Raw genomic sequence first — 56,979 nt, 5'->3', positions numbered from 1 at the left:
TCCCGTGACGAACGGGTCTGCCGGCCACACCGGGGGCACCGGCAGGGTCGAGGCATGGAAAACACCCGGATGTACGCGGACAGCCTCACCGCCGTACCGTCGACCGCGCCCCTGCCCACCGACGAGCCGACCCCCTCGGCCCCGACACCGACCAGCGCGGCACCGACCGCCGCGGCACCGGCCAGCGGCAGGCGGCGGCTGCTGGGGCACCTGGGCGAGATGGCAGTGGCGATGGTCGCCGGGATGCTGCTGCTCGGGCCGTTGTGGGAGCTGGCCGGCGCCGCTCTGGGCGCCGGCGACGCGCTGGCCCGGCCGGAGGTCGCCGCACTGGTGATGGCCACGAACATGACCGTCGGGATGACGGTGGGGATGCGCTACCGGGCGCACCGCTGGCACGCGGTCGGCGAGATGGCCGCCGCGATGTACGTTCCGTTCCTGCTGCTGGTCGTGCCGTTTCGGACCGGCCTGATCGACGCCGACGCGCTGATGCTCGGCGGTCACCTGCTGATGATCCCCGCGATGGTGCTGGTGGCGGTCCGACACCGACACGAGGCGTTGGCGCCGGTACGCCGACACCGGGTCGTGGTGGCGCTCGCCCACCGCTGGCCGACCGGGTTGGCGCTGCTGATGACCGTGGACATGTGGGTCGACCCGAGCGTGCTCAGCCCGTGGACCATGCTGGTGCTGCCCGGCGGCTACCTGGTGATCGGCGTGGCCCGCCGCACGCTGGGCGGGCGGGGCGTGCTCGCCACCCAACTCGCCGGTCTGTTCTGCTGGGTCGCCCTGACGCTGATCGCGGTGAAGGCCGGCGGGCGGACCGCCGACTGGCTGGTGGCGTTCGGGTGGTTGGCGCACGCCGGCTGGGACCTGACGTACCACCGCAGCGGCCGGGTGGTGCCGCGCGGCTACGCCGAGTTCTGCGCGGTGCTCGATGTGGCCCTCGCCGCGGTGATGGTGCTGGCCATCCTGACCACCGACGCCTGATCTTGGCCGCCGTCGGGACCGCGGAACGGCCGCAGCACGGGCTCGGGGACAGCTCTTGTGGCGGTCGCCGCAACGCCCCGGACGGCGTGATGAAAGGCTTGGCGCATGAGTTCCGCACCTGCACAGCACGACGCACCGATCGACGCCACCCCCGACGGCACCGACGAGGTGAGCGCCTTCACCGAGCTCGGGCTCCGCGCCGAGCTGCTGGGCGCGCTCGCCGCCCTCGGGTACGAGGAGCCGACCCCCATCCAGCGGGAGGCTATCCCACCGCTGCTGGAGGGTCGGGACCTGCTGGGTCAGGCGGCCACCGGCACCGGCAAGACGGCCGCGTTCGCGCTGCCGCTGCTGAACCTCATGACGGCACACCGCCAGGGCGGCGACCCGGTGGCGCTGGTGCTGGTGCCGACCCGGGAGCTGGCGGTACAGGTCTCCGAGGCGTTCCACCGCTACGGCAAGGACCTGGGCGCGCGGGTGCTGCCGATCTACGGTGGGCAGCCGATCGGGCGGCAGTTGCGGGCACTCGACAGCGGTGTCGACGTGGTGGTGGCCACCCCGGGTCGGGCCCTCGACCACATCGCCCGGGGCACCCTGCGCCTCGGTGGATTGGCCACGGTGGTGCTGGACGAGGCCGACGAGATGCTCGACATGGGCTTCGCCGAGGACATCGAGGCGATCCTGGAGCACGCTCCGGCGCAGCGTCAGACGGTGCTCTTCTCGGCCACCATGCCGTCGCGCATCGACGGGATGGCCCGCCAGCACCTGCGCGAACCGGTGCGGATCGAGATCGGCCGGGAGCAGCAGGTAGCGGGTGAGGCGCCCCGGGTACGGCAGAGCGCGTACATCGTGACCCGGGCGCACAAGCCGGCCGCGCTGGGTCGGGTGTTGGACGTGGAGTCCCCGACCGCGGCGATCGTGTTCTGCCGCAGCCGGGAAGAGGTCGACCGGTTGACCGAGACGATGAACGGTCGCGGCTACCGCTCCGAGGCGCTGCACGGTGGCATGAGCCAGGAGCAACGCGACCGGGTCATGGGCCGGCTGCGGGCGGGCACCGCCGACCTGCTGGTGGCCACCGACGTGGCGGCGCGTGGGCTGGACGTCGAGCAGCTGACCCACGTGGTCAACTACGACGTGCCGTCCGCCCCGGAGTCGTACGTGCACCGGATCGGCCGGGTGGGTCGGGCTGGCCGCGAGGGCGTGGCGATCACCCTCGCCGAGCCGCGTGAGCACCGGATGCTCAAGACCATCGAGCGCGTGACCGGCCAGCGGATCACCATCGACAAGATCCCCACCGTGGCCGACATGCGTACCCGCCGGCTGGAGCTGACCCAGGCGGCCCTGCGGGAGAGCCTGCTGGAGGACGACCTCGACCCGTTCCGGGTGATCGTGGAGACGCTGACCGACGAGTTCGACCTGATGGAGGTCGCCCTCGCCGCCGTGAAGCTGGCCCACGAGGTGACGTCGCCGGGCTCCGACGACGAGGAGGAGATCCCGCAGGTTCCGGTCCGTGGGCCGCGCGAGGGTCGACCGGAGGCCGGCGGCCGGGGCGGCGACCGGCGGGGCGGGGGCCGGCCACGCTCCGGCGGCGGCAATACCGTCCAGGTCTTCGTCGGCCTGGGTCGACGCGCCGGGGTGCGCCCGCAGGATCTGGTCGGCGCGATCACCGGGGAGACCGGCATCCGCGGCCGGGACATCGGCTCGATCGAGATCGCCGACCGGTTCTCACTGGTGGAGGTGCCGCAGGGGGTGGCCGACGAGGTCATCTCCGGGTTGCGCTCCAGCACGATCAAGGGCCGCAAGGCCACCGTGCGCCGCGACCGCGGCGGCGACGAGCGCTGAACACGCCGTGGGCGGCCGCCGGGGCACGTCGGTCGCCGACGACACGCCCGGCGGGGCGGCGGGAGAAACGCCGAGCACCCGCCGCCCCGCCGGCGCTAGCCGATGTTTCCGTTGACCACGTTGTTGGCCCCGGCCAGCGACGCGCCACCGGACCGGTGGTCGTACGCCCGCATCACGTTGTTGGTGACGATCCAGTTGTTGCTGGTGCCGACCGTCACGATTGGTCGGTCCTGGCGGCGGGGCGTCGCGTCGTCGTAGAACTGGTTGCCGATCACCTGGCACAGGTCGGCGTCACGGCCGAGGATCCCGTTCGCGCCGTTGTCGTGGATGTCGAGCCCCATGATCCGGGTACGTCCGGATGAGGAGACCTCGATACCGTTGGTGGCGTTGCGCCACAGCCGGCCGCCGATGAACTGGGTCCCCCAGACCTGCCGCAGGTCGGCGCCGCTGCCGGTGCCACTCGTGCCGTTCGACTCCAGGTAGACGTTCTGGAAGATGTTTCGATGGGCGGGTTCGCGCAGCTCCACGCCGTTGCCCCGGCAACCCCAGACGTGCAGGTTGTCGAAGAAGCAGGCGCTGTCCAGCAGCCGTATCCCGGTCTGGCACTCACCGACCCAGACGTTGAGGAACTCGTTGTCGTACGCGACCTTGTTCACGAGGATGCCGACGCCGAGGCAGTCCTCGATGTTGATATCGGTGATCTTGTTGGCGTGGGCGCTGGTGTCCGCGTCCTTGCCGAGGAACTCGATGGCGTGGCTGCCCGAGTTGCCGAAGTGCAGGTGGTGGAAGGTCGACCGGGGGCCGCGGACGGTCAACAGCACGTCGGAGGTCCGCATGCCGTAGAAGTGCACGTTGGAGATCTGGTTGTACTTACCGCTCGATACCAGACGACCGGTGTAGCCCGGGGCCGGCTGGATGATCGCCGCGCCGATGTTCTCGCCGGTCCAGGTCACGCTCGTCGGGAAGCGGACCTCCGATCCGAGACCGAGTGCGCCCACCGGTTGGAAGATCTCCCCGCCACCGGCCGGCAGCAGGTTCAGCGCGGTGGTGACCTTGTCCGACTCGTCACTGCCGTCGAGCCGGCAGCCGACCCGGGGGTCCCGGAGGCTGAGCGGGGCCTCCCGCACTGTCGTGACGGGCGGTGATCCCGCCTGTTCGGCACCGGCGAGGGTGGCCACCGTCGTCGCCACCGCGGCGCCCGCGCCGCCGGCGAAGAGCACCCGCCGTCCCAACCGTCGGCCCGGTGGATCTGGCCGTTGTGGCACTGCCGGCGGTACCGCACCAGGTGCGCTCACGATCGGTTCCATGCCTCTCCCCCGTTGAGTGCCACCTCGAGCGGCGGGCAGACTCTACTGTGCATTGTCGCCTGCTGGCCGACGCGGATCAGAGAGCGTACGGGCCGAAACGGCCAACGGCCACCACGGCGGCGAGGACGAGCAGCACCGCGCAGGCGACAGCGCCCTGGATCTCGGTGCGACGCCCGTCCTGGGTGGTCTGCTGCTTGCGGGCGCGCAGGTGCACCAGGATGCCGCCGATCATGACGATGACCAGCCCGACGGCGGCGAGTGGGGTGAGCACTGTGGCGATGCCGGTGGCGGCCGGCAGCACGAGCCCGGCGGCGGCCAGCAACTCGACCGCGCCGAGCGACCTGACCTGTGACGGCGGCACCGGGTCCACCCACCGCATCACGTCGCGCAACTTCTCCTTGGGCTGGCTCAGCTTGGCCAGTCCGACGCCGGCGAAGACGGCGGCGAGAAGGATCTGAATGATCCAGAGCACCACGTTCACTGGGGTTCCTCCAGGGGGCCGCCTCGCGGCGGAGAGGTGGTTGACGGTGCAGACGAGACAGTAGACCTTCCCCCGCGTACCGAAAGGGCCCCCGCCGTCGGAAGACGGCGGGGGCCCGAACGGTCGGAGCGTCAGACCGAGAAGAGCGCCGGACCGTCCAGCGTCTTCACGTCGGCCGGGCGCAGCGCCAGGGCGAGCACGTCGGCGACGTCGGCCAGGGTGTGCACTGTCAGCGCCTCGCGCACCTCGGTCGGCAGGTCGTCCAGGTCGGGCTCGTTGCGCGCCGGGATGATCACCTCGGTGAGGCCGGCCCGGTGCGCGGCGAGCAGCTTCTGCTTCACCCCACCGATCGGCAGCACCCGGCCGGAGAGCGTCACCTCACCGGTCATCCCGAACTCGGGGCGGACCGGGCGACCGGTGACCAGCGACGCCAGGGCCGTGACCATGGTGATGCCGGCGCTCGGACCGTCCTTGGGCACCGCGCCCGCCGGGAAGTGGACGTGGATCCGGCGTCCCGCGAGAGCGTTCGGGTCGATGCCGAACCGCCGCCCGTTGGAGCGCAGGTAGGAGAGCGCGATCTGCGCCGACTCCTTCATCACGTCACCGAGCTGGCCGGTCAGGGTCAGCCCCGGCTCGCCCTCCATGCTGGTCGCCTCGATGAAGAGCACGTCCCCACCGGCACCCGTGACGGCCAGACCGGTGGCCACGCCGGGCACGGCGGTGCGCTCGGCCGATTCCGGGGTGAACTTCGGCCGACCCAGGTAACCGGTGAGGTTGTCGGTGCCCACGCGTGCCGGCGTCGGGTCCGTCGCCAGCGTCACCGCCACCTTGCGCAGGATCTTGGCCAGGGCCCGCTCGAGCTGCCGGACGCCGGCCTCCCGGGTGTACTCCCCCGCGATCAGCGCGAGAGCCTCGTCGGCGACGGCGACCTCGTCGACGGTCAGCCCGGCCCGCTCCCGCTGCCGGGGCAGCAGGTGGTCGCGGGCGATGGCGACCTTCTCGTCCTCGGTGTAGCCGTCCAGGGTGACCAGCTCCATCCGGTCCAGCAGGGGGCCGGGAATGGACTCCACCACGTTGGCGGTGGCCAGGAACAGCACGTCGGACAGGTCGAGGTCAACCTCCAGGTAGTGATCCCGGAAGGTGTGGTTCTGGGCCGGGTCGAGCACCTCCAGCAGGGCGGCGGCCGGGTCGCCGGCGTAGCCGGCGGCCAGCTTGTCCACCTCGTCGAGAAGCACGACCGGGTTCATCGAACCGGCCTCGCGCAACGCGCGGACGATCCGACCGGGCAGCGCCCCCACGTAGGTGCGCCGGTGCCCGCGGATCTCCGCCTCGTCGCGGACGCCGCCGAGCGAGACCCGGACGAAGTTACGGCCGAGCGCCCGCGCCACGGACTCGCCGAGGCTGGTCTTACCCACGCCGGGAGGACCGGCGAGGGCGAGCACCGCGCCGGAGCCGCGACCACCGACCACACCCAGGTTGCGCTCGGCACGCCGGTTACGCACCGCCAGGTACTCCAGGATGCGGTCCTTGACGTCGGCCAGGCCGGCGTGGTCGGCGTCGAGCACGGCTCGGGCCGCGGCCAGGTCGGTGTTGTCCTCGGTACGCGTGCCCCACGGCATCTCGAGCACGGTGTCCAGCCAGGTACGGATCCAGCCCGCCTCCGGGGAGGCGTCGCTGGCCCGTTCCAGCTTGCCGACCTCCCGCATGGCCGCCTCGCGTACCTTCTCCGGCAGCTCGGCGGACTCGACGCGGGACCGGTAGTCGGCGGAGCCGTCCGGCTCGTCCTCGCCCAGCTCCTTGCGGATCGCGGCGAGTTGCTGGCGCAGCAGGAACTCGCGTTGGGACTTCTCCAGCCCCTCGCGGACGTCACTGTTGATCTGCTCGGTGACCTCCTGCTCGGCCAGGTAGTCCTTCACCCAGCCGACCAGCAGCTCCAGCCGGGCGGTGACGTCCGGCGCGGCGAGCAGCTCGGTCTTCTGCTCCAGCGTGAGCCAGGGCGCGTAACCGGCCGAGTCGGCCAGCTCGGAGAGGTCGGTCATCCGCTCCACCGCGTCGATGACCTGCCAGGCGCCCCGCTGCTGGAGCACGGAGGTCACCAGGGCGCGGTACTCGCGGGCGAGTTCCCGGGCCCGACCGGCGTAGGCGGGTTCGTCGAGTTCGGTCGCCTCGACCCAGAGGGCGGCGCCGGGGCCGGGGACGCCGGAGCCGATCCGGGCCCGGGACAGGCCACGGATGACGGCGGCGGGCTCACCCTCGGGCAGCCGGCCGACCTTCTCGATGGTGGCGACCACGCCCACCGGACCGTACTCGCCGTCGATGCGCGGCACGGCCAGCAGCTTGCGGTCGCCGGTCGCCCGCGCCGCGTCGATCGCGGCCTGGGTGGTGGGGTCGAGGGTCACCGGGATGACCATGCCGGGCAGCAGCACGGCGTCGGTCAGGGGAAGTACCGGAAGAGTTGCCATCGAACACCTGCTATCGCGTTGAGTTGAGCGTGTCTCACTCAAGTAACAAAGCGTTCCCCTTGTTCCGACCTGTGACCCAGACCACTCTTCTCCCGGTCCGTCGGGTCGCCCGGGACCGGCGGGCGACCCGACGAGGCACCTCAGGTGAGCTTGCTCTTCACCGTGTTCACCACCGAGCCGGCCACCCCCGGGTTGGTGCCGTACAACCGAGGGTCACCCGGAGGCAGCACCGGTTCCGGCGCGTTCGCCCGCGGGTTGTCGTCGTACCGGAACTCGCCCTTGCCGTCCGGCGAGGGCCCGGACGCCCAGCGCCCCTGGGCGGCGTCGGTGCCCGAGGAGAAACCCAGGTACGTGTAGCCGTACTCCTCGGTGAACTCACCCGAGTCCGGGAAGGCCTCCGGCACCGGCATCTCCTCCAGCCCGTCCTCCTTGAGCTGCTCGATCGCCGCCAGCCACATGTTCTGGTGCATCGTGTCGCGGGCCAGCAGGAAGCGCAGCATCTGCTTGACGCCCGGGTCGTCGGTCATGTGGAACAACCGGGCGACCTGGAGCCGACCCTGCGCCTCGGCGGTGACGTTGAGCTGGAAATCGGCCAACAGGTTGCCGCTGGCGGTGATGAACGCGCCGTTCCAGGGCACCCCGTTGGAGTCGGTGGGCAGGGCCCCACCCCCGCCGTGGATGAAGTGCGCCGGATTCTCACCGGCGTAGGTCGCGGCACCTCCGGGATCCTCCGCGATCCCCTCGGTCAGCGACAGCGGCGCGTTGTCCAACAGCCGGGTGATCATCGTGACGATCATCTCGACGTGGCCCATCTCCTCGGTGCCGACGTCGAGCAGCAGGTCCTTGTACTTGCCGGGCAGCCGGCAGTTCCAACCCTGGAAGAGATACTGGTTGGCGACCGTCATCTCACCCCACTTGCCGCCCAGCACCTCCTGCAACCGCCGGGCGAACGCCGCGTCCGGGCCGTCCGGCTTGGCTTCGAACTGCAGATCCTTGACGTGGCTGAACATCCAACCTCCTCGGTACCGGAAAACAGGTAGCGAGGCCGTTCCCGCCCCGATGACCCGAGCGGGCCAACCGGTGTCCCGCCCGGGTCAGCGCACCGGCCGAGCCATCGGCAGCAGCACCTCCAGCGCCACTCCACGGGGCCGTAGCCGGTACGCCCGCAACGCTCCACCGTCGGTCGCGACGAGCTGCCGCGCGATCCACAGGCCCAGACCGGACATCCCGACGGCCGGCGCCGGACGCCGCAGCGCGACCAGCAGCGCTTCGTCGACCCGACCCTCGTCGGTGACCAGGATGCTCAGGCTGGGGCCGCGCACCGTGGCGTAGAGCCCGACCTGTCCGTCCGGCGGCCCGTGCCGCAACGCGTTCTGCACCAGGTTGACCAGCACCTGTCGAGTTCGTCCCGCCGGCACCGGGAAGGAGGCCGCTCCCCGGGTGGCCCGCGCCCGCCGACGGCCGACCGGCACCAGAGCGGCGGCCTCCCGCAGGATGCCCGCCAGCGCGACGGCCGGCTCCGGCTGCGGAGCCGGCGTCAGCACGCCGGTGCCGGCGGTCGCGTCGCGCAGCAGGCTCTGCAGGTGGGCGGCCTGGTCACGGGCCAGCTCACTGAGCGCCCGCCGGTCGTCCCCGGTCAGCTCCCGACGCTCGTCTGCCAGCGCGCGGGTCAGCGAGGTCAGGGTGCTGATCGGCGTCCGGAACTCGTGGCACAACACCCGCAGCAGCAATTCCGAATCGGCCGCCGTCGGTCGCCTCTCGCCGGGTGTCGGCTCAATGGGGCGCAACCCTCGCAGCAGGTCCCGCAAACCGTGCCGTACGCGCATCCACCCGACTCCCCTCGTTCGGTGCGAACCCGCATGATCGGTACCCGCTGGGGAACGGCGCAGACATGCCGGGAGCCTCCACCTTGCGACTCGTCGTCGTGGACGATCACCCCCTTTTCGTCCGCGGCCTGGAGTTGCTGCTCCCGATCACCACTAACGGCCGCGCCGAGGTGGTCGCCTCGACCGGCGACGCCGCCGCGGCGGCGGCCCTGGTCAGCAGCTGCTGCCCCGACCTGGCCCTGGTCGACCTGCACATGCCGCCGCCCGGCGGTATCCGGGCGGTGGCCGCGATCCGGCGGACCACCCCACGGGTACGGGTGGTCGCGATGTCTGGTTCCGCCGAGCCCGGGCCAGCGGTGGAGGCGCTGCGGGCCGGCGCCGAGGGGTTCCTGCCGAAGACCAGCGAACCGGAGGAGCTGCTGCCCCCGCTGCTGGCGATCCTCGACGGCTGGGCGGTGCTGCCGGCCGAACTGCTGCGCGCCATGCTGCGGCCCACGCGCTCCGCGCCCGTCGACCTGGACGGCGAGGAACGGCGACTGCTGCGAGCGATCGCCGCCGGCCGCAGCACCGTCGACATCGCCGAAGAACTGCACGTCTCCGAACGGACGGTGAAACGGATGACCGCCGCGTTGCTGCGCAAGTTGCGGGTCTCGAACCGGGCCGAGGCGGCTGCCGTCGCCGGTCACAGCGGCATCCTCGGGGAATGAAGCCTCCGCACCGAACCGATTCACGGTTTTGCTCGGTAACGGAATCGCGACGCGCCGAATGAATGGAAGGCATATTGTTGCGGATTACCGGGGTGGTAGGTCAGACTTTGGACACATCCCGCCGCACACAGGGAGTAATCGGCAATGGCGAGAAAAGTAATCACGGTCCTGACCGACGACCTCGACGGTGGGAAGGCCGACCGGACGGTTGAGTTCAGTCTCGACGGCGTGGCCTACACGATCGATGTCTCCGACGAGAATGCCGGCGTCCTGCGCAAGGCGCTCGATCCGTACATCAATGCGGGTCGGCGGATCGGGCGCGGTCCGGTGGAGAGCACCCGTTCTGTCCGGCGACCGGGGCGACCCACCGGCGCGGGAATGGATCGGGAGCAGAACCGGGCCATCCGGGAATGGGCCGTCAAGAACGGCTACAAGATTTCCGAGCGCGGCCGGATCCCGGTTGAGGTCGTCGAGGCGTACAAGAGCCGCTGACGCGACTCGACGGGGCCCCGCCGTAAAGGGGGGGGCCCCGTGTTTTGTCCTGGCACCCGACGCGCGGGGGCGGCCGCCCCCCCGGGTTTGTCGCCCGGGGTGGCCGGCCGCCGTTGGCACCTGAACTCAGTTGACGTCGATGCGCACCGAGTCGAAGGCGGGAGTCTGGTTGGCCCGCTCCATCATCGGCAGGCGGTGCGAGCCGTCACCGGCCCAGACGGAGCACTGGGCGGTACCGGACTCCGGCAGGCCCGGAATCTGGATCGTCACCTCGTCGGGTTGGGCGCCACCGCGGCCGTCCTCGGTCGCGACGAAGAACGCGGGCACCTCCTGCGGCTCCGGCGGAGCGGTCAGGCTGTCCAGCATCCGGCAGGCGGTGTGGAAGTGACCGCGGACCAGGCCCTGGTCGTTGAGGAGCGAGCTCTCCACGTAGTAGCCACCCTGACCGGCGGCCAGGAAGCGGTCCCGGACCAGATTGCGGGTACTGACCCGCAGGGTGAAGGGCTGGTTCTGGCCGACCTGCTCGGGGAACTGGGTGATCAGCAGCGACGGGTTGTTGGCCGCCGCACCGACCTCACCGAACTCGGTGCTCACGCAGCGGTTGCCGTTCTGGAAACCGTCGTGCGGCTGGAGCCGGCTCTCGTCGCAGTCGTTGGCGAGCACGCCGAGCCCGGCGCCGGGCTCGGTGCCACCGCCGTTGTTCCCGCCGCCGTTGTTCCCGCCACCGTTGTTGCCACCGCCGTTGTTGCCACCACCGGGGGTGGTGGTGGGCGTGGTGCCGCCGCCGTTGTTGCCGCCCGTACCGCCGGTGGGCTGCACCTGGCACTCGGCGAGCTGCGCGAGGCCCTGCGGCCGGGGTCCGACCCGGTCGATGGCGGTCGTGATCCGGTCCAGCACGGCGCGGCGCTTGCCGGCCAACGGCTGGAGGATCGCGTTGCGGATGAACGCCTCACCCTTGTTGCCCTCGGCGGCGAGCCGGCGGTCCGCCTCGGCGATCTGGGTCTGCAACTGGGCGAGGTTGCGGTCCACCTCGGCCCGAGCCCGGTTCGGCACCTGCGGCAGTTTGGCCGCCACATCCGGACAGGCGATGGCGGTGCCGGTGCCCACGGTGCCGTCCTTGCCGTCCTCACACTCGGGAACCGACTGCTGTCCGTCACCCCAGTGATTACGCACCCACCGACCGTTCTGCCAGGTACGGCTGGTAGAACCGCCACCGGTCGGCGCGGTCGCGCCCGGGCTCGGCTCCACGCACTGCCCGGAAGCCGGACGGGGCTTATTTGTCCGCCGGTCCTGGGCCGACGAAATCTGAGTCACGGCGACAACTCCGCCGAAGACCGCGAGCGTGCCGACAACTGCCAGCAGACGCTTGCTCCGCGCGTTGCCGGAAGGCCGGCGCGCCCGAGTGGACCTGCGCATCGAATTGCTCTCCTTCTCGATCCGGTAGTGGATTTCTGCCCTCGGCGGACCGACGGATGTGAGTGGCACGCCGCGGTGGCGACCCACCGTGACCTACCCGGTAATGCGTCGATGGCCGACGATGCCCTTTCCGCACCGTCTCCCGCGCCCGGTGGACGCGGATGGGGAGATCCTGTTCATTCGCGCAGGAGTACGGGGCGGCGGCCGGGAAGGTTCAACAGACGCACAGGAAATTGCCGCGACCCGACGCGGAGCCGGCGCGGAGCAGGAGCAGCAGGTGAAAAGGGGCGCTGGTCAGTCGGCGCAGAGGTGGTCGAAGGCGAACCCGCCGACCAGTTCGTGGCGGCGCTGGCTCAGCGCGGCGATCTGCGCGGTCCACTCGGCGCGTGACAGCAGGTCGGCGACGGCGTTCTCCCGCAGTCGTTCCCCCACGGCGACGGCGGCGAGATCCTCGGCCAGCCGGGCCGCGTCGATGCCGCAGGAGAAGCGGTGTTCGGTCACCGAGACCTGCTCGATGAGGCACGCGTCGGGGCGTACCTGCACCCAACTCCACCCCTGTGCCGGCCCGTCCACCCAGCGGACGTGCAGTCCTCGCACGATCGGGTCGGCCACCCGCCCGGCCACGTACGCCTCGACCGCCGCAGCGCGGGTCAGCGCACCGAGGTCGTTGACCGGCCCGGTACGTCCGTCCGGCAGCCGGCCCAGGATGTCCCGGAAGCCCACCGGCGCCGGTTCGGTCCCGCCGGCGGTCGGCCCGCCCGCGGCGTAGGCGCGCGCGTCGATCACGTACTCGACCAGGCGGCGGCCGTGCTCGGCGGCGTTCAACGTGGGCGAACCGATCCGCAGAACGGGCAGGCCGGCGGCCGCGCTCACCGCGTCCGTGAGTCGCTCGACGCGCTGCTCCGCCGAGCCGGGAGACGGCACCGGGCCGATCTGCACGGCGGCGACCGGACGGCCGGTGTCGGCGGCGTGGACCACGAAGTCGAAGCTGGCGCGGCTCGCCGAGGTCCACTGGCTGCCGGTGACGCCGGGTGGGCGGCCCTGGACCAGATCAGTGAGCCGGCGTGCCGGCAGGACCCGATGGCCGGCGCGGCTGAGCAGCGCGTCGCGCCCCGCCTCGGCGGGCATCGCCCGCAGCCAACCGCGGTCGTCGCTCCCGATGCTCGTCATCTGCCTGATCCATCCGCCGGTCGGTCGAGCCGGGCCGAGTCTAGGTGGTCGATCATGGGCCACCGACTTCTTGTGTGACCGGGATCACAGTAGCGCCGACGTTCCAGAGACTGCCGCCAGGTGTATCCACCGACCGCCGGTACCGGACCGGCCCGGAGGTGACCATGTCGCGACAGCAGTTCGGCTTCCTCGCCGGGTTCCTCGCCGTGGCGGTCTGGGCGCTCGCCGGCGTCGGCGTGGCCGCCCTCGCCGTGCTCGTCGGCCTGCTCGGCTGGCTGGTCGTCCGGGTGCTCGACGGCGACCTCGCGGTGACCGGTCTCGGTGACCGCCGCGCCGACGCTCGGCGGCGCCGATGACCACCCGCCCGTCCGCAGGGACGAACCCCGGCACCGGACCGGCCGCCGGGACGAGCGGTCCGGAACGCCGCCCGGGCGACATCGCGGACGTCGCGCGGATCGCGGTGCAGGCGGCCAGCCTCGTGCCGGGCGTGTCCGTCGTCCGCCCGGCGGCGGTCCGCCTGGATGACCGGTCCGTCGGACTCGACCTGCACCTCATCACCTGGTACGGGCACAGCGTGCCGACGATCGCCGAGACGGTCCGGGCGGTGGTCACCGACCGGGTGGCCGCCCAGACCGGGCTCAGCGTGGCGGTGGTGACCGGCACCGTGGACGACCTGCTCGTCCCCGGCGTCGACTCCTCCGGCGTCGGCACCGCCAACCGGGTCGCCTCGTTGCTGCTGGCAACCGCCCTGCTTCTCGGTGGCGCGGCGGCGGCCGTCCAGGCGTTGCTGCTCACAGTGCACCGACCGGCACCGCTCGACACCAGCGGCTGGCTCGACGCGCTCAGCGGCACCCGGTGGCGAGACCCCACCGTCCGGGCCGTGGCCGGCGGCGCCCTCCTGCTGGGCCTGGCCATCCTCGTCGCCCAACTGCGCCGCTGGACGCCGGTCCGCCTACGCGCCGACGAGCGCGACGGCTGGCACCTGCACCGACGCTGTGTGGAACGGCGGCTCGCTGACGCGGCCAGCGCGGTGCCGGGCGTCCGCCACGCCCGGGTCCGGGTCCGACGGCGCGGCGGCCAGTGGCGCCCCCGGGTCCGCGCGACCGGCGATCCGGCGGCCCGGGCGGAGATCGAGTTCGCCGTGCGCCAGGAGCTGCGCCACCTCAGCGCACCCCGCCCCGCCCGGATCGACGTCCGGCTGCTGCCTCGGCGACGGCCGGCGTGACAAACGCCGGGCACCGACTGCTGTGGACCATCATCGCGTTGCTGCTGGTCGGGGGCGGCGGGGCCGCGCTGACGGCCAGCCTCGGCACGTTGCCCGGCGCTGACCCGGCGGCGGTGCTGCTCAGCGCCGAGCTGGTCGACAGGTGGCGGATCGCCGCGCCGTGGAGCACCCTGGCCGCGGCCGTCGCCGGAGCGCTGTTCGCGCTGGCCGGGCAGCGCCTGCTGACCCGGGAGCTGCGGGGCCCGGACGGCGCGCTGCGCGGCACCCTGAGCCACCCCGGACGCCGGCCGGGCCGGACCCGGCTCGCCACCGACGTTCTCGCCGACGCACTGGTACGCGACCTGACCGGCAACCCCGGGGTACGCCGGGCCCGCGTGGTGCTCACCGGCGCGCCACCGCGCCCCGACGTGTGGATCCGGGTGGACCTCACCGCCGACGCGTCGGCCACCGGCGTACGCGAGCACGTTCGCGCCGCGGTACGCCGATTCGCGGCGACGACCGACTGCCAGCCCGCGCACCTCGACGTGACCGCCCGCATCGAGCCCGGCCGCCCCTGTCAGCGGCCCGGCGGCTCAGTCAGCGGTTCGGCGGGCGGCCAGGGTGCTGGCGCCGATGGAGACCGCCAGGGTCAGCAGAACCACGGCCAGGGTCAACCAGACCGGCAGCTTGCCCACCGGCGTCTCGGCGAGAATCAGTTTCAGCCCGGCGAAGGCCAGTAGCAGCGCGAGCCCGTACCGCAGGTAGCCGAAGTGGCGCAGCAGGCCGGCGAGGCAGAAGTAGAGGCTGCGCAGTCCCAGGACGGCGAACGCGGTGGCCGTCCAGACCAGGAAGGTGTTGGTGGTGATGGCAAGGATCGCCGCCACCGAGTCGATGGCGAAGACCACGTCGGTGGCCTCGATGGCGACGAGCGCGACCAGCAGCAACGTCGCCATCCGTCGGCCGCCCACCCGGGCGGTGAACCGGTCTCCGTGGTAGCGGGCGTCGGTGGGCACCAGCCGCCGGAACAGCCGGACGGCGATGTTGCGTTCCGGGTCGACCTCCGGCTTTCCGCGTACGGCCAGCCGCCAACCGGTCCAGATCAGGAACGCGCCCAGCACGAACCCGGCCCAGGCGAGCCGGTCCAGCAACTCGGCGCCGGCGAAGATGAACAGCAGCCGGAAGACGAGTGCCCCCACGACACCCCAGAACAGCACCTTGTGCTGGTAGCCCGACGGCACCTGGAAATAGCCGAAGAGCAGCGCGAAGACGAACACGTTGTCCACCGAGAGCGCCTTCTCCAGCAGGTAGCCGGAGAAGTACGCGATGGCCGGGTCACCGCCGAGGCCCCACCAGACGACCAACCCGAACAGCAGACCCGCGCCGATCCAGACGGCGCTCCACAGCAGTGCCTCACGGAGTTCGATGACGTGGTTGTCCCGGTGCAGGAGCACATCCACGGCGAGCATCACCGCGATCACCGCGCCGACCGCCGCCCAGGCCCACAGCGGGACCGCGACCGTCGCCTCAGCCACCGACGCCCTCCGCATCGACCACCGCGCACCGCCCGTCAACCAGGCCGGCCGGCCCTTTCCGAGCCTAGGTGAACGCCCGACCCGGCATCGGACGGTCGCACGAAGTCGGGTCGGGCACCGGTGAGGCCCGCCATGGCGTCGCCCCACCGCCCGGGCCCGCAGCGCCACCGGGACCGTCGGCGCACGACCGGCGTACGGGGGCCGCGGAGCAGGTTGCGGGTCCGCCACACATCGGTGACGGGTGATCCGGCAGGATCGACGGTGACCGGACACATCACCCAACACGGCAGGAGATCCCCGCATGACCCAGGCAGCAGGCGCCCAGTCGGGCAAGCCCGAGGTTGGTCCGATCGAGGGTGCACCGCCGGCCGACCTCGTGATCGAGGACATCACCGTGGGCGACGGCCCGCAGGCCGAGCCGGGCCAACTGGTCAGCGTTCACTACGTCGGCGTGTCGCACTCCACCGGCGGCGAGTTCGACTCGTCCTGGAACCGGGGCGAGGCGTTCGACTTTCCGCTCGGCGGCGGTCAGGTCATCGCCGGCTGGGACCAGGGCGTCGCCGGCATGCGCGTCGGCGGTCGCCGCCGCCTGACCATTCCGCCACACCTGGGGTACGGCGACCGGGGCGCCGGCGGCGTCATCAAGCCGGGCGAGACGCTGATCTTCGTCGTCGACCTGCTCGGAGTGAACTGACCGATCGTCGGGGTCGCCGGCCCACGCCGGCGGCCCCGCGCCCGGGTGCGACGGTGGCGGCCCACCTCGTCGCCCGGGGTCAGGCGGCCAGTTGCAGGTCCGTGGTCGCGACCACCGGGCGACGCGCGGCCTCGATCGGCGAGGTCAGCTCCAGAATCGGCATCACGCGGTGCAGCCCGGTGACGCGCAACACCCGCGCCACCACCGGGCTCGGGTCGACCAGGACCAGCTCGCCACCGCGGGCCCGCACGCGCAGATGCGCGGCGAGCAGCGTGCGAACGCCGGCGGCGGAGAGCAGCCGCAGCCCGGACAACTCCAGTTGAAGCACCGGGCGGGCCGGCGCGGACCACAGCGCGGACCGGAACGCGGCCACCGTCGCGATGTCGATCTCGCCGGCCACTCGCACGAGGACCATCTGGTCACCCACGCTGACCTGCACGTCCAGCCGGTCGCTGTGCTCTTCCATGCCCAGAAATCTAGCCGCCACCACCGACACTTTCGCCCCTCCGCGGAGTGATTCCGGGTACGCCCAGGGGCATACCCCGAGGTACCCCACCTCCCTCTCGGGGTGGAGTCAGGGGCTCGGGCGGCGCGCCGCGCGGGCCCGGAACCCGGGGGTCGGCCGGCATTCGGGTGGAGAATAGGTCGATGTTGATCCCCCGGCCCCGGCCGCCCCGGCTGATCCGCCCCGTCCGCGAGCCGGCGACCAGCCCTCCGGCGCTGGCCGGGCCATGGGCCCCCACCGACCGCCGGCTCGACGAGGCCGAGTTGCTACCCCTCCCTTCGGGCGCCGTCGGCCCCGAGGACGTGCTGGTCGACGGCGCCGGGCGGGTGATCAGTGGCGACGAGGACGGTCGGCTGTGGTGGTGGCCGGTCGACGCACGGGCCGGCACCCCACCCCAACTGCTGGCCGAGACCGGGGGCCGTCCGCTCGGCATCGAGCTGGACCCGTCCGGCGAGGCCCTGGTGGTCTGCGACGCGTACCGCGGGTTGCTGCGGGTCACCCCGGACGGCGCGGTACGCGAACTGACCGGAACGGCACCGCCGGTGCACCTGGCCAACAACGCGACGGTGGGCCGTGACGGCACCATCTACTTCACCGACAGCTCCGACCGGTTTCCGGTCTCGCACTGGAAGCGGGACCTGCTGGAGCACCGTCCCAACGGTCGGGTGCTGGCCCACCATCCGGGCAGCGGCCGCACCGAGGTGGTGACCGACGGGCTGTACTTCCCCAACGGGATCGCGCTGACCCCCGACGAGTCGGCGCTGATGCTGGTGGAGACCAGCACCCACCGCCTGCTGCGAGTCGAGCTCAGCGGCGGTGTGCGGGTCCTCGCCGACCTGCCCGCGTACCCGGACAATCTCGCCTCGGTGGGTGACGGGACGTACTGGATCGCGCTGCCCAGCCCGCGTGTGCCGATCGCCGAACGGCTGCTGCCCCATCCGCGGCTGCGCCAGATCGCCGCCCTGCTGCCCGACGCGATGCAGCCGCAGCCACGCCGCTACGGGCTGGTCGCGCTGGTCGACGACGGGGGAACGGTCCGCCGGACGCTGCACGGTCCGAACGGGCACTACTCGATGATCACCGGGGTACGCCAGCACGGCGACCACCTCTGGCTGGGCAGCCTGACCGGGTCCGGGGTGGCTCGCGTACCCCTGGGGTGATGGCCTGGGGCGGCGACTGGGCCGGTCCCGCCGGGTACCCCTGGTGTGACGGGCGCGGGCGGCGACAGGGCCGGTCCGCCGTCGTGGCGGCCCAGCCCTGTCAAGCCGTCAGTGCTGCCTCAGCGGCCGCTGACCGAGGGCGCCGGTGCGGGCGATCCGCCGGCCACCGCGCCCGGGTGCGCCGGGGCGACCGGCGCGGGCTTGAGCCCGGGCGGCACCGGCAGGGCGCTGCCCCGGGCGAACTCGTCCCAGCTCACGTTCCACGCGGTCCAGCCGTTGCCCGGCTGTAGCTCCACCTCGGTGCCCTTGACGGTGACCAGGTCACCAACCTGCGTCACCCCCATCAACCAGTCGGCCGCGGTGGCGGAGACGTTCGCACAACCGTGCGAGACGTTGGTGTTGCCCTGGTCCCCCTCCGACCAGGGGGCGGAGTGGATGAACTCGCCGCCCCAGGTGTAGCGCTGGGCGTCGTCGACGTCGACCACGTAGCCACCGTCCGGCTCACCCCGGGTGTCGAAGGTGACCCGCTCGTGCTTCTCCATGATCACCATCTTGCCGCTGGAACTCGGTGTGCTCGGCTTACCCAGGCTCACCGGGATCCGGCGGACCTGCTTGCCGTCGCGCAGCACTGTCATCTGCTTGGTGGCGTTGTCGATCTCCAGCGAGACCTGCCGTCCGATCTTGGAGGTCGCGGTCCGCTCGGCGTCGCCGACCAGTTTCTTTCCGATCGGCAGACCCTCCAGACCGGCCCGGACACTGATGGTGGTCCCCGGCTTCCAGAAATCGGGAGCCCGGTAATAGACCTGACTTCCATCCTCAAGCCACGACCAGGCACCCGGTTGCGGCGGATTCGTCTTTACGAACAACCGCCGCTGGACATCCGCCCTGGCCTCTTTCGGAATTCCTGGGTCGAACGCCACCGTTACCGGCATCGCCGTGCCGTACGTCCGATTGCCGTTGAAATAGAGGGTGCTGGTGATCTGCGGCCTGGTCGATTTGGCCATCGTCGTGAACGTGGTGGTGCGGGTGGTGGTGGCACCGGAGTCACCGGTCGCGGTCACCTCGGCGGTGTAGGTCCGTCGTGGTTGCAGCGGGGCGCTCGGCACCCAGCCGGAGCCGTCCTCGCGCGGCTCGGCGTTGACCTGCTTGCCCTTGTCGTCGGTGAGGCGTACGCCGGTGACCCGCCCGCCCTTGACCACGGTGCCCACCTCGGCGCTGACCGGGACGTCCCGGGCCTTGTCCCCCGGCGTCACAGCGAGCTCCGGTGGGGCGGCGTGCTTCTTGGCCGAGCCGGTCGCCGAACCCCGGTCGGCGGTGCACGCACCCAGGACGAGTGGTGCCGCCGCGATGGTTACCGCCAACAGCGTCAATCGCCGCCTAGACATCATGTTTCAGTCCCCCCGTTTTCGACTTCCCTCCGCCACATTCTTGCCCGCTTGAGGGGACCATTCGCGGCATTCGGAAATACTCGGCGGCGCATTTATCGACGCATTTTCCGACAATGCTCCGCTTGGCCGGAACAGGGGTTCAACCGACCCGTGTCATGCGCTTTGCTCCGCTTGAGCGACGCAACGTCGACTGTCCGAATGGCGGGGGCGGTGGCACGGCCGGCCGGCTTCATGATCGACTCGACTTCAAGGAAGTCGCCGCATCCCGGTCGCCCTGCCGCGACTTCCATGAACCCCGGGTGGATCAGGCGCCGGGGCGGGCCGGGCCGGGCGGGGCTGATGGCGCGCGCGGCGGCGCGGCGGCGCGGGAAGTAGAAGGTCAGGCCGGGTGGCGCACCTCGTGGGCGGACTTTTGTCAATTGAAGCGAAACTTCCGGCGAACGCGACAAAGCTTTGCCTTCGTCCGGAGGCAAGGGTAAGGTCTCGATCTAGATAGAGGGTTGCCCATTCGTCGATCAACTTGCCGCCACCTCTGCCGGGTCGCCGCGTTCCGCCCCCCGATGGGTCCGGGCCGCACCCGCGCCGTCCCTCACCGTTCCAGCCGGAGCCCGCCTCCGGCCGGTTCGGCGCGCCCGGCGGTCGGCAGTCAGGTCGACCGCCGCCGACGGCGTACCAGCCGTCAGGAAGGGACCACCACCATGGATCAACAACTCAACCGACCGGGGCCGACCCCGGCGTCCGAGCCGGTCAGCCGGCGTGGAGTGCTGCGCGCCGCGACCGTCTCCGCGGCCGCTGTCGGCGCCGCCGGCCTGCTCGGCGGCCCGGCCGTCGCCGCGCCCGCCGCATCCACCGGGCAGGCCCAGGGCCGCCGCCGGGTGCCGGTGGACCGGATCAGCATTCAGCTCTACACGCTGCGTGATCAGCTCGCCGCCGATCTGCCCGGCACCCTGGACGCGCTGCGTCGGATCGGCTACCGGCGAGTGGAGCACGCAGGTTTCGTCGGACGCACCGCCGCACAGTTCCGGGCCGCGCTCGACGAGGCCGGCCTGCGTTCCACCTCCGGGCATGTCGGCATCCCGCAGCCGTTCGACGCCGCGACCTGGGAGCAGGCTCTCGCCGACGCCAACGTGGTGGGCTGCAAGAAGATCGTCCACCCGTACTTCGGTCGGGACGCGAGCGGTCAGCCGATCCGGGACCCCGCCGTCTACCGGGCCTTGGCTCGCGACCTGAACCGCGCCGGTCGGCTCGCCGAACGCGCGGGGCTGGACTTCGGCTACCACAACCACCAGCTCGAGTTCGTGCCGCTGACTGGCGGCGCGACCGGGTTCGACATCCTCAGCTCGCAGACCGATTCCCGGTTGGTCCACTTCGAACTCGACCTCTACTGGACCTGGCGGGGCGCCCACGACCCGGTCGACGTGATCCGGGCCAACCGCGGTCGGATCCGCCAGGTGCACGTCAAGGACCTCGACGTCGAGGGTGGTTTCGCCGACCTCGGCGACGGCGTCATCGATTTCGGCCGCATCTTCGCCCACGAGCGGGAGGCCGGCATCGAGGAGTACATCGTGGAGCGTGACGACGCGGGCACCGCACCGCGCTCCCCCGCCGACGCCCTGGACACCGCTCGCGTCGGCTTCGACTATCTCGCCTCACTTCGGTACTGAAACCACCCCGGGGGATTCACCTGATGAACAGGACCGCATTCGCGTCCGCCCTGCTGTTGGTGACGGCCGGTCTGGCCGTGCCACAGTCGGCAGCGTCCGCGGCGCCGGCCGCGCCGCCGGACAGCAGCTTCCAGAAAGTGACACTGAACGACTTCCCGGGCGAGCCGATGAGCCTCGCCGTCCTGCCCGACCTGCGGGTGCTGCACACCTCCCGCACCGGTGAGGTCCGCATCCACGACCCGCGCACCGGGCTGAACACCCTCGCCGCCGACATTCCGGTGTACGAGCACGACGAGGAGGGGTTGCAGGGCGTCGCCATCGACCCGAACTTCGCCCAGAACAAGTGGGTGTACCTCTACTACTCCCCGCCGATGGACACTCCGGTGGACGACCCGGCGACCCCCGGCGTCAACGAGGGGGACGCGCCGGAGACCGGCACCGAGGCGGACTGGCAGCGATTCAAGGGCGCGTTGCGGCTGTCCCGGTTCAAGCTGGACGGGATGAAGCTGAACCTCGCCAGCGAGCAGCAGATCATCGACGTGCCCACCGACCGGGGCATCTGCTGCCACGTCGGCGGCCAGATCGACTTCGACAGCAAGGGCAACCTGTACCTGTCGACCGGTGACGACACCAACCCGTTCGCCTCCGACGGCTACATCCCGATCGACGAGCGGGCCGACCGCCACCCGGCGTACGACGCCCAGCGCACCTCGGCCAACACCAACGACCTGCGCGGCAAGCTGCTGCGCATCAAGGTGAAGGCCGGTGGTGGTTACACGGTGCCGGCCGGCAACCTGTTCAAGCCCGGCACGGCGCAGACCCGCCCGGAGATCTACGCGATGGGGCTGCGCAACGCATTCCGGTTCGCCGTCGACAGGCGTACCGACGACGTGTACGTGGGCGACTACTCCCCGGACGCCTCCAGCCCGAACCCGGAGCGTGGGCCGGCCGGGCACGGCCGGTGGATGCTCGTCGACAAGCCGGCCAACTACGGCTGGCCGTACTGCGTGACGCCGACGATCGCCTACCGCGACTACGACTTCGCCACCGGCGAGTCCGGCGCCAAGTTCAACTGCAAGCGCCCGGTCAACGACTCACCGCACAACACCGGCAAGCGCGTGCTGCCGCCGGTCGAGCAGCCGGAGGTCTGGTACGCGGCGGCCCCCTCGGCCGAGTTCCCGCAGCTGGGCACCGGCGGCATCTCTCCGATGGGTGGCCCGGCGTACGAGTACGACGGAACCAGCACGTCGCGCACCCGCTGGCCGGCCTACTACGACGGGGTGCCGCTGTTCTACGAGTGGTCCCGCGACTACATCAAGGAGTTCCGCCTCGACGAGGACGGCGACGTGACGGACATCCGTCCGGTGGCGCCGTCGCTGGTGGTGGACAACCCGATGGACATGGAGTTCGGCCCGGACGGCGCACTCTACGTGCTGGAGTACGGCGACGGCTACTTCGCCGAGAACCCGGACGCGCAGCTGTCCCGGATCGACTTCGTCCGCGGCAACCGGACGCCGATCCCGAAGATCAGCGGCACGCCGACCGTCGGGCAGGCCCCGCTGACCGTCGCGTTCTCCAGCGCCGGCACGACCGACCCGGATGGTGACAAGCTCAGCTACGCGTGGGACTTCAACGCGGACGGCTCGGTGGACAGCACCGCTGCGAACGCGAGCTGGACGTTCCCGGAGAACGGCTCGTACACGCCGACGTTGAAGGTCACCGACCGCACCGGACGGTCCGCCTCGGCGTCCCTGCCGCTGGTGGTCGGGCCGACCGCGCCGATCGTCGAGTTCATCACCCCGGAGGCCGGGCAGCCGTTCCAGTTTGGGCAGACGGTCGCGTACGAGGTGAAGGTCACCGACGACCTGCCGGTGGACTGCTCCCGGGTGAAGGTCACCTACGTGCTCGGGCACGATGAGCACGGGCACCCGCTCTCCACCTCGACGGGTTGCTCAGGGTCCATCCCCACCTTCCTGGACGGTGGGCACAGCGGCGCGGACAATCTGACCGCGGTGTTCGTCGCGGAGTACACCGACGCGCCGACCGACCCGGGCGTACCCGCTCAGTCCGGTTCGGCGACGGTGGTGCTGGACCCGACCCCGGTGGCCGGTCTGGCCGGCTGATCAGCTCAACCACGACAGTGGCGGCGGCCGGATCCTTCCGGCCGCCGCCGCATGTCGTTCAGCTCCAAGATCTCGCCGGCGCCATCGGCGGGGCCTCCGGACGGCGGCCGGCGGCCGGTCAGCTCCAGTCGCTGTCCACGTGGTTGTCCCGCCACCGTCCGCCCACCGGCGGGGTGTCCAGTCGCATCCCCTCGTCGGCGTTGCCGGCCAGGTCGTTGTCCTCGACCCGGCAGTCCACGCAACTGCCCCGCTCGGTGATCCACAGCCCGTGCGTCTGGGTCGGGTCGTCGTGGTTGTCCCAGACCCGGTTACCCCGGATGGTGGCCGAGTCGAACGGCGCGTCGACGGTGATGCCGGCCCGCACCTTCGGTGCGGCGGCCAGTTCGTATCCGCACCCCGGCGGTGGCACGTCCCCGCTCCACGCGCTGAACGCGTCCGGGCGGACCGGGGCGAGGGTGAGTTCGTCGCCGGTGTTGGAGGCCACCATGGCCACGGCCTTCCCGACCCGCAGTACCTTGCCCCGGTGCCCGTCGTGCGGCCAGTTGGCCGACCGGTCCACCAGGCACCGCTCGCTGTAGCGGACGGCGTCGCCGGTACCGCCGGTGCCCTCGCCGTACTGCCGTCCGTTGTTGCGGATCCGGTTGTTGAGCAGCACCGCGTCGGTCATCTGGTGGTCGATCCGGATCGCGTCGAGGCCGTTGCCCCAGAACTCGTTGCTCTCGATCACCACGTCCCGGATCGAGCCCCGGTAGCCGCGCCCCAGGTCGTGCGAGTGATAGCCGTGCCGGCCGTTGCCGCTGATCCGGTTGCCCCGGACGGTGTACGGGCCGGGGCTGTTGCCGACGCTGACCCCGTCGCACATGTTGCCGTCGATGACGCAGTCGGTGAGCAGCCCGCCCCGGCCGGCCACCGACGAGGTGCCCTGCGCGGACACGTCGAACCCGGTCTCCAGGTTTCCGGTCATGGTGCAGGCGGAGACGATCAGGCCGTCGGCGCCCCAGTCGGAGATGCCGAAGCGGTTGCCCTGGCTGTGGCAACCGATGATGCGGTAGCCGCGCGGCGGCGCCCAGTAGTCCTTCTGCAGTTCCAGGAAGATGCCGTTGGTGCCGTTGGCCAGGGCGGTGCAGTTGGCGATGGTCAGCCGTTCCACCGCTCCCCAGCCGCCGATGCCGATCCCGATGCCGGCGCCGCCCATCTGCTCGCCGTTGTCCAGTCGGCCACAGCCGACCACCACCACGCCGTCGATCAGGGAGTCCTGGAGGAAGTCGCAGCCCAGCCCGGTGGCGGCGGTGTGGTGGATGTAGAGGTTGCGGAAGACGCCCCGCACCACGTACTGGAGGCCGAGGCCCTTGGCCAGGTAGTTGTACTCGGCCATGGCGACGCCGGAGCCGTCGATCTGGAAGTCGGAGAAGGTGCAGTCGGCGATGTGCCGATCCCGGTCGGCGCCGTGCTGCACCGTGGTCCAGAAGGCCAACGGCGTGGGGTCGGCCCGGTTGCCCTCGTTGCTGAGCATGAACCGGGTCGCCGCCGGGCCGGCCCCGATCAGCGACACGCCGCTGCGCCACACAGTGCCCGCGTCCCGGATCGAGTAGATGCCCGGCGGGCAGTAGATGACCCGGGCCCGTCCGTCCGAGGCGTACCCGGCGCCGAGGCGGTCCACGAGGGCGGCCAGCGCCGGCTGGTCGTTTGTCGCGCCGTCACCGGAGAGCCCGTACTCCAGCGCGTCGCAGTACAGCGGCGCGCCGGCCGAGGCGGGCCGTCGTACCCGGACCGAGTTCAGTAGCAGCTCGTTCGCCACGGCCACGGGCGGGCTCCCTTCGACGCGTTCGGTGCGCTCCGGCGGGGCCGACTTCCCGGTGAGGCCGCCGGGAAACCCGGCCCGATGGCACCGCCGGGAAACCCCGGCCTCGATGGCACCGCCGGCGACCCCGGACGTGCGCCGGCCCCGGCGCCGCATCAGCAGCGTCGGGGCCGAGGGGGTACGCGTCAGACGGCGGCGATCAGCAGCGCCGGTCGCTCCACGCAGTCGGCGACGTGCCGCAGGAAACCGCCGGCCACCCCGCCGTCGCAGACCCGGTGGTCGAAGGTGAGGCTGAGCTGCGTCACCTTGCGGACGGCGAGCTGCCCGTCGACCACCCACGGCTTGTCCACGATCCGCCCGACCCCGAGCAGGGCCGCTTCGGGGTGGTTGATGATCGGCGTGGAGCCGTCGACGCCGAACACCCCGTAGTTGTTCAGCGTGAAGGTGCCACCGGTCAGCCGGGCCGGGGGCAGGCTGCCGGCCCGGGCGGCGGCGGTGGTCGCCGCCAGTTCGGCGGCCAGCTCGGCGGTGGTGAGCCGCTGGGCGTCGCGCAGCACCGGCACCAGGAGCCCCCGGTCGGTCTGCGCGGCGATGCCGAGGTGCACCCCGGCGGACTGGACGATGCGCTGCGCCTCGGTGTCGACCCGGGCGTTGAGCTGCGGGAACCGGCGCAGTCCGCTGAGGCAGATCCGGGCCAGCAGGGCCAGGATGCTCACCGGCGCGTCGGGCGTCGCGGCGTTGATCGCGGCGCGGGTCTCCAGCAGCCCGGTGGCGTCCACGTCGACCCAGATGGTCACCTCCGGGATCTCCCGCCGGCTGCGGGAAAGTTTGTCGGCGATCACCTTGCGGACGCCGGTCAGCGGGACGATGACGTCGCCGTCCCCGGCCGGGGCCGACCCGACCTGCGGGTCCGGCACGGCGGCGAGCCGGGCGGCGGGCGCGGTCAGCGCGGCCTGCACGTCGGCGCGGCGGATCACACCCCCGGGTCCGGTGCCTCGCACCGTGTCGAGGTCGACGCCGTGCTCCCGGGCCAGCCGCCGCACGATCGGCGAGATGACCAGGGCGGCAGTAGGCGGTGCCGGTTCGCCGGACGCGGCAGCCGCGCCGGTCGGGCCGGCGTCAGCCGGTTCGGGGGCCACCGCCAGGCGGGGGCGACGCCGACGACGGGTGGTGCTGCCGTGCCCGGTGCCGTACCCGATCAGCACGTTGCCGGAGCCGGCGCGCTCCTCCTCGCGGTAGGTGGCGTGCCCGGCGGGCTCGTCGCCCCCGTCCAGCGGCGCAATGGTGATCAACGGCTGGCCGACCGGGCGTACCTCGCCGGCCGCGCCGTGCAGGGTGACCACCCGTCCGGCGTACGGGCAGGGCACGTCGACGACGGCCTTGGCGGTCTCCACCTCGACCACGCTCTGGTCGACGGTGACCACGTCACCTACGGCGACCCGCCACTCGACGATCTCGGCCTCGCTCAGCCCCTCGCCCAGGTCGGGCAGGAGGAAGACCTGCGTCCGTTCGACGATGGTCATGCCGCCGCCCAACGCGCGTCCGGCTGGTCGTCCCACTGGAGGCGGGCCACCGCGTCGAGCACCCGGTCCACGCCGGGCAGGTGGGTGTGCTCCAGCATCGGCGCCGGGTACGGGATGTCCAGTCCGGCGACCCGCAGCACCGGGGCGTGCAGCGCGTGGAAGCAGCGCTCCTGCACCCGGGCGGCGATCTCCGCGCCGACGCCCGCGAAGCCGGGGGCCTCCTGGATCACCACGCACCGGCCGGTACGCCGGACCGAGGCGGTGATGGTCTCGTCGTCGAACGGCACGATGGTGCGCACGTCGACGACCTCCAGGTCCCACCCCTCCTCCCGGGCGGCCTCGGCGGCCTCCAGCGCGACCGGCACCGCCGGCCCGTACGCCACCAGGGTGGCGTCGCGTCCGGGCCGGCGCACGACGGCCCGACCGAACGGCTCGTTGCGGGTCGGCAGAGACGCCTCGGCGCTGGCGAAGTAGAGCTTCTTGGGCTCCATGAAGATCACCGGGTCGGGGTCCTCGATCGCCTCGCGCAGCAGCGAGTACGCGTCGTCGACAGTCGCCGGGGTGACCACCTTCAGCCCGGGCGTGTGCGCGTAGTACGCCTCGGACGAGTCGCAGTGGTGCTCGACTCCGCCGATCCCGCCCGCGTACGGCACGCGGATGACGATCGGCACGCTCAGCGCGCCCCGGGTGCGGTTGCGCAGCTTCGCCACGTGCGAGGCGATCTGCTCGAACGCCGGGTACGCGAACGCGTCGAACTGCATCTCGACCACCGGGCGCAGGCCGGACATGGCCATGCCGACGGCGAAGCCGACGATGCCGGCCTCGGCGAGGGGGGTGTCGAAGCAGCGGTTCTCGCCGAAGCGGGCCTGGAGGCCGTCGGTGATCCGGAAGACGCCGCCGAGCGCGCCGACGTCCTCACCGAAGACGACGACCCGGTCGTCGGCGGCGAGCGCGTCGGCGAGCGCGGTGTTGAGCGCCTTCGCCATGGTGGTGGCCATCAGGCGTCACCCTCCTCGGCGTGGGCGGCGGCCAGCTCGGCGCGGACCTGCTCACGCTGTTCGATCAGCTGCGGGGTGGGCTCGGCGTAGACGTGGTCGAAGAGGCTCAGCGGGTCGACGGTGGGCTGCTCGTTCATCCGGGTCCGCAGGTCCGCCGCGTACGCCTCGGCCTGCTCGGCGATCTCGGCGACCGCCGCGTCGTCGAGCACACCGCGGGCGCGCAGGTAGGTCTCCAGCCGGGCGACCGGGTCCCGGTCCCGCCAGGCGTCGACCTCGGCGCCGTCGCGGTAGCGAGTGGCGTCGTCGGCGTTGGTGTGCGGCTCCATCCGGTAGGTGTGGGCCTCGACCAGGAACGGTCCCTTGCCGGCGCGGGCGTGGGCGACCGCGCGGGTGAGCACGGCGAGCACCGCGACCGGGTCGTTGCCGTCGACCTGCTCGCTGGGTACGCCGTAGCCGACGCCCTTGTAGGCCAGCGACGGCGCGGCGGTCTGCCGCGACAGCGGGACGCTGATGGCGTACTTGTTGTTCTGGACGAAGTAGACCACCGGCGCCTTGAACACGGCGGCGAAGTTGATCCCCTCGTGGAAGTCGCCCTCGCTGGTGGCGCCGTCGCCGATGAAGGCCAGCGCCACTGTGTCGCGACCCTGGTACGCCTCGCCGTACGCCAGCCCGGCGGCGTGCACGCACTGGGTGGCGAGGGGGGTGCACTGCGGTGCGGTGTGCACCTCGGTCGGGTCGTAGCCGCAGTGCCAGTCGCCGCGCAGCAGGGTGAGCACCTCGACCGGGTCGATGCCTCGGGCAACCAGCGCCATCGATTCGCGGTACGTGGGGAAGACCCAGTCGGTGTCGCGGACCGCGAGGACCGCGCCGACCTGGCACGCCTCCTGGCCCCGCGAGGACGGGTAGACGGCGAGCCGGCCCTGCTTGGTCAGCGCGGTCGCCTGGGTATCGAAGCGGCGGCCGAGCACCATCCGGCGGTACAGCTCGCGCAGCACCTCGGCGGGTGGTTCGGGGTAGTCGGCGCGGGCGGGCAGCGGCGTGCCGCTCTCGGCGAGCAGGCGGACCGGCTCGGCGTCTGGCAGCAACGAGCGCGCCGGGTCGGGCGGGGTGACCGTTCGACGGGCGCGCGGGGATGCCCTGCGGACCGCCTGGGGAGTGGTCGTCACGGCGGAACCTCCTGGGACGTGTGGTGAGCCTATGCTTCCGCTTGTGGATGATTGACTCAAGATCGACACGGAAGGCGGGACGGTTGGCATGCGGAGGGCCCAGCAGTGAGCCAGGAGACCGCCGACGAAGCGAGCCGGGGTACGGGATCGGGACGATCGGCCCGAGCCCTGGACGAGGTCGACCGGCGGATCCTCGACGAGCTGGTCCGCGACGGTCGGACGTCGGTGCGCACCCTCGCCGAACGGATCCACATCTCCCGCACCAACGCGTACGCGCGGGTGGAGCGGTTGCTCCGCGACGGGGTGATCACCGGGTTCCGGGCCCAGGTGGCGCCCGAGGCGGCCGGGCTGGGCACCTCGGCGTACATCGCCCTGACCATCGAGCAGAACACCTGGCGGGAGGTGTCGGCCGAGCTGGCCCGGGTGCGCTACATCGAGCACGCCGCGCTGCTCGGCGGTGACCACGACGTGCTCGCGCTGGTGCGCGCCCCGGACAACGCCGCGCTGCGCGACGTGGTGCTGGGCCGGGTGCAGAGCATTCCCGGGGTGCTGTCCACCCGCACCTGGCTGGTCTTCGAGGAGTTCGACGGGGCCGGCAGCCCCTGGGCGTGAGCGGCGGGCTCAGCGCTCCGGCGGGGCCTCCAGCCCGTCGCGGTCGGCCAACTCCAGCAGCGGTTCCAGCGAGTGCCGGTCACCGTCCAGGCCGGCGTGCGGGTCGCCGCGCTCGGCGAACCGGGCCGGCATGCTGAGCACGTCGAAGTCCTCCGGACGGACCTGGTCCAGCTCCGACCAGTCCAGCGGCGCGGAGACCAGCGCGGCCGGCGTCGGCCGGATCGAGTACGCCGAGGTCACCGTGTGGTCGCGGGCCATCTGGTTGTAGTCGACGAAGACCGGCCGGTCCCGCTGCTCGCGCCACCAGGTGGTGGTGACCAGGTCCGGCAGCCGACGCTGCATCTCCCGGCCCAGCGCGAGCACCGCCCGACGGCACTCACCGAAGCTCCACCGCGGCTCGATCGACAGGTAGACGTGCAGCCCTCGACCGCCGGTGGTCTTCGGGTAGCCGGTCATGCCCAGCTCGGCGAGGAACGCCCGCACCTCGTGCGCCACCGGCACCACCTGCTCGAAGCCGACGCCGGGCATCGGATCCAGGTCGATGCGTAGCTGGTCGGGGCGTTCCACGTCGGCGGCGGTGACCGGCCACGGGTGAAACCGCAGGGTGCCCAGGTTGGCCGCCCAGATGACGACCGCCAACTCGCTCGGCGCGACTTCGTCGGCGGTACGCCCACTGGGGAAGGTGATGTGCGCGGTCCGCACCCACTCGGGCGCTCCCGCCGGCAGCCGCTTCTGGTAGAACGCGTCGCCCTTGTTGGTCTGCCGGGTGGCGATCGTCGCGCCCTCGAAGACACCGCGCGGCCAGCGTTCCAGCATGGTCGGCCGATCGCGCAGCGCCCGCAGGATGCCGTCGCCCACCGCCAGGAAGTAGCGGACCACGTCCAGCTTGGTCAGCCCACGCTCGGGAAAATACGGCTTGTCGGGGCTGGAGACGCGGACCAGCCGCTCCCCCACCTGAATCTCCTCCGCCGTCGTGGCCACGCACCGAGGGTACGCGGTGGTCAGGTGATCAGCAGGCACCGACTGGCGTCGATCGCACTTCTTGACCCGGTCGGGCAGGATGGCGTCGTGCGCCAGCAGAAGACCAGATCGGGTGGGGCACCCGCCGTACGGATCGACGACGCGAAGATCGAGGACATCCCCGCCCTGCTCGCCCTCGACGCGCTCTGTTTCCCGCCCGACGACCCGGCGCACGAGCCAGCGGCGCCGAGCGAGATCGAGAACGGCGTCGCGGGCGGGCACGTCCGGGTGGTCCGCGCCGGCACGGAGATCGTCGGCTTCCTCCAGTACGAATTGCCGAGCGCCCATCACCTCTACCTGAGTGGGCTCGGAGTGCACCCGGACCAGCGGCGCACCGGTGTGGGTGCGGCACTTCTCGACGACTTCGTGGCGCGGGCACGGGCGGTCGGGGCGCAGCCCCACCCGACCATCTCCACGGTGACCAGCCCGGAGAACCTGGCCATGCTCGGGTTGCTGCTGTCCCGCGGGTTCGTCGTGCGCACCATCGTGCCGGACTACTTCGGCCCTGGACGCGACCGCTACTACTGCCAGCACAAGTCACGGGTGGAGTACGTCGACGCCGACGAGCGCTATCTGATCCCGGTTGCCGCGTCGGCACAGATCGCCACCCTGCTGGCCGGCGAGCAGAACGTCATCACGGGACTGGTGAACCTGCCCGCCGGGCCGGCCCTGGAGCTGTCCCGGTTCGAGAAGGAGGACTTCGCGGCCCTGCAGTCCGACGAGAGCGCCGCCGGGATCGCCTTCTCCAGCGGCATCCTGGCCTCGATCGCGTTCGTGCTCGGCCTGTCGTTCGCCTCCCCGGCCTATCCCGACGGGGTACGGGTGCTGCTGATGTGCTCGGCCCTGGCCACCACCGCGTCGCTGATCATCTATGCCAACACCTCCGGTGAGCTGGCGCGGCTGCGAACCAACAGCTTCGGCCGGTACACCAAGTGGGGCAACGTGCTGTCGGAGTTCGGCGGTGTCTTCCCCTTCCTCATCGCCCTACCGGTCACCTTCGCGAGGATCACCTCCTCGGTGGGCGTGGCCCTGGCGGCCGCGGCCCTCTTCGGCGCCGCACTGCTCGTCTACGACCGGTCGGCCTTCGCCATCTCGGCGCGCTTTCGACAGAGCGTCAGCACGACCGCACTGTCCCTCTTCGTCGCCGCCGCGCCGGTGCTGGGCGTCCTCGCGGTACGCCACTCCGCTCCGATGGTCCCCTGGGCCTGGACGGGAGCGGTACTCCTGGCCCTGGCCGCCCAGTCCTTCACGTACCTCTTCCGCCGGCGCGACGAGTCGACACCCCAGGCAGGGCTGCGCCCCTGGCAGAGCCGCCGCTAGGCGGCGGACGGCGCTCCGATTACCAAACGCTCGTGCCGGGTAGGGGGGCCGCATGGCGGAACTGGCAACCCTGTGGATCGTCCGGCACGGCGAGAGCACCGCGAACGTCGCGGCGACGCACGCCGAGGCGTCGGGCGCGGAGCTGATCGACCTCACCCACCGCGACGCCGACGTGCCACTCTCCCCGACCGGAGAGGAGCAGGCTCGGGCGACCGGCCGTTGGCTGGCCGAGCTGCCGGACGCGGGGCGACCGGACGTGGCTGTGGTGTCGCCGTACCTGCGGGCGGTGCAGACCTCGCGGCTGGCGCTGGCCGGCACCGACATTCCCGTGCACCGCGACGAGCGGCTGCGCGACCGGGAGCTGGGCATCCTCGACGGACTGACCGGGCACGGGATGCGCCGGCGGTACCCGGACGAGGCCGAGCGCCGGGAGCGGTTGGGCAAGTTCTACTACCGGCCGCCGGGTGGGGAGTCCTGGACGGACGTGGCGCTGCGGCTGCGGACGCTGCTGGGCGACCTGCGCCGCGACCACGAGGGTTGCCGGGTGCTGCTCTTCGGCCACGACGCGCTGGTCTTCCTGCTTCGCTATCTGCTGGAGGGGTTGACCGAGGACGAGCTGATGGCGCTCACCCGGCAGGACGTGATCGCCAACTGTTCGATCACCGAGTGGTCGGCGGACGGCGAGGACCGCCTGGCCCTCACCGCCTTCAACGATGTCGCGCACCTGCGTCAGCAGGGCGCCCAGCCGACCAGGGAGGACGAGATCCATGCCGAGCCGGTCTGAGGTGAAGGTGATCACCCCGGCGTTGCTGCGGGACTGGGCGCTGCCGGTTCCGGTCGGTGGAAAGGAGAGCCGGGGCACCGTGCTGGTGGTCGGCGGTTCCCGCTTCACGCCGGGCGCGGTGCTGCTCGCCGGGGTGGCCGCGCTGCGCGCCGGTGCCGGGGTGCTCCAGTTGGCCGCCGCCGAGTCCACCGCCGCCGCGCTGAGCATCCAGGTGCCCGAGGCGCTGGTGGTCGGGTTGCCGGAGACCTCCGACGGCGCGGTGGCCGCCGACCGCGACGGGCAGCTCGGCGACCTGGTCGCGCAGGCCGACGTGGTGGCGATCGGCCCCGGCTTGAAGGCGATCGACGAGACCAACCGCCTGCTGGGCCTGGTTCTGGAGGCGGCCCGTCCCGACACATCGCTGGTGCTCGACGCGTACGCCCTCGGTGCGCTCAGCCACGCACCGGACCTGCTGGTCGGCTCGGGTCGGCCCGTGGTGCTCACCCCCAACGTCACCGAGGCCGGGCACCTGCTCGGGCGGGAGCCGGGCGACGACCTGGACGCCGAGGCGGCCGAGTTGGCCGCGCGGTACGAGGCTGTCGTGTCGCTGTACGGGCACGTGGCCGCTCCGGACGGGCGGGGTTGGCGGGAGGAGAGCGGCGACGCCGGGCTGGGCACCTCCGGCAGCGGGGACGTGCTCGCCGGGTTGCTGGCGGGGCTGCTGTCCCGGGGCGCCGACCCGGCGCAGGCGGCCTGCTGGGGCTCGTTCGCGCACTCGGTGAGCGGCCAGCGGCTGATCCCCCGCTACGGCCGGATCGGCTTTCTGGCTCGGGAGTTGCTCGACGAGATCCCCCGCACCCTGGCGATGGTCTGAGGCGGTTTCACCTGTTTCCGCATTCGATGTCGGGGTACCGGAACCCCACCAGCCGAGACTCGTCAGGGAGGTCATACCGGTGTCGACCGATGCCATCGTCCTGCTCAAAGAGGACCACAAGGAAATGCGCCGCCTGTTCACTGCCTTCCAGGACGCCGAGGAGGGGCCGGCGAGCCAGCGGCAGAAGCTGGTGGACCAGATCCTGGAGGCACTGACCGTGCACACCTATCTGGAGAACGAGGTGATGTACCCGGAGGTCCGGCGGCTGCTGCCCGACCTGGAGGACGACATCCTCGAGTCGTACGAGGAACACCACGTCGCCGATGTGCTCTGCGCCGAGCTGGCCAGCATGGACGCCGACGACGAGCGGTTCAACGCCAAGACGACAGTGCTGATCGAGAACGTCACCCACCACGTCGAGGAGGAAGAGCAGGAGTGGTTCCCCAAGGTCCGCGACGCGCTGGGCCGCAAGCAGCTCCAGGAGATCGGCGAGAAGATGATCGCCTTGCGCGCGGACGCGCCGCGTACCCCCACCGCACCGAAGGCGATCAAGAAGGCGCTCGACGCGGTGACGGCCTGAGGCACCCGCTCACACCGAAGGGCCCGGCACGATGCCGGGCCCTTCGTCGCGCGCCACGGGTCAGCTGCCCGAGCCCGGCTCGGCCATCCGGCGGTGCTGCTCGGACTTGAGCTTGTCCGGAATGATCTTGCCGGCGGCGGTCTGCACCTTGTTCATCAGCGAGCCGGCGGTGATCGTCTGATCACCCCTCATCATCGCCTCGAAGCCCTGCTCGGCGACCTTCGCCGGGTCGTCCTTCCTGCCCGAGCCCACCCGGGTGTCCTCCATGTCGGCGCGGTCGAAGAACTCCGTGTCGGTCGGCCCGGGCATTAGCGAGGTCACCGTGACGCCGGTGTCCTTCAACTCGTTGCGCAGCGCCTCGGCGAAGGACTGCACGAACGACTTCGACGCGTTGTAGACCGCCTGGAACGGCCCCGGCATGGTGGAGGCGATCGACGAGGTGAAGAGGACCCGGCCCGCGCCCCGCTCGACCATCCCGGGCAGCAGCCGCTTCGCCAGGTGCACCGTCGAGCGCACGTTGAGGTCGACGATCTCCAACTCGTCAGCGAGGTCGGTGCCGCCGACGAAGGCGCCACCGGCGCCCCGGCCGGCGTTGAGCGCCAGCGCGTCCAGCGGCCGTCCGGTCGCGGTGACGGCCGCCACCAGTTCCGACACGCCCTGCTCGCGGGCCAGGTCGACGCGGACCGACCAGATCTGCGGGCCGCCGTCGCGGCGCAGCTTCTGCGCGGCCAGCTCGATGCCGTCGTCCTCGGCCGCGATCACCAGGTCGAAGCCGTGCTCGACGAACTGCGCCGCCAGCTCGTACCCGATCCCGCTGGAGGCGCCGGTCACCAGGGCGAGCGGCCGGTCGGAGGTGGGTGTGGTCATGTTCTCGACTCCTTCTGTGCGAACCCTGGCCGCACCCGTGACGGTGCGGTGGTCTCCTACCGTGTGCCCCGCGACGCACCGCCCAATCACGTCGGCGGGGTCGCCTCCCGGAGGGTGGCCCGAACGGCCGGCTCCGGCCCGGTAGGATCCTCCCGGGCCGTTACTGGCGCGTGGGGATGGAGAACCATCGGGGAGCGGCCTCGTCACGTGGACGTTTGCCGAGCGCCTGGGCCTTCCCGCACGTCTGTTGGAGGTCGCATGTCCCGCAACGCCGAGTCCACCGCATTCCGGAGTGCCCTTGAGGTGATCCGGGCTGTCGAGCCGCGGGTCGCCGACGCCATCGGCGCCGAGCTGACCGACCAGCGGGAGTCGCTCAAGCTGATCGCCAGCGAAAACTACGCCTCCCCGGCGACCCTGCTGGCCATGGGCAACTGGTTCAGTGACAAGTACGCCGAGGGCACCGTCGGCCGCCGCTTCTACGCCGGCTGCCAGAACGTCGACACCGTCGAGGCGCTCGCCGCCGAGCACGCCCGGGAGCTGTTCGGCGCCGCGCACGCGTACGTGCAGCCGCACTCGGGCATCGATGCCAACCTGGTCGCCTTCTGGGCGGTGCTGGCCGACCGGGTGGAGTCCCCCGCCCTGAAGAAGGCCCAGGTCCGCCAGGTCAACGACCTCACCGAGGCCGACTGGTTCGCGCTGCGCCGCGAGCTGGGCAACCAGCGGATGCTCGGCATGTCGCTGGACGCCGGCGGCCACCTCACCCACGGTTTCCGGCCGAACATCTCCGGCAAGATGTTCGACCAGCGCAGCTACGGCACCGACCCGGCGACCGGCCTGATCGACTACGACCGGGTGGCCGAGGCCGCCCGCGAGTTCAAGCCGCTGATCCTGGTGGGCGGCTACTCGGCGTACCCCCGGAAGGTGAACTTCCGAATCCTGCGCGAGATCGCCGACTCGGTCGGCGCCACCTTCATGGTCGACATGGCGCACTTCGCGGGCCTGGTGGCCGGCAAGGTGTTCACCGGCGACTTCGACCCGGTGCCGCACGCGCACATCGTCACGACCACCACGCACAAGTCGTTGCGCGGCCCGCGCGGCGGCATGGTGCTCTGCCAGCCGGAGTTGGCCGACCAGGTCGACCGGGGCTGCCCGATGGTGCTCGGCGGCCCGCTGCCGCACGTGATGGCCGCCAAGGCGGTCGCGCTCGCCGAGGCCCGCCGGCCCGACTTCGCCGACTACGCCCAGCGGATCGTCGACAACGCGAAGGCGCTCGCCGAGGGGCTGCTGAGCCGGGGCGCAACGCTGGTCACCGGCGGCACCGACAACCACCTGGTGCTGATCGACGTGTCCGGCTACGGGCTCACCGGCCGGCAGGCCGAGCAGGCCCTGCTCGACTCGGGCATCGTCACCAACCGCAACTCGGTCCCGCAGGACCCGAACGGCGCCTGGTACACGTCCGGCATCCGGATCGGCACCCCGGCGCTGACCACCCGGGGCCTGGGCACCGCCGAGATGGACCAGACCGCCGAGCTGATCCACACCGTGCTGACCCAGACCACCGCCGGCGCCAACGCCGACGGCACCCCGTCGAAGGCGAAGTACAACCTGGACGCCGGCCTGGCCGACAAGGTGGCCCGCCAGGCCACCGACCTGCTGGCCACGTACCCCCTCTACCCCGGCATCGACCTGAGCTAGCCCTCGACCGCGTCGATCATGGAGTTGTGGTGCCCGATCCGGGCTGGTGCACGACTTTCGTCCACCACCACAACCCCATGATCGACGCGGGGGCCTCAGTCCATCGGGCGCTTCAGGTGGTAGCGGTGGACTTCGGTGCTGCCCTGGACGTTGTTGACGTCCTCCGCGGCGGAGACCAACTCCCACCCCTCCCGGCCCGCGCGGTTGAGGTGCGCGATGGCGGTGTCGCCGTAGGCGGTGATGTCCTTGCGTGACCCGTCCGGCGCGTACCAGACGAACGAGACGTGAAAATTGCGGCCCTGTCCCTGATAGCGACGGACGAGCAGGGCGTACTCCCAGGCAACCATGCGGCTTATTATGACCGTCCAACCAGGACGGCGGCACGCGGGTCGTCGCGCATTGCCATCCGATGAACGCGGTGTGTCAACCCGCCCGGCGAGTCAACTCGTCGGTGATCAGCGCCGCGAGGCGGTCCAGCCCGACGTCGATCTGCTCCGGTGTGACAGCGCTGACCGACAACCGCAACGCGTGGACCGGCACGCTGTCGTCGTAGAAGTGCGCCATCGGCGTCCACAGCACCCCGTAGTCGCGCCCCGAGCGGTCCAGCAGCGCGTCGTCGACCGGGAACGGCACGGTCACCACCACGAAGAACCCGCCGGCCGGCACCGTCCACCGCACCGCGGGCCGGTCCGGCTGAGCCGGAAAGCGCCGGGTGAGGCCGGCCACCAGGTGGCGCAGATTCCGGGTGTACGCGGACCGCTCCCGGGTGTTCGCGGCCACCAGGCTGCATCCGTGCTCCAGCAGCCGGCCACCGATCACCGCCTGCGCGATCGGCGACGTGTTCACAGTGACCATGCTCTTGATCATGGCGAGTTGGTCGGCGAACGGGCCGACCCGCCCGTCCGGGCCGGCAACCCGCTGGTCGGCGACGACGTACCCGACCCGTGCGCCAGGGAGCACGGTCTTGGCGAACGAGCCGAGGTAGACGACCCGCCGCCCGGTGTCCAACGCCTTCAGGGTGGGCGGGCGCGGCCCGTCGTCGCTGTGGAACAGACCGTACGGGTTGTCCTCCAGCAGCAGCAGATCCTCCTGCCCGGCCAGGTCCAGCAGCCGTTGCCGGTGTGCGGCGTCGATGCTGACCCCGGAGGGGTTGGCGAAGTCCGGCATCAGGTAGCAGGCGCGCGGCCGCAGCCCCGCCGCCCGCGCCCGGCGCACCTGGGCGGCCAGGTCGGCCAGGTCGACCCCGGCCGACCCACTCGCGACCGGCCACACCGGCAGGTCCACCAGCCGGGCCGCCCCGGTCAGCCCGACGTACGTCGGGGCGACCGCGAGCAGCACGTCCGTCGGCCCGGCCCGCAGCGCCCGCAACACCAGGAACATCGCCTCCTGGCAGCCGACGGTCACCACCACGTCCTCCGGGTCGACGGTGATCCCCTCATCGACCGCGAGGTTGCGGGCGATCAGGTGGTGCACGATGCCCTTGGTCCGGCCGTACTGCAGCAGCAGCCGCCGGGCCTGCTCGGGTCGGTGCCCCAGGTCGTCGACGAGGTGCCGGTGGAAGGTGTCCAGGTGCCGGTGCACCGCCGCGAGGTCGAAGAACTCCTCGTACGGCCGGCCGGCCGCGAGGGACACCGCCGCCGGGTAGCGCTCGGACACCTCGTTGAGGAAGTTCATCGAGGTCAGCGCCGGATCGCCCAGCGCGGGGTGCAGGTCGGCGACGCTCAGGTCGACCGGTTCGCCGGCGGCCATCGCTCAGCCGACCCCGAGGGTGCGCAGCTCGCCGGCCGCCACCACGTCGGCGCAGCCGGCCAGGATGAGCGCGTCGGTCAACTCGGCCACGAGCAGCCCCAACGCGTCCCGGGCGGCCGGTTCGCCACCGGCTGCGAGGGCCCAGAGCAGCGGCCGGCCGACCAGCACCCCGGCCGCACCCAACGCCAGCGCCCGCAGCACGTCGGTGCCGCACCGGATGCCGCTGTCCAGCAGCACCTGGCAGTCGTCCCCGACCACGTCGACGACCTGCGGCAGCATGGTGACGCTCGCCGGTGAGCCGTCCAGTTGCCGCCCGCCGTGGTTGGAGACGACCACCGCGTCCGCGCCGACCCGTACCGCCTCGGTCGCGTCGCGCGGGTCCAGCAGCCCCTTGACCACCAGCGGCAGGTCGACCTGCTCGCGCAGCCACGCCAGGTCCGCCCAGCGCAGCGCCGGCGCGAACGACGCGGCGGTGTGCGCGGCGATCGCGGACACCCCGGGCGCACCGGCGTGCGCCAGCGCGTCGCGACCGTCGGGGAGGTTCGCGGCGACCACCTCGGTCGGCAGCCGGAACGCGTTGCGCAGGTCCCGGGGACGTCGGCCGAGCACCGGGACGTCCACGGTGACCACCAGCGCCCGGCACCCGGCCGCGACGACCCGGTCCAGCAGGTCGCGGACGAGCGCCCGGTCGCGCAGCCAGTAGAGCTGGAACCAGACGTCCGCGCCCACCCCGGTGACCTGTTCGATGGGGGTGCTGCCCAGCGTGCTGGCAAGGTACGGGATCCCTGCCGCGCCGGCCGCCGCCGCCAGACCCAGTTCTCCGTCCGGGTGCACCAACCGCTGGTACGCCATCGGCGCCACCCCGACCGGCATGGCGTACCGCCGGCCGAGCAGGTGGGTGCCGAGGTCGACGGTGTCCACCCCGCGCAGCACCCGGGGCAGCACCGCGACCCGGTCCAGCGCGCGACGGTTCGCGGCGAGGGTCACCTCGGACGCGCTGCCGCCGGCCAGGTAGTCCCACACGTCCGGCGGCAGCACGGCCCGGGCCCGCTCGGCGTAGTCGGCGAGCGACACGGCCGGCAGGTCGGCAAACACCCGCTCACCCATCGCCCGGCCCCGGACCCGTCGCGGCATCCGGCTCGGCCGGCTCATCCACCCCGCCCGGCCCGGCCGGCAGTCCGAAGCGCTCGCGGAGGAAGGCCGCGGCGCTTTCCTGCGCGCGCCGACCGTCGGTGAAGGTGCCCGGCATGGCGAAGAACCCGTGGATCATGCTCGGGTAGTGCTCCAGCCGGGTGGACACACCAGCGTCGCGCAGCCGCTCGGCGTACCGCTGCCCCTCGGCGCACAGGGGATCCAGTTCGGCGGTGACCACCAGCGCCGGCGGCAACCCGGACAGGTCGTCGGCGAGCAGCGGCGAGGCCAGCGGATCCTTCGCGTACGCCGGATCGGCCAGGTAGTGCGTCCGGTACCAGGCGACCGAACGGCTGTTGAACAGCGCCGGGTCGTCGTCCCCGGCCGGTTCGCCGCTCTGGTCGGTGTTCGGATAGACCAGCAACTGCGCGGCGAGCGGCGGCCCGTCCGTACGGCTGAGCAGGGTGACCGCGGCGGCCAGGTTCCCGCCGGCGCTGTCGCCTCCCACCGCCAGCCGGGTCGGGTCCACTCCCAGCTCGTCGGCGTGCCGGGCGATCCACGAGGTGGCGGCGTGGCAGTCGTGCACCGCAGCCGGGAAGGGGTGCTCCGGGGCGAGGCGGTAGCCGACGGTGATCACCTGACAGGGCACGGCGTTGGCCAGCCGCCGGCAGATGCCGTCGGCGGTGTCGATGCTGCCGAGCGTCCAGCCGCCGCCGAAGAAGTACAGCAGGGTGGGCAGCGGACCCGACCCGGTCGGCCGGTACACCCGCAGCCGCAGCTCACCGGCGGGCCCGGGGATCCGCTCGTCGCGTACCTCGGTCACCGGCTCGACCGCGCCGCTGCCGGCGCGGATCGCGGCCAGGTCCGCGGCGCGCGCCTCGGAGAGGGTCTGTGCGTACAGCGGCGGGGTGCCGGCCGCGGCACGGGCCGCCCGGTAGGCCGCCACCTCCGGGTGCACTGCCATCTCGCTCCTATCCACCGGTGTTGACCAGCAACGTGTCGATGCCGCGTAGAAACAGGCTGCCGCTGTACGCCGGCGTCTCGGTGACCGTCAGCGCGGGGAACCGGGCGAACAGCCGGGGCAGCGCGAGGCGGCCCTCCAGCCGCGACACCGCCGCGCCGAGGCAGAAGTGCGGGCCCACCCCGAAGGCCAGCGACGGCGGGCCGCAACGGGTCGGGTCGAAGGTGTCCGGTGCCGGGAAGCGGGCCGGGTCGCGGTTGGCGGCCCCGATCATGATGAGCACGTTGTCGTCAGTGGCGACCGGCACGCCGTGCAGCACGGTGTCGGTCGGCGCGGCGCGGGCCAGGAAGTGCACGGGGCTCGCCAACCGCAGCACCTCGTCGACGCAGCCCTGCGCCAGCGTGGCGTCGGTGGGCAGCGCCGCGACGGTCTGCGGGTGGGCCAGCAGCAACGGCAGTCCGTTGCTGAACATGTAGACGGTGGTGACGAAGCTGGCGTTGAACAGCACGATCAGGTTGCTGACCAGTTCCTCCTCGGTCAGCTCCACCTCCCCGGAGTCGAGGGCCTCGACCAACGCGCTGAGCAGGTCGTCGCCGGGCACCCGGCGGCGGTGCCCGAGCAGCTCCCGGTAGAAGGCCCGCAACTCCCGCGCGGCGGTGTTGGCCGCGGCCAGCCGCTGCGGGGTCTTCCCCGCCACGTCCAGGAACTCGTCGATCCACTCCACCCGTTCGCGGTACCACTGCAACTCCGCTGCCGGGATGCCGATGAACTCGGCCATCACCAGCGCCGGAATCGGGTACGCGAAGTCGGCCACGAAGTCGACGACGCCCTCCCCGGCGTCCGCCATCCGGTCCAGCAGCTCGTCCACCACCCGCAGGATCACCGGTTCCAGCGCGCCGAGCCGGCGCGGCGTGAAGGTGCGGGAGAAGACGTGCCGCATCCGGGTGTGATCGGGCGGGTTGACGAACATCATCGAGGTCTGGAAAGTCCGCAGGATCTCCTGCTCCTCCCAGCCCGGCGGCGGCTGCTTCGTCCACTCCGGATCGCGCAGCAGCCCGTCGACCAGGTCGTAGCCGACCGCGACGGCGGTCACCGTCCGGTGCTCGGCGCGGGCCGGCAGCGCGCTGATCGGGCCGAGCCGGTGCAGGTCCGCGTACCACGGGTACGGGTCCTGTCTGCCCTCCTCGCTGTACAGGCCGGTGAGTATCTCGTCCACGTCCACGGCCAACTCCTCCCCCCGCCGATGTCGGTGACCGGGGGCAGCGGGGATCACCCGCCGCCCCCGGCCCATGTCACAGGTCGAGCAGCCGCAGCGGCACGGCGTTTGCCAGTGCCTGGTTGCCGGCGTCGTTCGGGTGGATGTGGTCCCCCGAGTCGTACGCGGGCAGCAGTTGGCTGGGCCGTGCCGGGTCGCGCAGCACCCGGTCGAAGTCGAGCAGCCCGTCGAACTCCCGACTGCCGCGCAGGTACGCGTTCACCGCCTGGCGGGTGGCCTCCTTCTGCGGCGTCCACACGCCCGGCGCGCCGTGCCCCTCGTACGGCGTCAGCGTGGCCACCAGGCTGGTCAGCCCGCGCTGCTGGAGCTGCTGGTTGATCTGCCGCAGCGTGCCGATGATCGCCTCGGGTGAGTCGTTCGACATCCAGATGTCGTTGATGCCCAGGTGGGTGACGACGGTACGCACCCCGGTCTGGCCGAACACGTCCTCGTTGAGCCGGGCCGCCGCGTTCGGGCCGAGCTGGTAGTAGCCCGGGTAGTTGCCGTCGCCCGGCTCGGTGCCCTCGTGGTTGAGCCGGTTGCCGGCCAGGCTCAGGTTGAGCACGCCCGGGGTGCGCCGGTCCGGCCGGTCGGCGAGCAGCCGGTCGGAGAGCAGGTCGGGCCAGCGCCGGTTGGCGTTTACGGTGCTGCCGTTGCCGTCGCCGATGGAGTCGCTGAGCACTACCAGCGCGCCGGGGCTGCCCTTGCGCTGCACGTCGACGCCGGAGAGGAAGAACCAGCAGCAGGTCGGACGGGTGGTGAACCCGGTGCCCTCGGCCACCCCGGTCAGATCCCCGGCACCGATGAAGTTGGCCTGCTGGGACTGCCCGTGGAACGTGGTCGGGCCGGTCGGCGTCGGGAAGTGCACTGTGACCACCAGGTCGCTGTCGTCAGCGACCGGGAAGGCCAACGGGTCGCTGAGCAGTTCGGCGCCCCGGTTCATGGTCGCCGTGGTGGCACCGGTGAAGGTCAGCGGGCGTACCGAGGCGGCGTCGATGTCGGAGAGGTCGTCGGGGGTCGCGGTGTTCGGCCGGGCCACTGTGGCGCGTCCTACCTTGACCGCCTGCTCGCCGTAGAGGTTGCTCAGGCGGACCCGCAGTGCCGGGCCGCCCACGGAGACGTGCACGATCATCCGGACGCTCTGGTCGTTGAGGCCGGTGTTGGTCAACCCGACCGAGTTGCCCCGGGTGACAGCGGTGGCCCAGCTGCCCGCCCACTCGGCGCGGTCGGGTCGGCTGGCGGCGGTGCCGGACGGACCGGCGCTGGCGACGACGGCGGGTGCGCCGGCGATCAACAGCGCGGCCGCAGCGGCGATGACATGCCATCTCTTCGGGGTTGCCGTTGCCATGGAACCTCCATCGTGTGGCAGCCCAGGGCCGTCCGCTGACGGCGCCCGCCTGGACGATGGTCCAGAAACCTAGCCGCCGCCGCTGACAGGCGTCAATCAACCTGATCGACGCGATCAAATGTCCGGCGGGACGCTCGGACCGCCCGTCGGCACGGTTTCGACCAGCCGTTTCCCGCCTAGGCTTCCAGGCGGCGGCGGAGCGGTCGCCCGAGCGCGCCACCGTCGCGTCGTCACCGGGAGCTGCCCGGGGACCGCCGCTTTCTCGGATGGGGGCTGCCGGATGACTGACGGACCCGGGCACACCACTACCTACGTGCACAGGGTGTTGGACCTCTTCGCCGAATTCGGCGACCGGGAGGCGTTGGTCGGCGCCGATCGGCGACTCACCTACGCCGAGGCCGCCGCGCGGGTCCGGGCGATGGCCGCGACGTTGACCCGGCATGGCGTACGGCCGGGGTCGGCGGTGTTGGTGACCGTGGCGAACACGGTGGAGGGTCCACTGCTGCAACTGGCCCTGCACCTGCTCGGCTGCCGGACGATGTGGGTCGCCCCGGTGACCGCGCGCCGGGAGGTCGACGAGTTCATCCGGTTGGCTCGCCCGGACGCCCTGGTCTACGACGCCCGGGACGGGGCCAGCCTGGGCCCGGAGCTGGCCGTCGCGCTGCCCGGCACACCGGTCTGCTGTCTGGGCGCGGGTGGCGCCGGCCCTGACCTCACCGCCGACACCGACGTGGCGGAGCTGCCGGCGCCCGTGCCGGCGCCCGAGTCGTTCCTGCAGACCAGTGGCACCACCGGCAGCCCCAAGCTGGTGCACCACCGGGAGAGCTTCTACGCCCAGATCCTCGCCCTGGCCGCCGACTTCCGCGCCGCCGGGTTCCCGTTGCTGCGACACCTGTCCCACTCGCCGATGTGGCTGGCCAGCGGGCAGATCACCACACTGTTCAACCTGTTCACCGGCGGGGTGCTGTTCCTGCGCGACGACTGGGACCCGGTGGCCTTCGTGGACACCGTGCAACGGGAGCGGATCAACTCGACCTTCGTCACCCCGCCGATGCTCTACGAGGTGTTGGACCACCCGGCGCTGGTGGGCGCGGACTTCTCCGCCATGTTCATGTTCAACGTGGGCGCCGGGCCCGCCGCGCCCGCCCGGCTGCGCCAGGCCATCGCGCGGTTCGGTCCGGTGCTGCGCATCGTGTACGGCCTCAGCGAGGCGGTCGTGATCACCGCGCTGCCCGGGCTGACCGACGATCCGGAGCACCCGGAGCGGTTGCGCTCCTGCGGGCGGCCCTACGGCGACGTCCGCATCGAGATCCGCGACGACGACGGCGCGGTGCTGCCGACCGGCCGCGACGGCGAGGTGTGGGTGCGGACCCGACTGAGCTTCGCCGGCTACCACGGTCAGCCCGAGCTGACCGCGCAGACGCTCGTCGACGGGTGGGTGCGAACCCGCGACATCGGCCACCTCGACGACGACGGCTACCTCTACCTCGTCGACCGGGCCCACGACATGATCGTCACGCATCGCCGGAACTGGGCGATCTTCTGCCGTCCCATCGAGGACGTGCTGGTCGGGCACTCCCAGGTACGGGCCGCCGCCGTGATCGGCGTGCCGGACGAGACGGTCGGCGAGGTGCCGTACGCGTACGTGGTGCTCGGGCCGGGCGCGACGGTCACCGGGGCGGAACTGATCGACCTGGTGACCGCCGAACTCAACGAGATGTGGGCGCCGGCCGCTGTGGAGTTCCTCGACCGGCTGCCGGTGAACCGGTCGATGAAGGTGGACAAGCGGGCGCTGCGCGCGCGGTACGCGGCCCGTCGGGCGGCGGCGGTCGGGGCGTGACCCCCCGCCGACAACTGGTCGTCCTGGTCAGCGCGGACCTGATCTCCAACCTGGGCACCCGCATCTCGGTGGTGACCATTCCGTGGCTGGTGCTGGTCACCACCGGCAGCCCCACCAAGATGGGTCTTGTCGCGTTCGCCGAGACCCTGCCCTACCTGCTGTCCAGCGCGTTGGGCACGCCGTGGGCGGACCGGATCGGCCTGCGCCGTACCTCGATCCTCTGCGACGCGGGCAGCGCGGTGGTGATGGTCGTCGTGGCGCTGACCCCGTGGTTGGGCTTCGTCCCGCTGGTGGCGCTCGTCGCGGTGGCCGGCGCGCTGCGGGGCATCGGGGACCGGGTGAAGCACGTGATGTTCCGCCCGGTCGCGGAGGCCGCCGGAGTGCCGCTGATCCGGCTGACCTCCGCGTACGACGGGCTCAGCCGGGTGGTGACACTGTTCGGCGCCGCAGTGGGCGGCCTGCTGATCGCTGTCTTCGGGGTGACCGAGGCGATCCTCATCGACGCGGCCAGCTTCGGGGTCTGCGCGCTGCTCATCGGTGTCCTGGTCCGCCCGCCGGCCGTCCCGACGCAACCCACCCAGCCGGAAGGTTACCTGCGCGCCCTGCGGGGTGGCTTCAGTTACCTGGGCCGGGACCGGCCGCTGCTCGGCATGCTCGCCGTCATCTCGGCGCTGAACATGGTGGCCAACGCGAGCGTGGCCGTCTACATCCCGGTCTGGGTCGCCCGGGAGCTGCCCGGCCCGAGCGGTCTCGGCCTGGTGCTGGCGGCGTTCTCGGCGGGCGCGCTGCTGGGCAACCTGGTGTTCACCGCGCTCGGGCCCCGGCTGCCCCGGCGGCTGACGTTCCTGGTCGGCGCGCTGGTCGCCGGCACGCCCCGGCTGGTGGCGCTGGCGATCAGCGACGAGCTGCCGGTGGTGCTCGTGGTGACGTTCCTGTCCGGAATCGGCATCGCGGCGGTCAACCCGCTGCTCGGCGTGGCGCTCTACGAGCGGGTGCCACCGGAGTTGCAGACCCGGGTGATCGGCATCGCCGGTTCGTTGGCGTTCGTCGGGTTGCCGGTCGGCGCGCTGCTCGGCGGCTGGTCGGTGGACGCTCTGGGATTCACCCCGGCCCTGCTGACCATGGCGGCGGCGTGCCTGGTGGTCACCGCGTACCCGCTGCTGAGCAGGGCCTCCGGCCCGGAGACGCCGGCGCGGCCCACCCCCGTCACCACCCGGTAAAGCGCGCGCGTTGTTCGTCGGACGTTCGGCTGCTGGCCGCGCGGGCGTCGACCGGGGACGGCTAGCGTCGACCGTCGTCACCGCACCTGGAGGTCGCCGCGTATGACGTCACCCACCCGCCGCCGCACCGCCGAGGTCACCGCCGTACGCCGGATCGGCGACAGCGCGCCGCACAGCGCGTTCACCGACCTGGTCCGGTACTCCGGACGTTGGTTCTGCGCCTTCCGGGAGGCCCGCACCCACCTCAGTGACGACGGCGTGATCCGGGTTCTGACGTCGACGGACGGTCGGTCCTGGACCTCCGCGACGGTCATCGCGCAGGCCGGCACCGACCTGCGCGATCCGCGCTTCGTGGCACGACCCGACGGGCGGCTGCAACTGCTGGCGGCGGCCGCCACCGGCGCGGTCACCAAGACGTTCCAGACGGTGACCTGGCTCTCCACCGACGGGCACGCCTGGGGCGGTCCGACCCAGGTGGGCGAGCCGGGCGTCTGGGTGTGGCGGGCGGCCTGGCACGACGACGCGATGTACGGCGTCGGCTACGCCACCCGGGAGCCGAGGTTCGCCCGGCTCTACCGGAGCACGGACGGGGTGGACCTGCGGCAGTGGGTGCCGATGCTGTTCGAGGACGGGTACCCCAACGAGTCCGGTCTGGTCTTCGCCCCGGACGGCACCGCCCTCTGCCTGCTGCGGCGGGACGCGGGCACCGCGAGCGCGCAGCTCGGCCGGGCCGTGCCGCCGTACCGGGACTGGACCTGGACGGATCTCGGTGTCCAGGTGGGCGGGCCGACGCTGCTCCGGCTGCCCGACGGGCTGCTGCTGGCCGGGGTGCGGCTGCACGACGGCGAGGTCCGCACCGCGATCTGCGTCGTCGACCCGGACCGGGGCGAGCTGACCGAGCTGGTCGCGCTGCCGTCCGGCGGCGACACCAGCTACCCCGGCCTGGTCTGGCACGACGACCTGCTCTGGGTGAGCTACTACTCGTCGCACGAGGGGCGGACCTGTGTCTACCTGGCCGAGGTCAGCCTGACCGGCTGAGCCTGGCCGGGCAGCCCGGCGGTCGGCTAGCGTGCCGGCATGCCATCGACGCTCGCCGAATCGACGGACCCGTACTGTCTGCGCCCCGGGGAGGCCGCCGAGCTGCTGAACGGGCACCCGTGGCGGCGGTTCGTGGCGCTCGGCGACAGCGTCGTGGAGGGCATGTGTGAGCCGACACCGGGCTACCCGGACGTACAGTGGGTCGACCGGGTCGCCGCCGAGCTGACCGCCGTGCGCCCCGAGTTGGCGTACCGGAATCTGGGTCGACGCGGGCTGCGCGCGCACCAGGTGCGGGCCACCCAGCTCGCCCCGGCGCTGGCGTTCGCACCGGACCTGGCGCTGGTCGTCTGCGGGGGCAACGACGCCTTCCACCCGGCGTACGACGCGGAGGCGGTGGACGCCGAGCTGACCGCGATGATCATCGGGCTGCGCGACGTGGGCGCCGACGTGATCACAGTTGGCATGTTCGACGTCTCGCACAGCCCGGCGGTGCCCGCGCACCTGCGGCCCGGCCTGGGCGACCGAATGCGCCGCCTGTCGGCCCACACGGCAAGCCTGGCCGAGCGCCTGAACACCATCCACGTGCACCTGACCGACCATCCCCTGACGGCCGACCCCACCCTCTACAGCACCGACGGCCGCCACGGCAGCGCCCGCAGCGACGCCGTGGCCACCGCCGAAACCCTCCGCGCCCTGTCCACCCGCCATCCCCTCCGGCGCGGTTAGTCGGTTAGGAGGATTCCGGTTAGGAGGACGCCGTGGGCCAGGTTGAGGATGCCGTCACAGCCGGGGTAGCCGACCCTCGCCAGGCCGCCGGAGGCGTGCCGACCGAACAGGTACGGGGCCAGGGAGTACGGGACGTCGGCGGTGACCGTCTCACCCGTCTCGATCTGGACGAAGTCCATCGACACCCGGTCGGTCGGCAGGTACTCCTGGAGGATGGCGCCGCCCTGGTCGACGGCGGCCCGCACACCGTCGGCCCAGTCCGCCGCGCTCAACTCCGGGCCGAGCAGCACACCGTGCCCGGCCGAACCGTCGGCCGGCTTCGCCACCAACGTGGCCTGCTCGGCGATGGCCCGGTCGAGCACCGCGGCGGTCAACGGCACCGTGTACGGCACGTGCCGGCGGATCAGTGCCTGGTCGTCGGCGGGCAGCCCGGCCACGTCCTCCCACAACCAACCGAACGTGGTCTTGTTGCCGAGCAGCCAGGCCGCCGCCGACACGAACATCGGCAGGGTGCCGGCGGCGAGGGCCACGGCCACCGCGTCCAGACCGGCGGTCGGGGTGACCCGGTTGGGCACGAACAACCGGAACAGCGCGTCGACCGGGGCGCCGTCGACGACCAGACGGTTGTCGGCGTCCACTGTGGCGGTGGCGACCGGGGCGATGACCAGGTCGATGCCGAAGTCCCGGGCCCGTACGGCGAGGGGGTCGAGGATCCGGATGAACGTCTGCGGGTCGTCGAGGCCCGGGTAGTCGCCGTCGAAGTCCATCAGCAGCGCCACCCGGGCGCCCTCGGGCAGCCGCAGCTCCTCGCGGATCGCCACGAACCGCTGGTCCAGCAGCGACGGCGCGGCCCGCACCGGCAGGTCGTCGAGGATGCCGTGCTCCCGGTAGAGGCCCTCGTACCGCTGGATGACGGTGTCGGCGTCGAACCCACCGCCGAGGCTGCTGTCGATGTTGTACTCGACGAACTTCGGCACCCCGGCGGAGAAGATCACGTCCGGGCGGTACGCGGCCAGCAGCGCCTCGGTCAGCGGCTCGGCCTCGTCCAGCAGCCGGGTCTCCCCCGCCGGTACGCCGAGCAGCCGGCGCAGCTCACCGGCGGTGCCGGCCCGCCGACGGCAGGCGTCGAGGATGAGCTGGGCGAGCCGGTCGCAGACCTCGTTGAGTTCCCGCCAGGCGTCGGCGGTGAGCACCGGGGGTCGGGCCAACCGCCACTGCTTGTTGTAGGTGGCCCGGCCGTGGAAGAGCTGCTCCCAGGCCGCCGCCCCACTGGCCACCATGGCCCGACGGCCCGGCTCCGGAAGGTCGGTCCAGGCCCGGTCGGCCGCCGGCCACGGATAGTTCGGGTCGATCATGATCCGTCCTTCAGGGTCAGGTGGATGGCGGTGGCGAGCTGGTCCCGGCCGGGTTGGACGGCCCGGTCCAGTGCCGGGGCGAACGGCAGCACCGCCCCGTCCGGGCGGGTGACCCGGCGCGGCGGCGCGAGCAACCGGACCCGCTCCACCACGCTCGCGATGATCTCGGCGGCCATTCCGCAGGAACGGTTGCCGTCGTCGAGCACCACGAGGCGTCCGGTGCGGGCCACCGACTCGGTGAGACCGTCGATGTCGAACGGGTACAGGGTGCGCGGGTCGAACACCTCCACCGAGACCTGGTCGGCCAACTCCTCGGCGACGGCGAGCGCGTCGTGCACCAGGTGCCCGATCGCGACCACCGTCACGTCGTCGCCGAAGCGGTGGATCCGGCCCCGGCCCAGCGGCACCGGCGTCAGGTCGTCGACGTCGTCGCGCACGTCCATCGCGCCGGCCGGCGCGAACACCACCACCGGGTCGTCGTGGCGGATCGCGGTGACCAGCAGCCCGTACGCGTCGGCCGGGGTGGCCGGCACGACGGTGACCACGCCGACGTGGGCGAAGAGGCTGTACGGGTGGTCGGAGTGCTGCCCGGCCCACCCGGTACGCGAGCCGGAGCCGGGCACCAGGTAGGTGACGGGGACACTGCACTGCCCGCCGGTCATCAACGGGAACTTGTGCGCGTGGTTGACGATCTGCTCGAAGACCAGGAACAGCAGCGACGGGATCTGGAACTCGACCACCGGCCGCAGCCCGGCCAGCGCCGCACCGGTCGCGAAGCTGGTGAACGCCTGCTCCGACAGGGGGGTGTCGCGGACCCGTTCGGCGCCGAACCGCTTGGCCAGCCCGGTGGTCACCAGCGACGCCCCGACCCGAACGTCCTCGCCGAGCAGGAACACCGCCTCGTCGCGGGCCAACTCGTCAGCGAGGGCCCGGGTCAGCGCCCGGCGGTACGACAGTCGGGGCACCTCAGCCACCTCCGGTGCGGGCGGTCAGGCCGCTGGCGTACAGGTAGGTCAACGCCTCGGCCGGGTCGGGTTCCGGGCTGTCCAGGGCGAACCGCACCGCCGCGTCGAGGGTCGCCTCGACCTCGGCGTCCACGGCGGCGCGATCGGCGTCGGCGAGGCGTTCACCCTGGATGCGCACCGGGTCACGGACCCGACCACGGGTCACCTCGTCGGGTGGGCGATAGTCGTCGAGGCGTACCGCGTGTTCGAAGGTGTGGTGGACGTCGAAGCGGTAGGTCCGGGCCTCGATCAGCTCGGGGCCGCCGCCGGCGCGCATCCGGTCGACGGCGGCGCACGCGGCGACGCGTACCGTCTCGGGGTCCTGGCCGTCGACGCGCACGGCCGGGATGTCGAACGCGGCGGCCCGCCCGGCGATGCTGCCGGCCACCGCGCCGGCGACCGGCATGGTGGTGGCGTAACCGTTGTTCTCGCAGACGAACAGCACCGGCACCCGCCAGAGCGCGGCCAGGTTGAACGCCTCCAGCAGCATCCCCTCGTTGACCGCGCCGTCGCCGAAGAAGCTCACCCCGACGGTGTCGCGGCCCCGGCGGCGGTGGGCCCAGACCGCGCCCGTGATGATCGCCCCGGAGGCGCCGACGATCGCGTTGGCGCCGAGCACGCCGATACTCAGGTCGGCGGCGTGCATCGAACCGCCCCGGCCGGCGTTGAGGCCGGTGACCCGGCCGCACAACTCGGCGAGCATCCGGGCCGGGTCGGCCCCGCGGGCCAGGACGTGCCCGTGCCCCCGATGGGTGCCGGCGAGCACGTCGTCGGCGCCCAGCGCGGCGCAGACGCCGGCGGCGATCCCCTCCTGACCGAGGTACGGGTGGATGCCGCCGACGATCTGCCCGCCGTGGACCAGCTCCACCGCCCGTTCCTCGAACCGGCGGATCAGCCGGACCGTGCGGTAGAGCCGGACCGGGTCGGCGTCGGTCACGCGGGCCCCTTGATGGCGGCCAGGATGTCGTCCCAGAGCCGGGCCCTGGCGGCGAGGGCGGTGTTGACCGTGTCGGCGCACTCCTGCCACTTGGTGTCGTCGTCGCCGCACAGGTCGGCGAGCATCTGCATGGCCATCGGGGTGTGCTGCTCGCCGTCGACCTCGATGTGCCGCTCCAGGTAGTCGACGAACGTGTGCAGCCGGTTGCTGTGCTCGTTGACCGAGACGACCTGGGTGAACATGTCCGGGATCAGGTCCTCCCGGCCGAACGCGAAGGCCGCCGCCTGGCAGTGCACCGGGGTGGACTCGATGATCTGCCAGGTGGTCGCGGCGAACCTCGCCGACGCGGCCGGCACCCCGGCCTCGGCGAGCGCCTCGGTGACCGGCCGGCCGGCGCGCAGCAGGTCGATGAGCGCGTTCACCGCCGTGGTGTCCGCGCCGGCCTCGGCCATGCCCTGCACGTACAGCTCGAAGTGGCTGATGTAGCCGCCGCCCAGCTCGTCGCTCTCCTCGACCATGACGATGTCGTTGATGAGGCGGCGGCTGCCGGTCGGGCCGGTCGGGATCCACGGCACGCTGACGCAGGTCAGCTGTCGTTGCAGCGACTTCAGCAGGGACATGAAGTCCCAGACCGCGAAGACGTGGTGCCGCATGAAGGTGACCAGCGCCTCGTGGGTGTCGAGGTTGGCGTAGAGCGGGTGTTTGACCACGGCGTCGCGCCTGTCGGTCACCGCCCGCTCCAACCGCTCGATGCCCGGGTGCGTCTTACCCCAGTCGTACCGTGACATGTCAGCCTCCCTGCTGGGCGCGGTGGCGCCAGATGATCGGGCAGTAGTCCGGGTCCGCGTAGTCCGGCCGCCCGTCGTGGGTGCGGCGGACCAGCACGTCGTGGTTGTACGCGGCGAGCGTGCCGTCGGAGAGCGGATACTCCCGCCAGGCGTTGTCGCCGTCCTGCAGGTGCAGCGAGATCGCCTGTCGGGGGCGACCGCTGACGTTGGGGCCGCTGCCGTGGTAGGTGCGGCAGTGGTGGAAGCTCACGTGTCCCTTGGGGATCACCATCGGGATCTTGCGGATCTCCGCGCCGTTGTACGCGGCGTTCTCGGCCAGCATCTCCTCCAGCTGGCTGCGCTCCCGGTCGGCGAAGTGGCGCACCACCGTGTCGTCCGCGCCGATTTCCTTCCACCGGTGCGAACCGTCGACCATGGTGATGGTGCCCATCTCCTCCCCGCAGTCGTGGAAGGGGATGAACGCGGTGAGCATCTTCTCCGACGACGAGGACGCCCAGTAGTGCTTGTCGAAGTGCCAGGGCACTATGTTGCTCGGTTCGCCGGAGATCGGCGGCTTGTAGATCAGAGTGGACTGGAAGACCCGGATCTCGTCGGCCTGGGCGAGCCGGGCGGCGACCGCGCCGAGCAGCGGCTTGCGCAGGATCGCGCCGAGCCCGTCGTGTTCGTGGTGGACGTAGTCGTTGTGCCGCTGCACCGGGCCCTTCGATGGCTCCCAGTAGGCCAGCTTCGGTGGGCGTACCGGCAGCCGCCGGTCCCGCTCCCCGTCGTAGTAGCGCTGCGTGGCGGCGGCGAGGGCGTCCACCTCGTCGTCGGTGAGCACCTTTTTCGACAGGTACCAGCCGTGCTCGGCGTAGTGCCGCACGTCGTCGTCGGACGGCAGCAGCGCCCGCTCCTCGGCGGTCAACGTCGGCTCGTACTCCGTGACGGTCATGCCCCCACCCCCTGTGGTGTGGCCGCCACGGCGGCCAGTTCCCGCTCCTTGGCCTCGTAGAGCGCCTTGATGTTGCCGCTGCCGAAGCCGCGCGCGCCGCGTCGCTCGATCAGCTCCAGGAAGAGCGTGCGACGCACGTGCATCGACTCGGCGAAGATCTGCAACAGCTGGCCGTCGTGGTCGGAGTCGACGAGCACACCCAGCTCGCGCAGCCGGTGCAGTGGGGCGTCGATCCGACCGACCCGCGCCTCCAGGGCGTCGTAGTAGCTGGCGGGGGTGCCGGCGAAGCGCACCCCGCGCCGGCCCAGCGCCTCGACCGCGCCGACGATGTCGTCGGTGCGCAGCCCCAGGTGCTGCACTCCCCCACCGGCGTGCTGGTCGAGGAACGCGTCGATCTGCCCGGGCCGCCGGGTGCGGTCCGGTTCGAGCAACACCACTGTGACCCGCCCGGACGGGCTCTGCACCACCTTGGAGTTCATTCCCTGTCCGTCGACCTCGATGTGCTCCTCGAAGATCTGCGCGAAGCCGAACAGCGCCTCGAAGTGCCGGACCGTCTCGTCGAGCTGGCCGGGCGGCACGCAGACCGCCAGGTGGTCGATCTCGGCGAGCACCGGCGGATGACCGTCCGTCGTGGACGCCGCCGCGGTGATGGCGCCGGGCAGGAACTCGCCCCCCTCGCCCCGGCGCTGCACCAGCCGGTGCCGCACGTCGGCGAAACCGTCCACCTCGGCGATCACCACCTCGGCGTCCGCGCCGGTGCGGGTGGTCGGCGGCGTCACCCCGGTCGCGCCCCGGGCCACCAGCTCGGCGTACGCGGCCGGCACGTCGTCGACCTCGACCGCGACGACCCCGATGCCGTCACCGTGGCGTTGCACGTACCGCGACGCCGGATGCTCGGCGCTCAGCCCGGAGGTGAGCAGCAACCGGATGTCGCCGTGGCAGAGCAGCAGCGAGCGCTGCCCCGCCAGCCCGGTCTCCGGACCACCCTGGCCACAGATCTCGAAGCCGACGGCGGTGCTGAAGTAGAAGGCCGCCTGTCGGGCGTCCCCCACGTAGAGTTCGATGTGATCGATACCACGGATGTCCATGTCCCCTGAAACCCTTCCCACCCGATTCCCCTGCGTTGCCCCGTCCGGGCACAACCCGCCCGGAATGCCGCCTCGATCACCCCCTCGGCTCGGCGACCCGGGCCAGCAGCAGGCTCACGTTCTGGCCGCCGAACCCGAACGAGTTGGTGACCGCGTACTCCAGGTCCGCCTTGCGGGGCGTGCCACGGACGTGGTCCGCCGGGCAGGCCGGATCCGGGTCGTCGAGGTGGTACGTCGGCGGCAGCAGCCCCCGACCGAGCGCCAACGCGGTGGCCGCCGCCTCCAGCACCCCGGAGGCACCGAGCAGGTGACCGCTGAGCGCCTTGGTGGAGCTGACCGGCACACCGCCGACGCCGAAGACGTCGGCCAGCGCGGTGGCCTCCGCGATGTCACCGAGCTTCGTGCCGGTGCCGTGCGCGTTGACGTAACCGACCGCCGCCGCCGGCACACCGGCGCTGCGCAGCGCCCGGCGGATGCACGCCGCCGCGCCGGCGCCGTCCGGGCGGGGGGCCGTCGGGTGGTACGCGTCCGTCGTCGCGCCGTGCCCGGCCACCTCGGCATACCCGGCGACGCCGCGCGCCGCGGCGTGCTCGGCGCGTTCGAGCACCAGCAGCGCGGCACCCTCGGACAGGACGAACCCGCTGCGGGAGGTGTCGAACGGCCGACTCGCCCGCCCCGGGTCGGTGCCGGCGCGCGCCAACGCCCGCGCGTTGCCGAAGGTGTCGGCGAAGGTCGGGAAGAGCGGAGCCTCGCTCGCCCCACAGAGCACCACGTCGACCTCTCCGGTCGCGATGAGCCGCGCCCCGTCGGCGACCGCCTGGGCGCCGGAGGCGCAAGCCGTGCCCACCGACGAGCTGTAGCCTCGGATGCCGTGCGCGATGGCGATCCGCGCCGCCGGCATGTTCGGCAGGATCCCGGTGAGCAGGTACGGGCTGACCGCCGCCCGACCCCGGGCCGCCCGGGCCAGCACCTGCGACTCCAGGGTGGCCATCCCGCCGACCCCACCGACGATCACACCGATCCGGTCGGGGTCGACGTCGCGGCCCACCTCTATGCCGGCATCGGTGAGAGCGTCGACGGCGGCGAGCAGGGCGAGGACGACGATCCGGTCCAGCACCCGGGCCTCCGGCCCGGACACGACGGTACGTGGGTCGATGTCGGGCAGCAGACCGGCCACGTCCAGCGACCTGCTCGCCGGGTGCCCCTCGGGCGGGCGGGTCAGCCCGGACCGGCCGGTGGTCAGCGCGTCGAAGGTTTCCTCGACACCCCGCCCGACCGGTGTGAACAGACCCATCCCCGTTATCAACGCGGTCACGCCGCCGCTCCGGTTCGCTCGCTCATGACGTGGCCTCGGTGAGGTAGCGCTCGCGCAGGACCACCTTGCGGACCTTGCCGGTCACGGTGACCGGGATGTCGGCGGAGCGCACCGGCACGACCCGGCGCAGCGTGGCGCCGACGTCCGGGCCGAGGGCGGCGCGGACCCGCTCGGTGCGGTCCTCGTCCTCGTCGGCGCCGGCGGCCAACTCCAGCAGCACGTCGGTGACGACAGCGCCGGCCTCGGCGACGATCACCACAGTGCAGTCGGTGACGTCCGGGCAGGCGGCGAGGATGCGCTCCTCGGACAGCGCGGTGTAGAAGCGCCGCCCGTCACCGGCGTCGACCGAGTCCACCGCCCGGTCCAGGTGGTAGTAGCGGCCGTCGGTGTCGGCGCGGACCAGGTCACCGGTGAGGTACCAGCCGCGCTGGCGGAAGCGGTAGGTGGTGACCGAGTCGTTCCAGTAGCCCCGGAACAGCGACGGCGAGTCGATGCCCAGGAAACCCACCTCGCCGACCGGCACCGGCTCGCCGTCGGCGTCGAGCACCGCGACCTTGGCGAACCGGTACGGGCGGCCGATGCAGCGGCCGTACCGGTCGGTGTCGGCGCGGTGGGTGATGTGGAACATCGAGTGCCCCATCTCGCTGGAGCCCAACCCGTCGATGAAGACCGAGCCGGGCACCTTCGCCACCCCGTCGCGGGTGACGGTGTCGTGCCAACCGACAGCGACCAGGCGGCGGATGTGCGGCTCGTGCGAGGCGTCGCCGGTGTTGAACCACAGCCGCACCGAGGCCAGGTCGTACCCGGACAGGTCGAAGCGGGCCAGCTCCGCCCAGGTGACCGAGAAACCGAACACCCCGTCGGGGCGCCAGCGTTGGATGGCGTCCAGCACCCGCTCGCCGCCCTGCTCGGAGAGCAGGAACATCTGCGCGCGGTTGCCCAGCGCCTGGTTGACCATCAGCACCGTGGCGGTGTGCGGTGCGGGCAGCGCGTTGAGGATCCGGGTGGTGCCCTGCGCCTGCGGCATGGTGAGCAGGTGCCGGGTGGCCGCGAAGAGGCTGGCGTGCGAGTGCAGCACCGCCTTGGGCACCCCGGTCGTCCCGGAGGTGTGGGTGATCACGATCGGGTCGTCCGGGTGGTGCCGGTAGTGCGCCGGGGCCGTGGCCGGGTCGCCCGTGCCTGCCTGCGCGGGGGTGCCGAGCAGCGGTACGCCCAGGTCGTGCCCGGCCAGCAATGCGGTGTGCGCGTCGTCGGCCAGCACACCGACGCCCCGCAGGCGGCGGATGTACTCGGCGGCGATCTCCGGGCGGAGTTTGCCGTTCATCAGCGCCGGGATCGCCCCGAGCCGGGCCAGCGCCAGGTAACTGAGCACCATGTCGGCGGCGGCGGTGGCCCAGACCGCGACCGGGTCGCGGGGGCGTACCCCCTGTTCGTGCAGCCAGGCGGCGCGGGCGGCGACCCGCTCGTCGAGCCGCCCCAGCGTCAGTGGCGTCTCGGCGGGGTGCCCGTCGACTGCGGTGTCGAAGGTCAGGCCGGGCCCGTCCGGGTCGGCGTCGTGCGCCAGCACCCGGGCCAGGACGTTGCCCGCACCCAGCTCGGTGTCGGCGGCCAGTGCGCCGCGCAGTCCTCGTGTCCTCATGGTCGTGCTCCTCCCCCCAGCAGCACCGCGACCGCCTCGGTCGGCCCGTCGGGTGCCTGTTCGATCAGGATCAGCAACACCTCGTCGGCGTCGCCGTCGTCGCGCAGCAGGTCGGCCTCGGCGACGCCGTCGGTGTACGGGTCGCCGGTCGGGCTGAGGCAGACCACCGGGCCGCGTAGGTCCCAGCGAGCCGCGAGGTGCCCGGCGACGCTGTTGGGCACGGACTGGAAGAAGAACAGCGGGCCGATCCGCCCGCCGGTCTCGACGGTGGCCCGTACGTGCTGCGCGCTGGCGAGGTCACCGCTGGCGCTGACCAGCACGATCCCCGTCCGCACCCCGGCGGGCACTCCCGCCGGCCCGTACGCCAGTCGCAGACACCGTTCCGCGACGGCCACCACCACCGGCGCGAAGTCCGAGTGCACAAACCCCGGCACCCCCGCCGCGCCGCCCCCGCCCTCCCCACCCTCAGGCCAGAAAGCCC

Annotated in this window: 51 protein-coding genes and 1 riboswitch; of the genes, 20 read left to right on the top strand and 31 right to left on the bottom strand. The window is 72.1% G+C overall.

Going from position 1 to position 56,979, the window contains the following annotated elements:
- Positions 1–54 precede the first annotated feature (54 nt).
- Complete coding sequence (locus KBX08_RS19400) at positions 55–984, top strand: hypothetical protein (RefSeq protein WP_210784875.1); 930 nt, start codon at positions 55–57, stop codon at positions 982–984.
- Between the two features lie 105 nt (positions 985–1,089).
- Entirely contained in the window at positions 1,090–2,823 is a 1,734-nt protein-coding gene (locus tag KBX08_RS19395) for a DEAD/DEAH box helicase (RefSeq protein ID WP_210784874.1), read from the top strand.
- A gap of 95 nt (positions 2,824–2,918) precedes the next feature.
- Here KBX08_RS19395 and KBX08_RS19390 read toward each other — a convergent pair whose 3' ends face one another.
- The 5 genes from KBX08_RS19390 to KBX08_RS19370 all read right to left on the bottom strand — a co-directional run bounded on the left by KBX08_RS19390 (position 2,919) and on the right by KBX08_RS19370 (position 8,899).
- Positions 2,919–4,130, bottom strand: a complete 1,212-nt coding sequence (locus KBX08_RS19390) for a right-handed parallel beta-helix repeat-containing protein (RefSeq protein WP_210784873.1) — start codon at positions 4,128–4,130, stop codon at positions 2,919–2,921.
- Between the two features lie 76 nt (positions 4,131–4,206).
- Positions 4,207–4,611, bottom strand: coding sequence for a DoxX family protein (locus KBX08_RS19385; RefSeq protein ID WP_210784872.1), 405 nt, complete (start codon positions 4,609–4,611; stop codon positions 4,207–4,209).
- A gap of 131 nt (positions 4,612–4,742) precedes the next feature.
- The gene (lon, locus tag KBX08_RS19380) at positions 4,743–7,073 is read right to left on the bottom strand and encodes an endopeptidase La (protein WP_210784871.1); all 2,331 of its coding nucleotides are present in this window, start codon (positions 7,071–7,073) and stop codon (positions 4,743–4,745) included.
- Between the two features lie 140 nt (positions 7,074–7,213).
- Positions 7,214–8,083 carry a manganese catalase family protein gene (locus KBX08_RS19375; RefSeq protein ID WP_210784870.1) on the bottom strand — a complete coding sequence of 290 codons (870 nt, stop codon included), beginning with the start codon at positions 8,081–8,083 and terminating at the stop codon, positions 7,214–7,216.
- An 84-nt stretch (positions 8,084–8,167) separates the two neighbouring features.
- Entirely contained in the window at positions 8,168–8,899 is a 732-nt protein-coding gene (locus KBX08_RS19370; RefSeq protein ID WP_210784869.1) for a sensor histidine kinase KdpD, read from the bottom strand.
- Between the two features lie 98 nt (positions 8,900–8,997).
- Here KBX08_RS19370 and KBX08_RS19365 point away from each other — a divergent pair, with 98 nt between their 5' ends.
- On the top strand, positions 8,998–9,606 hold the full coding sequence (locus KBX08_RS19365) for a response regulator transcription factor (protein WP_307850583.1): 609 nt from the start codon (positions 8,998–9,000) through the stop codon (positions 9,604–9,606).
- A gap of 144 nt (positions 9,607–9,750) precedes the next feature.
- The gene (locus KBX08_RS19360; protein WP_210784867.1) at positions 9,751–10,098 is read left to right on the top strand and encodes an Lsr2 family protein; all 348 of its coding nucleotides are present in this window, start codon (positions 9,751–9,753) and stop codon (positions 10,096–10,098) included.
- A 126-nt stretch (positions 10,099–10,224) separates the two neighbouring features.
- Here KBX08_RS19360 and KBX08_RS19355 read toward each other — a convergent pair whose 3' ends face one another.
- Positions 10,225–11,514 carry a hypothetical protein gene (locus tag KBX08_RS19355; RefSeq protein WP_210784866.1) on the bottom strand — a complete coding sequence of 430 codons (1,290 nt, stop codon included), beginning with the start codon at positions 11,512–11,514 and terminating at the stop codon, positions 10,225–10,227.
- Between the two features lie 294 nt (positions 11,515–11,808).
- Positions 11,809–12,684: a hypothetical protein gene (locus KBX08_RS19350; protein WP_210784865.1), complete on the bottom strand. Its 876-nt coding sequence runs from the start codon at positions 12,682–12,684 to the stop codon at positions 11,809–11,811.
- Positions 12,685–12,848: 164 nt separating this feature from the next.
- Here KBX08_RS19350 and KBX08_RS19345 point away from each other — a divergent pair, with 164 nt between their 5' ends.
- Together KBX08_RS19345 and KBX08_RS19340 are read left to right on the top strand one after the other, a co-directional pair.
- Complete coding sequence (locus KBX08_RS19345; RefSeq protein ID WP_210784864.1) at positions 12,849–13,040, top strand: hypothetical protein; 192 nt, start codon at positions 12,849–12,851, stop codon at positions 13,038–13,040.
- Positions 13,037–13,909, top strand: a complete 873-nt coding sequence (locus tag KBX08_RS19340) for an Asp23/Gls24 family envelope stress response protein (protein ID WP_210784863.1) — start codon at positions 13,037–13,039, stop codon at positions 13,907–13,909. The genes KBX08_RS19345 and KBX08_RS19340 overlap by 4 nt, the downstream gene beginning before the upstream one ends.
- Positions 13,910–14,481: 572 nt before the next feature.
- On the opposite strand, the gene KBX08_RS19335 is transcribed toward KBX08_RS19340, so the two are convergent.
- A complete protein-coding gene (locus tag KBX08_RS19335; protein WP_210784862.1) occupies positions 14,482–15,435 on the bottom strand; it encodes a TerC/Alx family metal homeostasis membrane protein in 954 nt (317 codons plus the stop codon).
- Positions 15,436–15,721: 286 nt separating this feature from the next.
- Here KBX08_RS19335 and KBX08_RS19330 point away from each other — a divergent pair, with 286 nt between their 5' ends.
- Positions 15,722–16,114, top strand: a complete 393-nt coding sequence (locus KBX08_RS19330; RefSeq protein WP_210784861.1) for an FKBP-type peptidyl-prolyl cis-trans isomerase — start codon at positions 15,722–15,724, stop codon at positions 16,112–16,114.
- A gap of 79 nt (positions 16,115–16,193) precedes the next feature.
- Here KBX08_RS19330 and KBX08_RS19325 read toward each other — a convergent pair whose 3' ends face one another.
- Positions 16,194–16,580 carry an STAS domain-containing protein gene (locus KBX08_RS19325; protein ID WP_210784860.1) on the bottom strand — a complete coding sequence of 129 codons (387 nt, stop codon included), beginning with the start codon at positions 16,578–16,580 and terminating at the stop codon, positions 16,194–16,196.
- Between the two features lie 182 nt (positions 16,581–16,762).
- Here KBX08_RS19325 and KBX08_RS19320 point away from each other — a divergent pair, with 182 nt between their 5' ends.
- The gene (locus KBX08_RS19320) at positions 16,763–17,779 is read left to right on the top strand and encodes an SMP-30/gluconolactonase/LRE family protein (RefSeq protein WP_210784859.1); all 1,017 of its coding nucleotides are present in this window, start codon (positions 16,763–16,765) and stop codon (positions 17,777–17,779) included.
- Positions 17,780–17,898: 119 nt separating this feature from the next.
- Here the strand turns inward: KBX08_RS19320 and KBX08_RS19315 are convergent, their stop codons facing one another.
- Positions 17,899–19,167: an Ig-like domain-containing protein gene (locus tag KBX08_RS19315; RefSeq protein ID WP_210784858.1), complete on the bottom strand. Its 1,269-nt coding sequence runs from the start codon at positions 19,165–19,167 to the stop codon at positions 17,899–17,901.
- A 698-nt stretch (positions 19,168–19,865) separates the two neighbouring features.
- Here KBX08_RS19315 and KBX08_RS19310 point away from each other — a divergent pair.
- Positions 19,866–20,831, top strand: coding sequence for a sugar phosphate isomerase/epimerase (locus tag KBX08_RS19310; RefSeq protein WP_210784857.1), 966 nt, complete (start codon positions 19,866–19,868; stop codon positions 20,829–20,831).
- A gap of 23 nt (positions 20,832–20,854) precedes the next feature.
- Positions 20,855–22,954, top strand: a complete 2,100-nt coding sequence (locus KBX08_RS19305) for a PQQ-dependent sugar dehydrogenase (protein WP_210784856.1) — start codon at positions 20,855–20,857, stop codon at positions 22,952–22,954.
- Between the two features lie 118 nt (positions 22,955–23,072).
- Here the strand turns inward: KBX08_RS19305 and KBX08_RS19300 are convergent, their stop codons facing one another.
- From KBX08_RS19300 to pdhA, 4 genes are all read right to left on the bottom strand, one after another.
- Positions 23,073–24,752, bottom strand: coding sequence for a right-handed parallel beta-helix repeat-containing protein (locus tag KBX08_RS19300; protein ID WP_210784883.1), 1,680 nt, complete (start codon positions 24,750–24,752; stop codon positions 23,073–23,075).
- A gap of 188 nt (positions 24,753–24,940) precedes the next feature.
- On the bottom strand, positions 24,941–26,278 hold the full coding sequence (locus tag KBX08_RS19295; RefSeq protein ID WP_374101958.1) for a dihydrolipoamide acetyltransferase family protein: 1,338 nt from the start codon (positions 26,276–26,278) through the stop codon (positions 24,941–24,943).
- Entirely contained in the window at positions 26,275–27,279 is a 1,005-nt protein-coding gene (locus KBX08_RS19290) for an alpha-ketoacid dehydrogenase subunit beta (RefSeq protein ID WP_210784881.1), read from the bottom strand. Before KBX08_RS19290 ends, KBX08_RS19295 begins: the two co-directional genes overlap by 4 nt.
- Complete coding sequence (gene pdhA / locus KBX08_RS19285) at positions 27,276–28,442, bottom strand: pyruvate dehydrogenase (acetyl-transferring) E1 component subunit alpha (RefSeq protein ID WP_374101957.1); 1,167 nt, start codon at positions 28,440–28,442, stop codon at positions 27,276–27,278. Before pdhA ends, KBX08_RS19290 begins: the two co-directional genes overlap by 4 nt.
- 105 nt (positions 28,443–28,547) lie before the next feature.
- On the opposite strand from pdhA, the gene KBX08_RS19280 reads away from it, so the two are divergent.
- Positions 28,548–29,054, top strand: coding sequence for an Lrp/AsnC family transcriptional regulator (locus KBX08_RS19280; RefSeq protein ID WP_210784855.1), 507 nt, complete (start codon positions 28,548–28,550; stop codon positions 29,052–29,054).
- 9 nt (positions 29,055–29,063) lie between these two features.
- Here KBX08_RS19280 and KBX08_RS19275 read toward each other — a convergent pair whose 3' ends face one another.
- A complete protein-coding gene (locus KBX08_RS19275) occupies positions 29,064–30,035 on the bottom strand; it encodes a DNA polymerase domain-containing protein (protein ID WP_210784854.1) in 972 nt (323 codons plus the stop codon).
- Between the two features lie 87 nt (positions 30,036–30,122).
- On the opposite strand from KBX08_RS19275, the gene KBX08_RS19270 reads away from it, so the two are divergent.
- The 4 genes from KBX08_RS19270 (at position 30,123) to KBX08_RS19255 (ending at position 33,611) form a co-directional block, all read left to right on the top strand.
- Entirely contained in the window at positions 30,123–31,394 is a 1,272-nt protein-coding gene (locus KBX08_RS19270) for a GNAT family N-acetyltransferase (RefSeq protein ID WP_210784853.1), read from the top strand.
- A gap of 52 nt (positions 31,395–31,446) precedes the next feature.
- The gene (locus KBX08_RS19265; protein WP_210784852.1) at positions 31,447–32,178 is read left to right on the top strand and encodes a histidine phosphatase family protein; all 732 of its coding nucleotides are present in this window, start codon (positions 31,447–31,449) and stop codon (positions 32,176–32,178) included.
- Positions 32,162–33,031 carry an NAD(P)H-hydrate dehydratase gene (locus tag KBX08_RS19260; RefSeq protein WP_210784851.1) on the top strand — a complete coding sequence of 290 codons (870 nt, stop codon included), beginning with the start codon at positions 32,162–32,164 and terminating at the stop codon, positions 33,029–33,031. The genes KBX08_RS19265 and KBX08_RS19260 overlap by 17 nt, the downstream gene beginning before the upstream one ends.
- A 79-nt stretch (positions 33,032–33,110) precedes the next feature.
- Complete coding sequence (locus KBX08_RS19255) at positions 33,111–33,611, top strand: hemerythrin domain-containing protein (protein WP_210784850.1); 501 nt, start codon at positions 33,111–33,113, stop codon at positions 33,609–33,611.
- A gap of 60 nt (positions 33,612–33,671) precedes the next feature.
- Here KBX08_RS19255 and KBX08_RS19250 read toward each other — a convergent pair whose 3' ends face one another.
- Entirely contained in the window at positions 33,672–34,478 is an 807-nt protein-coding gene (locus tag KBX08_RS19250) for an SDR family oxidoreductase (RefSeq protein ID WP_210784849.1), read from the bottom strand.
- 149 nt (positions 34,479–34,627) lie between these two features.
- Positions 34,628–34,717, top strand: a riboswitch (ZMP/ZTP riboswitch).
- A 19-nt stretch (positions 34,718–34,736) separates the two neighbouring features.
- Here KBX08_RS19250 and KBX08_RS19245 point away from each other — a divergent pair.
- Positions 34,737–36,173, top strand: a complete 1,437-nt coding sequence (locus tag KBX08_RS19245; RefSeq protein ID WP_210784848.1) for a glycine hydroxymethyltransferase — start codon at positions 34,737–34,739, stop codon at positions 36,171–36,173.
- 95 nt (positions 36,174–36,268) lie between these two features.
- On the opposite strand, the gene KBX08_RS19240 is transcribed toward KBX08_RS19245, so the two are convergent.
- The 6 genes from KBX08_RS19240 to KBX08_RS19215 all read right to left on the bottom strand — a co-directional run bounded on the left by KBX08_RS19240 (position 36,269) and on the right by KBX08_RS19215 (position 42,584).
- On the bottom strand, positions 36,269–36,529 hold the full coding sequence (locus tag KBX08_RS19240; protein ID WP_210784879.1) for a hypothetical protein: 261 nt from the start codon (positions 36,527–36,529) through the stop codon (positions 36,269–36,271).
- Between the two features lie 67 nt (positions 36,530–36,596).
- Entirely contained in the window at positions 36,597–37,922 is a 1,326-nt protein-coding gene (locus KBX08_RS19235) for a PLP-dependent aminotransferase family protein (protein WP_210784847.1), read from the bottom strand.
- Between the two features lie 3 nt (positions 37,923–37,925).
- Positions 37,926–39,029, bottom strand: coding sequence for an alpha-hydroxy acid oxidase (locus tag KBX08_RS19230; RefSeq protein WP_210784878.1), 1,104 nt, complete (start codon positions 39,027–39,029; stop codon positions 37,926–37,928).
- On the bottom strand, positions 39,022–40,017 hold the full coding sequence (locus tag KBX08_RS19225) for an alpha/beta hydrolase (protein WP_210784846.1): 996 nt from the start codon (positions 40,015–40,017) through the stop codon (positions 39,022–39,024). Before KBX08_RS19225 ends, KBX08_RS19230 begins: the two co-directional genes overlap by 8 nt.
- Positions 40,018–40,024: 7 nt before the next feature.
- Positions 40,025–41,236: a cytochrome P450 gene (locus KBX08_RS19220; protein WP_307850582.1), complete on the bottom strand. Its 1,212-nt coding sequence runs from the start codon at positions 41,234–41,236 to the stop codon at positions 40,025–40,027.
- A 70-nt stretch (positions 41,237–41,306) separates the two neighbouring features.
- The gene (locus KBX08_RS19215) at positions 41,307–42,584 is read right to left on the bottom strand and encodes an SGNH/GDSL hydrolase family protein (protein WP_210784877.1); all 1,278 of its coding nucleotides are present in this window, start codon (positions 42,582–42,584) and stop codon (positions 41,307–41,309) included.
- A 313-nt stretch (positions 42,585–42,897) separates the two neighbouring features.
- Here KBX08_RS19215 and KBX08_RS19210 point away from each other — a divergent pair, with 313 nt between their 5' ends.
- The 4 genes from KBX08_RS19210 (at position 42,898) to KBX08_RS19195 (ending at position 47,441) form a co-directional block, all read left to right on the top strand.
- The gene (locus tag KBX08_RS19210) at positions 42,898–44,457 is read left to right on the top strand and encodes an AMP-binding protein (RefSeq protein WP_210784844.1); all 1,560 of its coding nucleotides are present in this window, start codon (positions 42,898–42,900) and stop codon (positions 44,455–44,457) included.
- The gene (locus tag KBX08_RS19205) at positions 44,454–45,677 is read left to right on the top strand and encodes an MFS transporter (protein WP_210784843.1); all 1,224 of its coding nucleotides are present in this window, start codon (positions 44,454–44,456) and stop codon (positions 45,675–45,677) included. Before KBX08_RS19210 ends, KBX08_RS19205 begins: the two co-directional genes overlap by 4 nt.
- 102 nt (positions 45,678–45,779) lie before the next feature.
- Positions 45,780–46,715 carry a sialidase family protein gene (locus KBX08_RS19200; protein WP_210784842.1) on the top strand — a complete coding sequence of 312 codons (936 nt, stop codon included), beginning with the start codon at positions 45,780–45,782 and terminating at the stop codon, positions 46,713–46,715.
- Positions 46,716–46,754: 39 nt separating this feature from the next.
- Positions 46,755–47,441: an SGNH/GDSL hydrolase family protein gene (locus KBX08_RS19195; protein WP_210784841.1), complete on the top strand. Its 687-nt coding sequence runs from the start codon at positions 46,755–46,757 to the stop codon at positions 47,439–47,441.
- Here the strand turns inward: KBX08_RS19195 and KBX08_RS19190 are convergent.
- The 9 genes from KBX08_RS19190 to KBX08_RS19150 form a co-directional block, all read right to left on the bottom strand.
- Entirely contained in the window at positions 47,438–48,796 is a 1,359-nt protein-coding gene (locus KBX08_RS19190) for a hypothetical protein (protein ID WP_210784840.1), read from the bottom strand. The genes KBX08_RS19195 and KBX08_RS19190 overlap by 4 nt on opposite strands.
- Positions 48,793–49,761: an alpha-ketoacid dehydrogenase subunit beta gene (locus KBX08_RS19185; protein ID WP_210784839.1), complete on the bottom strand. Its 969-nt coding sequence runs from the start codon at positions 49,759–49,761 to the stop codon at positions 48,793–48,795. The genes KBX08_RS19190 and KBX08_RS19185 overlap by 4 nt, the downstream gene beginning before the upstream one ends.
- Position 49,762: 1 nt before the next feature.
- A complete protein-coding gene (locus KBX08_RS19180) occupies positions 49,763–50,737 on the bottom strand; it encodes a thiamine pyrophosphate-dependent dehydrogenase E1 component subunit alpha (protein ID WP_210784838.1) in 975 nt (324 codons plus the stop codon).
- A complete protein-coding gene (locus KBX08_RS19175; RefSeq protein WP_210784837.1) occupies positions 50,734–51,525 on the bottom strand; it encodes a DUF3050 domain-containing protein in 792 nt (263 codons plus the stop codon). The genes KBX08_RS19180 and KBX08_RS19175 overlap by 4 nt, the downstream gene beginning before the upstream one ends.
- Position 51,526: 1 nt before the next feature.
- Positions 51,527–52,456, bottom strand: a complete 930-nt coding sequence (locus KBX08_RS19170; RefSeq protein WP_210784836.1) for a phytanoyl-CoA dioxygenase family protein — start codon at positions 52,454–52,456, stop codon at positions 51,527–51,529.
- Positions 52,453–53,544, bottom strand: a complete 1,092-nt coding sequence (gene hppD, locus KBX08_RS19165) for a 4-hydroxyphenylpyruvate dioxygenase (protein ID WP_210784835.1) — start codon at positions 53,542–53,544, stop codon at positions 52,453–52,455. Before hppD ends, KBX08_RS19170 begins: the two co-directional genes overlap by 4 nt.
- Before the next feature lie 76 nt (positions 53,545–53,620).
- The gene (locus KBX08_RS19160) at positions 53,621–54,859 is read right to left on the bottom strand and encodes a beta-ketoacyl synthase (protein ID WP_210784834.1); all 1,239 of its coding nucleotides are present in this window, start codon (positions 54,857–54,859) and stop codon (positions 53,621–53,623) included.
- A 22-nt stretch (positions 54,860–54,881) separates the two neighbouring features.
- Complete coding sequence (locus KBX08_RS19155) at positions 54,882–56,498, bottom strand: class I adenylate-forming enzyme family protein (RefSeq protein WP_210784833.1); 1,617 nt, start codon at positions 56,496–56,498, stop codon at positions 54,882–54,884.
- Positions 56,495–56,979 (bottom strand): beta-ketoacyl synthase chain length factor (locus KBX08_RS19150; RefSeq protein WP_210784832.1); only part of this gene is annotated, 485 nt, incomplete at its 5' end. The genes KBX08_RS19150 and KBX08_RS19155, both read right to left, overlap by 4 nt.

This window comes from Micromonospora sp. H61 (genome assembly GCF_018070325.1).
In the GTDB taxonomy this organism is placed as follows: Bacteria; Actinomycetota; Actinomycetes; order Mycobacteriales; family Micromonosporaceae; genus Micromonospora; species Micromonospora salmantinae.
The sequence above is the reverse complement of the archived record's forward strand: the minus strand, read 5'-3'. Positions and strand labels throughout refer to the sequence as shown.

Bases quoted from the DNA above. Each gene is read 5' to 3' on its own strand.
- KBX08_RS19400 (WP_210784875.1), top strand. From the start codon at position 55: ATGGAAAACACCCGGATGTACGCGGACAGCCTCACCGCCGTACCGTCG.
- KBX08_RS19395 (WP_210784874.1), top strand. From the start codon at position 1,090: ATGAGTTCCGCACCTGCACAGCACGACGCACCGATCGACGCCACCCCC.
- KBX08_RS19390 (WP_210784873.1), bottom strand. From the start codon at position 4,130: ATGGAACCGATCGTGAGCGCACCTGGTGCGGTACCGCCGGCAGTGCCA.
- lon (WP_210784871.1), bottom strand. From the start codon at position 7,073: ATGGCAACTCTTCCGGTACTTCCCCTGACCGACGCCGTGCTGCTGCCC.
- KBX08_RS19375 (WP_210784870.1), bottom strand. From the start codon at position 8,083: ATGTTCAGCCACGTCAAGGATCTGCAGTTCGAAGCCAAGCCGGACGGC.
- KBX08_RS19370 (WP_210784869.1), bottom strand. From the start codon at position 8,899: ATGCGCGTACGGCACGGTTTGCGGGACCTGCTGCGAGGGTTGCGCCCC.
- KBX08_RS19360 (WP_210784867.1), top strand. From the start codon at position 9,751: ATGGCGAGAAAAGTAATCACGGTCCTGACCGACGACCTCGACGGTGGG.
- KBX08_RS19355 (WP_210784866.1), bottom strand. From the start codon at position 11,514: ATGCGCAGGTCCACTCGGGCGCGCCGGCCTTCCGGCAACGCGCGGAGC.
- KBX08_RS19350 (WP_210784865.1), bottom strand. From the start codon at position 12,684: ATGACGAGCATCGGGAGCGACGACCGCGGTTGGCTGCGGGCGATGCCC.
- KBX08_RS19345 (WP_210784864.1), top strand. From the start codon at position 12,849: ATGTCGCGACAGCAGTTCGGCTTCCTCGCCGGGTTCCTCGCCGTGGCG.
- KBX08_RS19340 (WP_210784863.1), top strand. From the start codon at position 13,037: ATGACCACCCGCCCGTCCGCAGGGACGAACCCCGGCACCGGACCGGCC.
- KBX08_RS19335 (WP_210784862.1), bottom strand. From the start codon at position 15,435: ATGCGGAGGGCGTCGGTGGCTGAGGCGACGGTCGCGGTCCCGCTGTGG.
- KBX08_RS19330 (WP_210784861.1), top strand. From the start codon at position 15,722: ATGACCCAGGCAGCAGGCGCCCAGTCGGGCAAGCCCGAGGTTGGTCCG.
- KBX08_RS19325 (WP_210784860.1), bottom strand. From the start codon at position 16,580: ATGGAAGAGCACAGCGACCGGCTGGACGTGCAGGTCAGCGTGGGTGAC.
- KBX08_RS19320 (WP_210784859.1), top strand. From the start codon at position 16,763: ATGTTGATCCCCCGGCCCCGGCCGCCCCGGCTGATCCGCCCCGTCCGC.
- KBX08_RS19315 (WP_210784858.1), bottom strand. From the start codon at position 19,167: ATGATGTCTAGGCGGCGATTGACGCTGTTGGCGGTAACCATCGCGGCG.
- KBX08_RS19310 (WP_210784857.1), top strand. From the start codon at position 19,866: ATGGATCAACAACTCAACCGACCGGGGCCGACCCCGGCGTCCGAGCCG.
- KBX08_RS19305 (WP_210784856.1), top strand. From the start codon at position 20,855: ATGAACAGGACCGCATTCGCGTCCGCCCTGCTGTTGGTGACGGCCGGT.
- KBX08_RS19295 (WP_374101958.1), bottom strand. From the start codon at position 26,278: ATGACCATCGTCGAACGGACGCAGGTCTTCCTCCTGCCCGACCTGGGC.
- KBX08_RS19265 (WP_210784852.1), top strand. From the start codon at position 31,447: ATGGCGGAACTGGCAACCCTGTGGATCGTCCGGCACGGCGAGAGCACC.
- KBX08_RS19260 (WP_210784851.1), top strand. From the start codon at position 32,162: ATGCCGAGCCGGTCTGAGGTGAAGGTGATCACCCCGGCGTTGCTGCGG.
- KBX08_RS19250 (WP_210784849.1), bottom strand. From the start codon at position 34,478: ATGACCACACCCACCTCCGACCGGCCGCTCGCCCTGGTGACCGGCGCC.
- KBX08_RS19245 (WP_210784848.1), top strand. From the start codon at position 34,737: ATGTCCCGCAACGCCGAGTCCACCGCATTCCGGAGTGCCCTTGAGGTG.
- KBX08_RS19235 (WP_210784847.1), bottom strand. From the start codon at position 37,922: ATGGCCGCCGGCGAACCGGTCGACCTGAGCGTCGCCGACCTGCACCCC.
- KBX08_RS19230 (WP_210784878.1), bottom strand. From the start codon at position 39,029: ATGGGTGAGCGGGTGTTTGCCGACCTGCCGGCCGTGTCGCTCGCCGAC.
- KBX08_RS19225 (WP_210784846.1), bottom strand. From the start codon at position 40,017: ATGGCAGTGCACCCGGAGGTGGCGGCCTACCGGGCGGCCCGTGCCGCG.
- KBX08_RS19210 (WP_210784844.1), top strand. From the start codon at position 42,898: ATGACTGACGGACCCGGGCACACCACTACCTACGTGCACAGGGTGTTG.
- KBX08_RS19200 (WP_210784842.1), top strand. From the start codon at position 45,780: ATGACGTCACCCACCCGCCGCCGCACCGCCGAGGTCACCGCCGTACGC.
- KBX08_RS19195 (WP_210784841.1), top strand. From the start codon at position 46,755: ATGCCATCGACGCTCGCCGAATCGACGGACCCGTACTGTCTGCGCCCC.
- KBX08_RS19190 (WP_210784840.1), bottom strand. From the start codon at position 48,796: ATGATCGACCCGAACTATCCGTGGCCGGCGGCCGACCGGGCCTGGACC.
- KBX08_RS19175 (WP_210784837.1), bottom strand. From the start codon at position 51,525: ATGTCACGGTACGACTGGGGTAAGACGCACCCGGGCATCGAGCGGTTG.
- KBX08_RS19170 (WP_210784836.1), bottom strand. From the start codon at position 52,456: ATGACCGTCACGGAGTACGAGCCGACGTTGACCGCCGAGGAGCGGGCG.
- hppD (WP_210784835.1), bottom strand. From the start codon at position 53,544: ATGGACATCCGTGGTATCGATCACATCGAACTCTACGTGGGGGACGCC.
- KBX08_RS19155 (WP_210784833.1), bottom strand. From the start codon at position 56,498: ATGAGGACACGAGGACTGCGCGGCGCACTGGCCGCCGACACCGAGCTG.